Annotated in this window: 53 protein-coding genes, 1 pseudogene and 2 riboswitches (1 of these 56 cut by a window edge); of the genes and pseudogenes, 21 read left to right on the top strand and 33 right to left on the bottom strand. The window is 71.0% G+C overall.

Annotated elements, in window-relative coordinates; genetic code table 11:
* Together MKK67_RS02350 and MKK67_RS02345 are read right to left on the bottom strand one after the other, a co-directional pair.
* Window positions 1-189, bottom strand: the 5' portion of a protein-coding gene (locus tag MKK67_RS02350) for a hypothetical protein (protein WP_243961958.1). Its footprint begins 120 nt before the window's first position; only the first 189 of its 309 coding nucleotides appear in the window; its start codon is at window positions 187-189; its stop codon lies off the left edge, out of view.
* Window positions 190-325: 136 nt separating this feature from the next.
* Window positions 326-1,555, bottom strand: coding sequence for an oxalate decarboxylase family bicupin (locus MKK67_RS02345; RefSeq protein WP_243961954.1), 1,230 nt, complete (start codon window positions 1,553-1,555; stop codon window positions 326-328).
* Between the two features lie 268 nt (window positions 1,556-1,823).
* On the opposite strand from MKK67_RS02345, the gene MKK67_RS02340 reads away from it, so the two are divergent.
* Window positions 1,824-3,098 (top strand): efflux RND transporter periplasmic adaptor subunit, encoded by a 1,275-nt coding sequence (locus MKK67_RS02340; protein WP_243961952.1) that lies wholly within the window; start codon window positions 1,824-1,826, stop codon window positions 3,096-3,098.
* Between the two features lie 25 nt (window positions 3,099-3,123).
* Here the strand turns inward: MKK67_RS02340 and MKK67_RS02335 are convergent, their stop codons facing one another.
* Window positions 3,124-3,498 carry a MerR family transcriptional regulator gene (locus MKK67_RS02335; RefSeq protein WP_243961950.1) on the bottom strand — a complete coding sequence of 125 codons (375 nt, stop codon included), beginning with the start codon at window positions 3,496-3,498 and terminating at the stop codon, window positions 3,124-3,126.
* A 5-nt stretch (window positions 3,499-3,503) separates the two neighbouring features.
* Between MKK67_RS02335 and MKK67_RS02330 the strand changes: the two genes are divergently transcribed.
* Complete coding sequence (locus tag MKK67_RS02330; protein WP_243961942.1) at window positions 3,504-4,385, top strand: aminotransferase class IV family protein; 882 nt, start codon at window positions 3,504-3,506, stop codon at window positions 4,383-4,385.
* Between the two features lie 160 nt (window positions 4,386-4,545).
* A complete protein-coding gene (locus tag MKK67_RS02325) occupies window positions 4,546-6,975 on the top strand; it encodes a membrane-bound PQQ-dependent dehydrogenase, glucose/quinate/shikimate family (protein ID WP_243961933.1) in 2,430 nt (809 codons plus the stop codon).
* A gap of 87 nt (window positions 6,976-7,062) precedes the next feature.
* On the opposite strand, the gene MKK67_RS02320 is transcribed toward MKK67_RS02325, so the two are convergent.
* From MKK67_RS02320 to MKK67_RS02280, 9 genes are all read right to left on the bottom strand, one after another.
* Entirely contained in the window at window positions 7,063-8,010 is a 948-nt protein-coding gene (locus tag MKK67_RS02320) for a dihydrodipicolinate synthase family protein (RefSeq protein ID WP_243961928.1), read from the bottom strand.
* Between the two features lie 120 nt (window positions 8,011-8,130).
* On the bottom strand, window positions 8,131-9,144 hold the full coding sequence (gene yjfF, locus MKK67_RS02315; protein WP_243961925.1) for a galactofuranose ABC transporter, permease protein YjfF: 1,014 nt from the start codon (window positions 9,142-9,144) through the stop codon (window positions 8,131-8,133).
* Window positions 9,144-10,115, bottom strand: a complete 972-nt coding sequence (locus MKK67_RS02310) for an ABC transporter permease (protein ID WP_243961924.1) — start codon at window positions 10,113-10,115, stop codon at window positions 9,144-9,146. The genes yjfF and MKK67_RS02310 overlap by 1 nt, the downstream gene beginning before the upstream one ends.
* Entirely contained in the window at window positions 10,115-11,653 is a 1,539-nt protein-coding gene (locus tag MKK67_RS02305) for a sugar ABC transporter ATP-binding protein (RefSeq protein WP_243961915.1), read from the bottom strand. Before MKK67_RS02305 ends, MKK67_RS02310 begins: the two co-directional genes overlap by 1 nt.
* 28 nt (window positions 11,654-11,681) lie before the next feature.
* Entirely contained in the window at window positions 11,682-12,620 is a 939-nt protein-coding gene (gene ytfQ / locus MKK67_RS02300; protein ID WP_243962002.1) for a galactofuranose ABC transporter, galactofuranose-binding protein YtfQ, read from the bottom strand.
* Window positions 12,621-13,653: 1,033 nt separating this feature from the next.
* A complete protein-coding gene (locus tag MKK67_RS02295) occupies window positions 13,654-15,912 on the bottom strand; it encodes a xanthine dehydrogenase family protein molybdopterin-binding subunit (protein WP_243961907.1) in 2,259 nt (752 codons plus the stop codon).
* A gap of 11 nt (window positions 15,913-15,923) precedes the next feature.
* Window positions 15,924-16,964 carry an FAD binding domain-containing protein gene (locus MKK67_RS02290; protein WP_243961905.1) on the bottom strand — a complete coding sequence of 347 codons (1,041 nt, stop codon included), beginning with the start codon at window positions 16,962-16,964 and terminating at the stop codon, window positions 15,924-15,926.
* Window positions 16,961-17,461, bottom strand: coding sequence for a (2Fe-2S)-binding protein (locus tag MKK67_RS02285; RefSeq protein ID WP_243961903.1), 501 nt, complete (start codon window positions 17,459-17,461; stop codon window positions 16,961-16,963). Before MKK67_RS02285 ends, MKK67_RS02290 begins: the two co-directional genes overlap by 4 nt.
* Window positions 17,462-17,582: 121 nt before the next feature.
* Window positions 17,583-17,804 carry a DUF2945 domain-containing protein gene (locus MKK67_RS02280; RefSeq protein WP_243961901.1) on the bottom strand — a complete coding sequence of 74 codons (222 nt, stop codon included), beginning with the start codon at window positions 17,802-17,804 and terminating at the stop codon, window positions 17,583-17,585.
* Window positions 17,805-17,959: 155 nt separating this feature from the next.
* Here MKK67_RS02280 and MKK67_RS02275 point away from each other — a divergent pair, with 155 nt between their 5' ends.
* Window positions 17,960-18,154: a hypothetical protein gene (locus tag MKK67_RS02275; RefSeq protein WP_243961899.1), complete on the top strand. Its 195-nt coding sequence runs from the start codon at window positions 17,960-17,962 to the stop codon at window positions 18,152-18,154.
* A 212-nt stretch (window positions 18,155-18,366) separates the two neighbouring features.
* Here the strand turns inward: MKK67_RS02275 and MKK67_RS02270 are convergent, their stop codons facing one another.
* A complete protein-coding gene (locus tag MKK67_RS02270) occupies window positions 18,367-18,630 on the bottom strand; it encodes a hypothetical protein (protein WP_243961897.1) in 264 nt (87 codons plus the stop codon).
* Window positions 18,631-18,796: 166 nt separating this feature from the next.
* On the opposite strand from MKK67_RS02270, the gene MKK67_RS02265 reads away from it, so the two are divergent.
* The 3 genes from MKK67_RS02265 to MKK67_RS02255 all read left to right on the top strand — a co-directional run bounded on the left by MKK67_RS02265 (window position 18,797) and on the right by MKK67_RS02255 (window position 22,659).
* Entirely contained in the window at window positions 18,797-20,050 is a 1,254-nt protein-coding gene (locus tag MKK67_RS02265; protein ID WP_243961895.1) for a sensor histidine kinase, read from the top strand.
* A 159-nt stretch (window positions 20,051-20,209) separates the two neighbouring features.
* Window positions 20,210-21,238: a patatin-like phospholipase family protein gene (locus tag MKK67_RS02260; protein ID WP_243961893.1), complete on the top strand. Its 1,029-nt coding sequence runs from the start codon at window positions 20,210-20,212 to the stop codon at window positions 21,236-21,238.
* Window positions 21,239-21,531: 293 nt separating this feature from the next.
* On the top strand, window positions 21,532-22,659 hold the full coding sequence (locus MKK67_RS02255; protein WP_243961891.1) for a hypothetical protein: 1,128 nt from the start codon (window positions 21,532-21,534) through the stop codon (window positions 22,657-22,659).
* Window positions 22,660-23,177: 518 nt separating this feature from the next.
* Here the strand turns inward: MKK67_RS02255 and MKK67_RS02250 are convergent.
* From MKK67_RS02250 to MKK67_RS02225, 6 genes are all read right to left on the bottom strand, one after another.
* Entirely contained in the window at window positions 23,178-24,869 is a 1,692-nt protein-coding gene (locus tag MKK67_RS02250; RefSeq protein WP_243961889.1) for a DEAD/DEAH box helicase, read from the bottom strand.
* A gap of 187 nt (window positions 24,870-25,056) precedes the next feature.
* The gene (cobF, locus tag MKK67_RS02245) at window positions 25,057-25,812 is read right to left on the bottom strand and encodes a precorrin-6A synthase (deacetylating) (RefSeq protein WP_243961887.1); all 756 of its coding nucleotides are present in this window, start codon (window positions 25,810-25,812) and stop codon (window positions 25,057-25,059) included.
* A gap of 48 nt (window positions 25,813-25,860) precedes the next feature.
* Complete coding sequence (locus MKK67_RS02240; RefSeq protein ID WP_243962000.1) at window positions 25,861-26,802, bottom strand: ornithine cyclodeaminase family protein; 942 nt, start codon at window positions 26,800-26,802, stop codon at window positions 25,861-25,863.
* Window positions 26,803-26,962: 160 nt separating this feature from the next.
* The gene (locus MKK67_RS02235; RefSeq protein WP_243961879.1) at window positions 26,963-28,084 is read right to left on the bottom strand and encodes a DSD1 family PLP-dependent enzyme; all 1,122 of its coding nucleotides are present in this window, start codon (window positions 28,082-28,084) and stop codon (window positions 26,963-26,965) included.
* A gap of 56 nt (window positions 28,085-28,140) precedes the next feature.
* The gene (locus MKK67_RS02230; RefSeq protein ID WP_409568358.1) at window positions 28,141-29,274 is read right to left on the bottom strand and encodes a pyridoxal-phosphate dependent enzyme; all 1,134 of its coding nucleotides are present in this window, start codon (window positions 29,272-29,274) and stop codon (window positions 28,141-28,143) included.
* A 161-nt stretch (window positions 29,275-29,435) separates the two neighbouring features.
* Window positions 29,436-30,710, bottom strand: a complete 1,275-nt coding sequence (locus MKK67_RS02225) for a D-amino acid dehydrogenase (RefSeq protein ID WP_243961877.1) — start codon at window positions 30,708-30,710, stop codon at window positions 29,436-29,438.
* Window positions 30,711-30,781: 71 nt separating this feature from the next.
* Window positions 30,782-30,888: riboswitch (glycine riboswitch) on the bottom strand.
* Window positions 30,889-30,891: 3 nt separating this feature from the next.
* A riboswitch (glycine riboswitch) is annotated at window positions 30,892-30,995 on the bottom strand.
* 155 nt (window positions 30,996-31,150) lie between these two features.
* Here MKK67_RS02225 and MKK67_RS02220 point away from each other — a divergent pair.
* Window positions 31,151-31,486 (top strand): hypothetical protein, encoded by a 336-nt coding sequence (locus MKK67_RS02220; protein WP_243961874.1) that lies wholly within the window; start codon window positions 31,151-31,153, stop codon window positions 31,484-31,486.
* 70 nt (window positions 31,487-31,556) lie between these two features.
* Here the strand turns inward: MKK67_RS02220 and MKK67_RS02215 are convergent, their stop codons facing one another.
* Complete coding sequence (locus MKK67_RS02215) at window positions 31,557-32,915, bottom strand: Nramp family divalent metal transporter (RefSeq protein WP_409568357.1); 1,359 nt, start codon at window positions 32,913-32,915, stop codon at window positions 31,557-31,559.
* 159 nt (window positions 32,916-33,074) lie between these two features.
* Between MKK67_RS02215 and mntR the strand changes: the two genes are divergently transcribed.
* Genes mntR through MKK67_RS02200 form a run of 3 tightly spaced genes read left to right on the top strand, consistent with a single transcriptional unit; the run spans window position 33,075 to window position 34,222 of the window.
* Window positions 33,075-33,554 (top strand): manganese-binding transcriptional regulator MntR, encoded by a 480-nt coding sequence (mntR, locus tag MKK67_RS02210; protein WP_243961872.1) that lies wholly within the window; start codon window positions 33,075-33,077, stop codon window positions 33,552-33,554.
* Between the two features lie 51 nt (window positions 33,555-33,605).
* Window positions 33,606-33,866 (top strand): DUF4926 domain-containing protein, encoded by a 261-nt coding sequence (locus MKK67_RS32520; protein WP_279601392.1) that lies wholly within the window; start codon window positions 33,606-33,608, stop codon window positions 33,864-33,866.
* Window positions 33,863-34,222, top strand: a complete 360-nt coding sequence (locus MKK67_RS02200; RefSeq protein ID WP_243961868.1) for a DUF6883 domain-containing protein — start codon at window positions 33,863-33,865, stop codon at window positions 34,220-34,222. The genes MKK67_RS32520 and MKK67_RS02200 overlap by 4 nt, the downstream gene beginning before the upstream one ends.
* 16 nt (window positions 34,223-34,238) lie before the next feature.
* On the opposite strand, the gene MKK67_RS02195 is transcribed toward MKK67_RS02200, so the two are convergent.
* A complete protein-coding gene (locus MKK67_RS02195; RefSeq protein ID WP_243961866.1) occupies window positions 34,239-35,423 on the bottom strand; it encodes a putative zinc-binding metallopeptidase in 1,185 nt (394 codons plus the stop codon).
* A 225-nt stretch (window positions 35,424-35,648) separates the two neighbouring features.
* On the opposite strand from MKK67_RS02195, the gene MKK67_RS02190 reads away from it, so the two are divergent.
* The 3 genes from MKK67_RS02190 (at window position 35,649) to MKK67_RS02180 (ending at window position 42,511) form a co-directional block, all read left to right on the top strand.
* Window positions 35,649-38,927, top strand: a complete 3,279-nt coding sequence (locus MKK67_RS02190; protein ID WP_243961865.1) for a DUF2126 domain-containing protein — start codon at window positions 35,649-35,651, stop codon at window positions 38,925-38,927.
* Between the two features lie 13 nt (window positions 38,928-38,940).
* Complete coding sequence (locus tag MKK67_RS02185) at window positions 38,941-41,478, top strand: circularly permuted type 2 ATP-grasp protein (protein ID WP_243961863.1); 2,538 nt, start codon at window positions 38,941-38,943, stop codon at window positions 41,476-41,478.
* Window positions 41,479-41,596: 118 nt separating this feature from the next.
* Window positions 41,597-42,511 (top strand): transglutaminase family protein, encoded by a 915-nt coding sequence (locus tag MKK67_RS02180; protein ID WP_243961861.1) that lies wholly within the window; start codon window positions 41,597-41,599, stop codon window positions 42,509-42,511.
* Between the two features lie 6 nt (window positions 42,512-42,517).
* Here the strand turns inward: MKK67_RS02180 and MKK67_RS02175 are convergent, their stop codons facing one another.
* From MKK67_RS02175 to MKK67_RS02155, 5 genes are all read right to left on the bottom strand, one after another.
* On the bottom strand, window positions 42,518-43,129 hold the full coding sequence (locus MKK67_RS02175; RefSeq protein ID WP_243961858.1) for a pyridoxamine 5'-phosphate oxidase family protein: 612 nt from the start codon (window positions 43,127-43,129) through the stop codon (window positions 42,518-42,520).
* Between the two features lie 7 nt (window positions 43,130-43,136).
* Window positions 43,137-44,840 (bottom strand): lysine--tRNA ligase, encoded by a 1,704-nt coding sequence (locus tag MKK67_RS02170; RefSeq protein ID WP_243961851.1) that lies wholly within the window; start codon window positions 44,838-44,840, stop codon window positions 43,137-43,139.
* Between the two features lie 115 nt (window positions 44,841-44,955).
* On the bottom strand, window positions 44,956-45,234 hold the full coding sequence (locus MKK67_RS02165; protein ID WP_243961849.1) for a type II toxin-antitoxin system RelE/ParE family toxin: 279 nt from the start codon (window positions 45,232-45,234) through the stop codon (window positions 44,956-44,958).
* Window positions 45,231-45,458, bottom strand: a complete 228-nt coding sequence (locus tag MKK67_RS02160; RefSeq protein ID WP_243961841.1) for a hypothetical protein — start codon at window positions 45,456-45,458, stop codon at window positions 45,231-45,233. Before MKK67_RS02160 ends, MKK67_RS02165 begins: the two co-directional genes overlap by 4 nt.
* A gap of 68 nt (window positions 45,459-45,526) precedes the next feature.
* Complete coding sequence (locus MKK67_RS02155) at window positions 45,527-46,378, bottom strand: transporter substrate-binding domain-containing protein (RefSeq protein WP_243961839.1); 852 nt, start codon at window positions 46,376-46,378, stop codon at window positions 45,527-45,529.
* Between the two features lie 137 nt (window positions 46,379-46,515).
* On the opposite strand from MKK67_RS02155, the gene MKK67_RS02150 reads away from it, so the two are divergent.
* Together MKK67_RS02150 and MKK67_RS02145 are read left to right on the top strand one after the other, a co-directional pair.
* On the top strand, window positions 46,516-48,378 hold the full coding sequence (locus tag MKK67_RS02150; RefSeq protein ID WP_243961837.1) for a glycosyltransferase family 2 protein: 1,863 nt from the start codon (window positions 46,516-46,518) through the stop codon (window positions 48,376-48,378).
* A gap of 134 nt (window positions 48,379-48,512) precedes the next feature.
* The gene (locus MKK67_RS02145) at window positions 48,513-48,722 is read left to right on the top strand and encodes a cold-shock protein (RefSeq protein ID WP_007563113.1); all 210 of its coding nucleotides are present in this window, start codon (window positions 48,513-48,515) and stop codon (window positions 48,720-48,722) included.
* A gap of 194 nt (window positions 48,723-48,916) precedes the next feature.
* On the opposite strand, the gene MKK67_RS02140 is transcribed toward MKK67_RS02145, so the two are convergent.
* On the bottom strand, window positions 48,917-49,357 hold the full coding sequence (locus MKK67_RS02140) for a hypothetical protein (RefSeq protein ID WP_243961827.1): 441 nt from the start codon (window positions 49,355-49,357) through the stop codon (window positions 48,917-48,919).
* 123 nt (window positions 49,358-49,480) lie between these two features.
* Here MKK67_RS02140 and MKK67_RS02135 point away from each other — a divergent pair, with 123 nt between their 5' ends.
* Window positions 49,481-49,744, top strand: coding sequence for a hypothetical protein (locus MKK67_RS02135; RefSeq protein WP_243961819.1), 264 nt, complete (start codon window positions 49,481-49,483; stop codon window positions 49,742-49,744).
* Between the two features lie 33 nt (window positions 49,745-49,777).
* Here the strand turns inward: MKK67_RS02135 and MKK67_RS02130 are convergent, their stop codons facing one another.
* Window positions 49,778-50,164 (bottom strand): TIGR02300 family protein, encoded by a 387-nt coding sequence (locus MKK67_RS02130; protein WP_243961817.1) that lies wholly within the window; start codon window positions 50,162-50,164, stop codon window positions 49,778-49,780.
* Window positions 50,165-50,429: 265 nt separating this feature from the next.
* Here MKK67_RS02130 and MKK67_RS02125 point away from each other — a divergent pair, with 265 nt between their 5' ends.
* The 3 genes from MKK67_RS02125 to MKK67_RS02115 all read left to right on the top strand — a co-directional run bounded on the left by MKK67_RS02125 (window position 50,430) and on the right by MKK67_RS02115 (window position 51,273).
* Window positions 50,430-50,633: a hypothetical protein gene (locus MKK67_RS02125; protein WP_058192874.1), complete on the top strand. Its 204-nt coding sequence runs from the start codon at window positions 50,430-50,432 to the stop codon at window positions 50,631-50,633.
* Window positions 50,634-50,797: 164 nt separating this feature from the next.
* Window positions 50,798-51,031, top strand: coding sequence for a hypothetical protein (locus MKK67_RS02120; RefSeq protein WP_243961810.1), 234 nt, complete (start codon window positions 50,798-50,800; stop codon window positions 51,029-51,031).
* A complete protein-coding gene (locus MKK67_RS02115) occupies window positions 51,028-51,273 on the top strand; it encodes a hypothetical protein (protein WP_243961808.1) in 246 nt (81 codons plus the stop codon). The genes MKK67_RS02120 and MKK67_RS02115 overlap by 4 nt, the downstream gene beginning before the upstream one ends.
* A gap of 43 nt (window positions 51,274-51,316) precedes the next feature.
* Here MKK67_RS02115 and MKK67_RS02110 read toward each other — a convergent pair whose 3' ends face one another.
* The 4 genes from MKK67_RS02110 to MKK67_RS02095 form a co-directional block, all read right to left on the bottom strand.
* Window positions 51,317-52,708, bottom strand: a complete 1,392-nt coding sequence (locus tag MKK67_RS02110; protein ID WP_243961799.1) for an L-serine ammonia-lyase — start codon at window positions 52,706-52,708, stop codon at window positions 51,317-51,319.
* 287 nt (window positions 52,709-52,995) lie between these two features.
* On the bottom strand, window positions 52,996-53,265 hold the full coding sequence (locus MKK67_RS02105) for a GCG_CRPN prefix-to-repeats domain-containing protein (protein WP_243961795.1): 270 nt from the start codon (window positions 53,263-53,265) through the stop codon (window positions 52,996-52,998).
* Between the two features lie 135 nt (window positions 53,266-53,400).
* Window positions 53,401-53,610, bottom strand: a complete 210-nt coding sequence (locus tag MKK67_RS02100) for a hypothetical protein (RefSeq protein ID WP_243961792.1) — start codon at window positions 53,608-53,610, stop codon at window positions 53,401-53,403.
* On the bottom strand, window positions 53,603-53,779 hold the full coding sequence (locus tag MKK67_RS02095) for a hypothetical protein (protein ID WP_243961790.1): 177 nt from the start codon (window positions 53,777-53,779) through the stop codon (window positions 53,603-53,605). The genes MKK67_RS02100 and MKK67_RS02095 overlap by 8 nt, the downstream gene beginning before the upstream one ends.
* 190 nt (window positions 53,780-53,969) lie before the next feature.
* On the opposite strand from MKK67_RS02095, the gene MKK67_RS02090 reads away from it, so the two are divergent.
* Window positions 53,970-54,476, top strand: coding sequence for a hypothetical protein (locus tag MKK67_RS02090; RefSeq protein ID WP_243961789.1), 507 nt, complete (start codon window positions 53,970-53,972; stop codon window positions 54,474-54,476).
* Between the two features lie 107 nt (window positions 54,477-54,583).
* Here the strand turns inward: MKK67_RS02090 and MKK67_RS02085 are convergent.
* Window positions 54,584-54,796: pseudogene (locus MKK67_RS02085) on the bottom strand (porin family protein); the annotation flags it as partial.

Raw genomic sequence — 54,796 nt, 5'->3', positions numbered from 1 at the left:
GTTGCGCTGGAACTGCTGGTTCAGCGTGTTGTAGTCGGAGACCCGCTGCTGGTTGAGGGTGCGGATCTGGCTCTGCAGGGCGAACGAGGAATTGGCCGCGTTCGGGTCGTTCGGCTGCACCTGCGCCCAGGCGGCGCCCGCCGGGAGGGCGAGCGCCAGGGCGAGGAACGCGCGGGCGAGGGCGCGCATCTGTCTCTCCGTGATCAAGTCCGAATACTGTCCATCACATCGACGCATCGAGGCTTGATCAAGTTCCAAGCGGTATGGTGACGCGCTCGCTGACGCCGAACCGGCATCCACTTCGTCGGCGAACGCTTCGGCCGCGTCAACCCGGCACGACCGGCGCCTTGGTCTGGCTCAGGGCGTCGATCTGCCTGGGATCGAGCCCGGTATGGGCCTGCACCAGGGGATGCGGGGTCAGCGCCAGCCACTGGTTGAGCGAGATGTCGGCGTAGCGCGGGCTCTTGAACATCTCCAGGAAGGTCAGCGTCGTGTCGCCGGTATTCTCGATGTAGTGGCCCATGGCGTAGGGCACGTAGCCGACGTCGCCGGCCTGGTAGTCGAAGGTGCGGGCCTTCGATTCCGAGCCGAACACCGTCATCCGGCCCTTGCCCGAGAGGTAGTACTGCCACTCGTCGCCGTTGGGGTGCCAGTGCAGCTCGCGCATCCCCCCGGGCTCGACCTCGACCAGTGCCGCCGCGATCGTCGCCGAGGCCGGGAACACCGTGGAATCGGTGATCCGCACGCGCCCACTCTTGGTGCGGATCGGCTCCTGCGCCAGCATCCGGTGGCTGAAGGTCTTTGGGATCTGGCCGGCGCCGCCCATGAGGTCGGCCGCGAGCGGGCCGGGCGTCGGCCCGGGGAAGATGTAGAGCTCCTTCTCGGGGATCTTGGCCAGCGCGCCCTCGGGCACCCCGAGATTCTTGGCCAGGATGTCCCGCGGCGTGTGCGCCAGCCAGTCGGTCAGCAGGAAGGTCGAATCCTCCGAGAAGCCGCCGTCGTCGAACACCAGCAGGAACTCGCAGCCGTCGATGCCGTCGGCGGAAAGCCCCTGGATCGAGTGCGGGATGCCGCCCGGGAAGTACCAGAGGTCGCCCTCGCCGACATCGTCCGCGAAGGTGCGCCCGTCCTGGTCGACCGCGGTGATCCGGGCCTTGCCCTTGATCATGTAGGACCACTCGGCTTCCTTGTGCCAGTGCATCTCGCGGACGACGCCGGCCTTGAGCCGCATGTTGACCCCGGCCATGGCCTTGGAGATCGGCAGCTCGCGCACCGTGGTCTGGCGCGCCCAGCCGCCTTCCTCGAGCCGCATGTGGCTGTCGCTGAACGACCATTTCAGGTTCGGCATCGTGCCGTGGTCGGTGGCCGGCGGCGCCTGGGTGAACGGCTCCTCGGCGGCCCGGGGATCGTTGGTCGGGCCCAGGATGTCGGCGCCCTTCGAGCCGCGCTGGGGCAGGGGGGCGGCTAGAGGGGCGGCGGTCTGCGCCAGGGCGGGGGACGCCATCATCGCGCCGCCGGCCGCGGCGATCATGGAACGCCTGGAAATCTCGGTCATCGCGTCTCGGTCTGTTGAGCGCGCGCCGTCGAAGCGGAGCGTGTTCCGGCGTCGGCGCGCGCATGGGAACAGGGGCCGGAATCCAGTCCCGTCGCGGGGGTAACCGGCCGGGTTACCGGAGGATCCAGCACATGATCGTGCGCTGCGGCATCTCGCCCGGACCCCGGGCGTGGTCTATGAATTGAATACATGATCGGATGCGTCTCGGCCGGCCACAGGGTGGGTCGCCGGCGTGACGCAGGACGCGCAGCGCGACCCGAGGACCAGGATGGCGGACCGGGACAGTTCAGCGGCGGGCGAGGCCGGCGGCCCCGCACGAAGCGGCCGCCTGTGGGTCGGCCTGCTGGCGCTGGCGGGCCTCGGCCTCCTCGGCTACCGCCACTGGCCGGACCCGTCCCGGGCGGCGAGCCCGCCGTCTCAGGCGGCCGCCAAGAAACCGCAGACCGTGCGGGTCGCCAAGGCCCAGCGGGCCTCCGACACCCTCAGCCTGACCCAGACCGGCACCACCCAGGCCTTCGACACGGCGAGCCTCTATCCCCGGGCCACCGGCTACATCGTCGAGCGCAAGGTCGATATCGGCACGCATGTGAAGAAGGGCGACCTGCTGTTCCGGATCAGCGCCCCGGACCTCGACCAGCAGCTCGTCCAGGCACAGTCGCAGATCCTGCAATTGCAGGCGGCGCTGATCCAGGCCCGCGCCATGGTCGATCAGGCCGAGGCCAACCGCCACCTGGCGGACGTGACCAACCGCCGGACCTCGACGCTGGCCGGCAGCGGCGCCGAGACCCGGCAGAACGCCGACACCTCGCAGGCTGGGGTGCTGGCCCAGACCGCCAACGTCGACGCCGTGAAGGCGGCCGTGAAGGTCGCGGAGGCCAACATCGCCGCCCAGGAGGCGCAGGTCGCCCGGCTCAAGGTCCTGACCGGGTTCGAGCAGATCCGCGCGCCCTTCGACGGGGTCGTGACCACCCGCAACAACGATGTCGGCGACGCGGTCACGGCGGACACCAATACCGGCCTGCCGCTGCTGACCCTGGCCCGGGACGACGTGCTGCGCATGGCCGTGAACGTGCCGCTCTACGCGGCCGACGGTGTCCGCGACGGCCTGGAGGCCAAGGCCGAGGTGGCCCAGCTCCCTGGAAAGGTCTTTCCCGGCCGGGTCTCGCGCTCGTCGTCCACGCTGCTCTACGCCTCGCGCACCCTGGTGACGCAGGTCGACATCCCCAACCCGGACGGCGCCCTGCAGGCCGGCCTCTACATCACCCTGACGCTGGCGATCCCGCGGGTCTCCCCCGCCGTGTCGGTGCCGAACGATGCCCTGATCTTCGACCAGGCCGGGACCCGGGTGGCGGTGGTGGAGGCGGGCCAGGACGGCAGCCAGGTGGTGCGGATGCGCCCGGTCACGATCTTCCGCCAGACCGGGACCGTGCTGGAGCTGCGCACGGGCCTCGACGGCGGCGAGCAGGTCGTAGTCGGGCCGCCGGCCTCCCTGCGCGACGGCGACCCGGTCGCCCTGCGGCCGGAGGGCAAGGCCGGGACGTGAGAGGCCGGGCCATGAGAGGCGGCCGTCATGAGGCCGGCGCCCGGGTCTCCGGCAGCGTGAGCTGGACGAGGATCGCCTCCAACGCCGCCCGGCTCCGCTTCAGGCTGTCGATCCGGTCATCGACGCGCCCGATCTGGCGGCGCACCGTCATCCGCAATGCGTCGCATGGCTCGAACGCTCCGCGCGCCTCCAGCGCGCAGGGGAGGAAGTCGCGGATGACCGGCAGCGTCATGCCGGCGGCCCGAAGCAGGGTGATCCGGATGACGGCCTCCTCCTCGTCCGGACCGTAATCCCGGTAGCCGGAGGCCGTCCGGCTCGGCGTCAGGAGGCCGTGCGCCTCGTAGAAGCGCAGCATGCGGATGCTGACGCCCGACTTTCGTGACAGCTCGCCGATCCGCATCGCCCTTGACCCTGACAGCGCTGTCACGGTCTATGGCCAGGGCTCGCCGACGTGAAGCACGCGGGAGCAAGCCCATGCACGAGCCCCCCCAATTCCACACGCTGATCGACGATCGGATCGCGGAGGCGTCCGACCTGGCCCCGCTCGCATGCGCGGGCTTTGCCCATTTCACCGCCCTGCAGGTGCGTGACGGCCGGGTCCGGGGCTTCGACCTGCATCTGGACCGCCTGCGATCGGCGTCCCTGGCCCTGTTCGGCCGTGCGATGCCGGATGAGTCTGTGCGGCAGTCGATTCGCGGTGCCGTCGCGCATGGGCCGGCGGCGATGTCGCTGACGGCCACCCTGTTCTCGCGCCGCGGCGAGTTCACGCCCGTCAGCGACCCTTCCGATCCGAGTATCCTGGTCCGGACGGGGCCGCCCTCGGACGGACCCGCCGGGCCCCTGCGGCTGGCCGCGGTCGCGCACGAGCGCTGGCGTCCCGGGATCAAGCATGTCGGCGAATCCGCAAAAACCTACTTCCTCCGCGAGGCCGTGACGCAGGGCTACGACGACGCGCTGTTCGTCGACCGCACGGGCCGGATCAGCGAGGCGACGATCTGGAACCTGGCCTTTTGGGACGGCGAGGCCGTGATCTGGCCGGAGGCGGACCTGCTGCCCGGCATCACGATGGGCATCCTGCGACGGCAGCTCTCCGGGCTGGGGATCGTCCAGCGTAGCGCCCCGGTTCGGGTGGATGCTCTGGGATCCCTGACCGGTTGCGTCGTGATGAACTCCTGGACGCCCGCTGTCGCGGTGAGCGCGATCGGCGCGGCGACGTTCCCGCAATCCGATACGCTCGTCGCAACGCTGCATCGTGCCTATCGGTCAGAGGCCCTGCTTCCGATCTGAGCCTGCGATCCGAGCCTGGCAGCCATGGTGCACTGCACAGCTTGGGGCCAGCTACAGCGAAGATAAGCCGCGCGACTCGGGGGTTCCGCGCGCGTATTCCGCCCGGTGCCCCCGAAGATCAATCATCATCATCCGGATCACGAGAGCGGATTCTAGAACCATGGCAGTCAAAATTCTGGGCTTGCTGACTGCAATACTGGGCTTATCCCTGATCGGCTTCGGATACAAGCTTGCGGCGGTCGGCGGATCGTCGTTCTACGCGGTGATCGGTCTCGGCCTGCTCGCCGCCGGGATCCAGCTCGCCCGGCGGCGCCAGAGCGGCTTCTGGCTCTACGCCCTCACCCTCGCGGCCGCCTTCGCCTGGACGATCCAGGAGGTCGGGTTCGACAAGTGGCAGTGGATCCCGCGCGGCGCGCTGATCCTGTTCCTCGGCCTGCTTCTGTCCCTGCCGTTCGTGCCCGGAGGCCTGCGGAACGCGCCGAAAAGCCCCTGGGCGCCGGGCCTGCGGAACGGGCCGCTGGCGCTGCGCGCCGTCGTGGCGCTCCTGGCGATCCTGGGCGTCGCGGCGTGGTTCGTCGATCTGGTGGAGACGAAGGGCAGCCTGCCGAAGGTCGCGCAGGCCGGGAACGCGGCGGTCGATCCGAGTGGCGTCGCCTATCCGGCGGACGACTGGGTCGCGTATGGCGGCACCAATCTCGGCCAGCGCTACTCGGCGCTGAAGGACATCGACACCGGCAACGTCCGCGGCCTCAAGGTGGCCTGGGAGCACCATACCGGCGACCTGCGCGAGGGCGATGCCAAGGATTCGAAGGAATACACCTTCGAGGCGACGCCCATTAAGGTGAACGGGCTGCTGTATGTCTGTACCCCGCACAGCATCGTCCAGGCGCTGGAGCCCGAGACCGGCAAGCTGGCCTGGTCCTTCGACCCCAAGATGCAGCGGGACGCCCAGTACCAGCACCAGACCTGCCGCGGCGTGTCCTACAACGACTCGACCGGCTTCGTGCCACCGGCCGAGACCGATCCGGCTACCGCCCAGGCGGTCGCGGCGGCCATCGCCGAATGCCCGCGCCGGATCATCGCGGCCTCGGTGGACGCCAAGCTCTACGCCCTGAACGCCGATACCGGCACGCCCTGCAAGAGCTTCGGCACCGACGGCGCGGTCGATCTGAAGGCGCAGATGCCCGGCCTGCAGCGGGCGACCTACCAGGAGACCTCGGCGCCGCTGGTGACCCGGGACCTCGTGATCCTCGGCAGCGCCATCGCCGACAATTACTACGAGACCAACCCGTCGGGGGCGATCCGCGCCTACGACGTGCGCACCGGCGCGATCGTGTGGAAGTTCGACGCCGGCAAGCCCGATGACACCGCGCCGCTCAAGGCGGGTGAACTCTACGAGCCGAACTCGGCGGTGGCCTGGACCCAGCTCGCGGCCGACGAAGGCTTGGGCCAGGTCTACGTGCCGTTCGGCAACCGGTCCCCCGACCAGGTCGGCGTGTCGCGCTCCAAGGACGACGAGGCCTTCATCGACGCCCTGGCGGCCCTCGACCTGAAGACCGGCCGGCTGATCTGGAAGTTCCAGACCGCGTCGCACGACCTCTGGGACCGGGACAACCCGTCCCAGCCGGTGCTGCTGACCCTGCCGCACAAGGGCGCCGCGGTGCCGGCGATCCTGATCCCGACCAAGATCGGCAACGTCTGGGTCCTGGATCGCCGCACGGGCGAGCCGATCGTGCCGGTGGAGCCGGTGAAGGTCTCCACCGAGACCGACATCCCGGGCGAGACGCTCTCGCCGACCCAGCCGATGTCGGCGCTCCGCTTCACCCCGGCGCCGCTGACCGAGGCCGCCATGTGGGGCACGACGCCGTTCGACCAGATCCAGTGCCGGATCACGTTCCGGTCGAACCGCTACGACGGCAACCCGTTCACGCCGCCGCAGGCCTCGGGGGGCTCGATCGTGTGGCCGGGCAATATCGGGGTGTTCAACTGGGGCTCCGTGGCCGTCGATCCGGTCAACCACTGGATGATCGCGACGCCGCAATACCTGCCCTACATCTACCAGCTGTACCGGCGCCCCACGGGCGAGCCGAACAAGCGCCTGTTCTCGACCGACCCGGACTCGAAGCCCGGCAACGAGAATCTCGGCGGCCCCTACGCGGTGTCGATCGCCCATATGCGCTCGGCGCTCGGCGTGCCCTGCAACGCGCCGCCCTGGGGCGTGCGGGTCGGGGTGAACCTCGCGGACGGCACCACCGTGTGGAAGCACCGCAACGGCACCGTGGCCGGGCAGAAGGTCGCCGGCGTGACCTTCCCGATCCCGTTCGAGATGGGCATGCTGGCCCATGGCGGCACCCTGACCACGGCCGGCGGCGTCGCCTTCGCGGGGGCAGCCCTGGACGACCTCATCCGCGGCTACGACATGCAGACCGGCGAGACCCTCTGGACCATGAAGCTGCCCGCGGGCGGCCAGGCGACGCCGATGACCTACCGGGGCAAGGACGGCAAGCAATACGTGGTGATCGCCGCCGGCGGCCACGGCTCGCTGGGCACCACGCCCGGCGACTCGGTCATCGCCTACCGGCTCGACTGAGCGGAGATTCCAAAGGGCTCAGCCCTTTGGCGGGGTATCGGGGCGGAGCCCCGATGATGCAGGGCGCCGCCCTGCACCCGCACACGGTCACAGACCTTGTGAATCCAGGAGTTTCGCCCGCGCATCCGTGCGGGCGAGGCGGGCCAGCAGGTACTCGATCTCGGCCTTGGCCTGCGGGGTGAGCGCCTGGGACGGCTTGCGCTGGGCGTCGGAGGCAAAGATCCCCCGGCGCTGGAACACGTATTTGCGCACCGCGAGCCCCAGCGGGCCCTGCTGCTGCTCGTAGCGCAGATAGGGCAGGTGGGCGTCGAACAGGTCGTGGGCGGCGTCGCGCTCGCCGGCCCGGCCGAGGCGGACCACGTCGACCAGCATCTCCGGGAAGGCGTAGCCGGTATTGGCCCCGTCGGCGCCACGCTCGGTCTCGAAATCCAGGAACAGGCCGCCGTTGCCGACCAGGATGCTGATGTGGCGCATCGAGCCGTCGGCCTCCAAGCCGCGTAGGATCGAGATCTTCTCCAGCCCCGGCCAGTCCTCGTGCTTGAGCATCACGCAGGAGGGGTTCTCGGACACGATCCGGCGGATCACGCCCGGGGTCATCTGGACCGAGAAGGTGAGGGGGTAATCCTGCAGGACGAAGGGCACGTCCGGCCCGATCGCCTCGACGGCGTTGCGGTAATAGCCGACCACCTGATCGTCGGTGCGCAGGGTGTTCGGCGGCGCGATCATCACGCCGGCCGCACCCATCGCCATCACCTCGCGGGCCAGCGCCCGCATGGCCGCGAAGCCCGGCGCCGTGACGCCCACGATCACCGGCAGCCGGGTGCGCCCGAGGACCTGCTTCGCGACGGCGAGCCCTTCTTCATGGTCGAGCTTGCCGGCCTCGCCGAGCTGGCCGAGGATGGTCAAGCCATCGACCCCCGAAGCTCCAAAAAAATCGGTCATCCGGTCGAGGGAGACCGCGTCGATCCGGCCGTCCGGGTGGAACGGCGTCGGGGCGATCGGCACGACGCCGCGGAGATCGCTGGTGAGGGGCATGCCGGTCCTGTCCTCCGTCGCGCGGCAAGGGGGCAGCCGAGGGGGCGGCCGCGCGGGCGGGGATCATAGGGCATCCATCCGAAAGGTGGTCGCCGGCTTTGCCAAAAAGATCCGCCCCTGTCAGGGGCGGGCTTCGACCGGCCGGCCGACCGGCTGTTCCGGGCGGGGGCGGGCGGCCCGGCCGGGGCGCCCGGCGAGCGCTACCGAGCCCTGCTGCAGGGCGATGAAGGCGAAGAGCAGCAGGCCGGTGGCGATCTTGGTCCACCAGCTCGACAGGGTGCCGTCGAAGGTGATGGCCGTCTGGATCAGGCCGCCGATCATGACGCCGAGGAACGTGCCCAGGATGCCGCCCTGGCCGCCGGTGAGCAGCGTGCCGCCGATCACCACCGCCGCGATGGCGTCGAGCTCGACGCCGACCGCCGAGAGCGGCGTGCCCGAGGCGGTGTCGAGGGAGAACACGATCCCGGCGAGCGCCGCGAGCAGGCTCGACAGCGCGTAGATCGCGATGGTGTTGCGCCCGACCCGCACGCCCATCAGCCCGGTGGTGTGGCGGCTGCCGCCCAGCGCATAGACGGTGGCGCCGAAGCGCGTGGCGTGGAGCAGCACCCCGCCCACCAGGAACACGGCGAGCATCACGCAGGCCGTCAGGGTCAGCCGCCCGCCGCCGGGCAGGCTCACCGACAGGTCGGCGACCGCGCTGTAGAGCGGCGCATTGATCGGGACCGATTCGGTAGAGAGCAGGAAGCCGGCGCCCCGGGCCAGGAACATGCCGGCCAGGGTCACGATGAAGGGCGGCATCTCGAAGACGTGGATCAGCGCGCCCATCGCGGCGCCGAACAGGGCGGCGGCCCCGAGCACGATCCCGAAGGCGGCCAGCGGCGGGATCCCCCAGCGGTCGATGGCGAGCGCCAGGAACACCGTGGTGAAGCCGACCACCGAGCCGACCGAGAGGTCGATGCCGCCCGAGATGATCACGAAGGTCGTGCCGACCGCGACGATGCCCAGGAAGGCGTTGTCGGTGAGCAGGTTGCCGACGACCCGGGTGGTCAGGAAGGCGGGGAACTGGGTGGCGCAGAGGACGTAGCCGACCGCGAACAGGAGCGCGGCGACCAGGACCGGGAGGTTGCGGCTCATCACGGCTTCCGCAGCAGCAGGGTGAGGCCCGACAGGCGGGGCGACTGGACGAGGAGCACCGCCAGCACCACCGCGGCCTTGACCACGAGGTTCAGTTCCGGCGGCAGGCCGGAGAGCAGGATGCCGGTGTTCATCGCCTGGATGATGAAGGCCCCGAGCACCGCCAGCCACAGGCTGAACCGCCCGCCGAGGAGCGAAGAGCCGGCCACCACCACGGCCAGGATCGCGTCGAGCTCCAGCCACAGCCCGGCATTGTTGGCATCCGCCCCCAGGATGTCGGCCGCCGCGACCACGCCGGCGAGCGCCGCGCAGAGGCCGCTCCAGGCATAGACCGCCACCGTCACCGACCGGGTGTCGATGCCGGCGAGCGCGCTGGCGCGGGCATTGCCGCCGGTCGCCTCGATCATCAGGCCGAGCGCCGAGCCACGCACCAGGGCCAGCGTCAGGAGCAGCATGGCGAGGACCAGCACCACCGGCATCGGCACCCCCAGCAGCGCGCCGCCGCCCAGGAAGGCCAGCTCGGAGGACGCGAAGGTGACGATGCGCCCCTCGGTGATCAGCTGGGCGATGCCCCGGCCGGCGACCATCAGGATCAGGGTGGCGACGATCGGCTGGATCCGCAGGCTCGCCACCAGAAACCCGTTCCACAGCCCGCAGGCGAGCCCGGTGCCGAGGGCGGCGGCGAGGACCACCGGCAGGGGGTAGCTGTCCGCCAGGCTCGCCGCGACGGCGCCCGCGATGGCCATCACGGCGCCCACCGACAGGTCGATGCCGCCGGTGGCGACCACCAGCACCATGCCGAGCGACAGCAGCGCCACCGGCGCGCCGCGGTTGAACACGTCGACGAGGCTGCCGAACAGGCGCCCGTCCTGGAGATGCACCGCGAGGAATTGCGGCGAGGCGAGCCGGTCGGCCAGGAGCACGGCCGCGAAGGCGAGGAGCTGGGGCGCTCCGGAGCGAAGGACGCGCATCAGGCAGGTTCCGGGACCGGTGCGGACGCCGCCTCGGCGGCGATCGCCCGGAGGATGGCGGTGAGGTCGATCGCGCTGCCGGCGAGCTCGGCCACCTGGGCGCGGTCGCGCATCACGATCACCCGGTCGGAATAGGTCACGATCTCCTCGAGCTCCGAGGAGATCACCAAGAGGGCGAGGCCCTCGTCGCAGAGCCGGCGGATCAGCCGGATGATCTCCGCATGGGCCCCGACATCGATGCCGCGGGTCGGCTCGTCGAGGATCAGCAGGCGCGGCTCAGTGGCGAGCCAGCGCGCCAGCAGGGCCTTCTGCTGGTTGCCCCCGGACAGGAGCCCGATCGGCCGCTCCGGATCGGGCGGGCGGATGTCGAGCATCGTGATGAAGTCGCGGGCGATCTTGTCCTGGGCCGCCCGGCCGAGGGGCCGGAACGGGCCGCGCCGAGCCTGCAGGGCCAGCACGATGTTCTCCCGCACCGTCAGGTCGGCGACGATACCCTCGGTCTTGCGCTCCTCCGGGCAGTAGCCGAACCGGTGGCGCAGGGCGTCCCGGGGGCCGGTGATCCGGACCGGCTTGCCGTCGAGCAGGATGCGGCCGCGATCGGCCCGCTCGGCGCCGAACAGCAGGCGGGCGGTCTCGGTCCGCCCGGAGCCGAGGAGGCCCGCGAGGCCGACCACCTCGCCGCTTCCCACGGCTAGGTCGACGGGCTGGAGGTAGCCGGCCTTGCCGAGCCCTTCCGCCTGCAGGACCGGCGTCCCGGATTCTTTCTGTGACGCCCGGTCCGCCGGCTCCGCCCGCGCCTCGGTCTCGGCGAGGTCGTGGCCCAGCATCGTGTGCACGAGCTCGATGCGCGGGAAACGCGCGGTCTCGCGCTCGGTCACCAGCCGGCCGTTGCGCAGGACCGTGATCCGGTCGGTGATCGCGTAGACCTGCTCCAGGAAGTGGGTCACGAAGACGATGCCGATCCCCCGCTCGGCGAGGCGGCGCATCACGCCGAACAGCACCGTGACCTCATGGGTGTCGAGGCTCGCGGTCGGCTCGTCGAGGATCAGCGCCCGGGCCGAGAGATCCACCGCCCGGGCGATCGCCACGAGGTGCTGCACCGCCACCGGGTAGCGGCCGAGCGGCGCGCCGACATCGATCGACAGGCCGAAATCGGCCAGGAGTTCGGCCGAACGCTTTCGCATCTCCCGGGTGCGCACGAGTCCGAACCGGGTCGGCTCGCGGCCGAGGAACAGGTTCTGGGCCACGGTGAGGTTCGGCAGCAGGCCGACCTCCTGGTAGACCGTGGCGATGCCGGCCCGCGCCGCGGCTTCAGCCGAGCGCGGGGCGATCGGCGCGCCGTCGAGCCAGACCTCGCCGGCATCGCGCCGGACGACGCCGGTCAGGGTCTTGATGAAGGTCGACTTGCCGGCGCCGTTCTCGCCGAGGAGGGCGTGGATCTCTCCCCGGCGCAAGGTGAAGTCGACCCCTGCGAGGGCCTGGTGCCCGGCGAAGCTCTTGGAGAGCCCGCGGACGCTGAGCAGGACGGAATCGGACACGATGCGATCGCAGTGGTCGGTCAGTGCGTCAGTAGCCGAGGTTCTTCTTGCTGTTGTAGACCTTCATCGGATCATCCGCGGCCGTGTAGAGCTTCGACTCGGTCTGGATCCACTTGGGCGGGACGGTGCCCTTGTCCTTGTAGGCCTTAAGCACGTCGAAGGCCGGGCCGGCCATGTCGGGGGTGAGCTCGACGGTGGCGTTGGCCTCGCCGGCGGCGATCGCCTTGAAGATGTCGGGCACCGCGTCGATCGAGACCGTCAGGATCTCCTTGCCGGGCTTCAGGCCGGCCTCCTTCATCGCCTGGATGGCGCCGACCATCATGTCGTCGTTGTGGGCGTAGACCGCGCAGATCGAGCGGCCGCCCTCCGCCTTGATGAAGCTCTCCATCACCTCCTTGCCCTTGGCCCGGGTGAAGTCGCCGGTCTGGCTGCGCACGAGCTTGATGTTGGCGTGGGGCGCGATGGCGGCGTCAAAGCCCTTCTTGCGGTTGGTGGCGACGCTGGCGCCGACCGTGCCCTGGAGCTCGACCACGTTGCAGGGTTTTTCGCCGACCGTCTTGGTCAGCCAGGTGCCGGCGACGCGTCCCTCCTCGACGCTGTCGGAGGTGACGGCGGTCAGGTAGAGGTCCTTGCCGGCGGGATCGATGTCGCGGTCGAGCAGGATCACCGGGATCTTCGCGTCGCGGGCTTCCTTGAGCACCGCATCCCAGCCGGTGGCGACCACCGGGGCGAGCAGGATCGCGTCGACCCCCTGGGCCACGAAGGACCGGATCGCCTTGATCTGGTTTTCCTGCTTCTGCTGCGCGTCGGCGATCTTGACGGTGATGCCGCGCTTCTTGGCCTCGTCCTTGGTCACGGTCGTCTCGGCGGCGCGCCAGCCGGATTCGGACCCGATCTGCGAGAACCCGACGGTCAGCGAAGCCGCCTGGGCCCCGCCGCCCCACGCGAGGATCATGCCCGCGAGCATGGCCTTGATGGAAATGGTGCCTCTCATCGACGTCCCCCCCTATGAATGCGTCCGCCGCCTCTTCAGAGCGATCGGTCGCCATATGTATGACATATGCGCGGCGCGTTGAACAGCCGGTCTCGCAACGCATCCCTGGGGTTGTTGACCGAGCGGCCGAGGCTGGGGCGCCGGCACTCTTCGCCTCTGCACATCGGCTGCCCGCCCAGGGAAACAGCTCTTCATTCCAGGCCTTTGCTATCGTTGGACGATTTTGGGAGACGGCAAGCCGCCTTGCCGCAACGGGTTCCCGACAAGCGCTATTCGCCTTTGCCGCCGCGCGTTCCGAGAGGCTGGTCGCCGCGCAGCGATCGGCTTTCCGGCAGGTGCCGAGCCGGCGATTCGCCTAGCGCACAGTTTTCCGCAGATCAAATTGTATGAGTTTACGGGGGGCCGAATGAGGTCACGCGCCTTTCCCTCCCCCGCAGAGGGGCTACGGGCTACACGGGTTGGAATTTTCATCTCTCCTCAGGGCGGAAGGCTCAGTCGTCTTCTTCAAGCGAAGGCCCGACCGATGCCGCCCCCGCGCCGTCATCCCGGGGCCGCGCAGCGGAGCCCGGGATCCAGAGCCGCCGACGTGCCAAACTCTTGCACCGACGGTGTTTCTGGATTCCGGGCTCGCCTGCGGCGACCCGGAATGACGGCGCGGGTTATCAGGTATGGGGTATCAATCCTCGGGAGATGAATTTCCCAACCTGTGTCGCCCGTAGCTCTGGCGGGGAGAAGTTGGAGGTGGGGGTGGTTCAGGGGGCACCGATGCGCCCCATCCGGCACCACCCCCACCCCTAACCCCTCCCCGCAAGGGGGAGGGGAAAATGCGTGATGTTTCGGGCGCTTACGACCGAGCGCGATCAGTAAATTTGGTCCCCCGCACGGGAGAGGCGGCGCTTCGAGCCCGTGTCGTCCCTCGGTCGGGGCAAGCGGCCCGGCAAACAATAAAAAAACCCTGCCCGACGGGGCAGGGTTCTGGCCGTTCGAGTCGTCCGACCCGCCGGGATCAGCCCAGGAGCTTGTCCAGGGTGATCGGCATCTCGCGCACCCGCACGCCGGTGGCGTGCCAGACCGCGTTGGCGATGGCGCCGACCGTGCCGGTGATGCCGATCTCGCCGACACCTTTCACGCCGAGCGCGTTGACCACGGAATCGTCCTCGTGGACCAGGATCGCCTCCATGGCCGGGATGTCGGCGTTCACCGGCAGGTGGTATTCGGCCAGGTTGTCGTTGAGGAAGCGGCCGGTGCGCGGGTCCATCTCGGCCCGCTCGTGCAGGGCGAAGGACAGACCCCAGATCATGCCGCCGTAATACTGGCTCTGGACCAGCCGGGGGTTGATCACCCGGCCGGCCGCGAAGGCGCCGACCAGCCGGCTGACCCGGATCTGGCCCAAGTCAGGATCGACCTTCACCTCGGCGAAGACCGCCCCGTGGGCGTGCATCGCGTAGGACTTTTGGGCCGCCGGGTCGGCCCCGGCCTTGCCCTGGCCCTCGATGCTGGCCCGTCCGGCCCGCTTGAGGATGTCGGCGAACGATTCGCTCCGGCTCGGGTCGTCGCGCCGGGTCAGGCGGCCGTCCGCGGCGGTCACGCCGGCATTGCCCGCGCCGTAGAGCGGGGAGGCGGGGTCGTCGGTGGCGAGCTTGGCCAGCTGGGCGATCACGTCGCCGGCCGCGGCATGGATCGCGTTGCCGGCCGTGGCGGTATGGCCCGAGCCGCCCGCGATGCCGGCATTCGGAAGATCGGAAGACCCCATCCGGAAGGTGAGGGCCTCCATGCCGATCCCGAGCCCGTCGGCGGCGATCTGGGCGAGCGCGGTCCAGGCGCCCTGGCCCATGTCGATCGCCCCGAGCTCCACCGTGCCGGTGCCGTCGGCGCGGATCTCGGCCCGGGCTAGCCCCTCGAAGATCAGGGCCGGGAAGGTGGCGGTGCCCATGCCGATGCCGACCAAAAAGCCGTCCTTGTCCCGGGTCTGGCGGGGCTGCAGCGGGCGGCCGGCCCAGCCGAACGCCTCGGCGCCGCGCCGGTAGCACTCGCGCAGGGCCTTCGAGGAGAACGGCTTGCCGGTGATCGGCTCGACCTCGGCGTAGTTGGCCAGCCGGAACTCCAGCGGGTCCATGCCGAGCTCGTGGGCCATCTCGTCCAGCGCGCTCTCCAGGGCGACGCTGCCGGTGGCCTCGCCGGGGGCGCGCATGAACAGGGGCGTGCCGGTATCGAGCCGCACCGCCTCGTGCCGGATGGCGATGGCCGGGCTGGCGTAGAGGGTGCTGGTGGCCCGGCCCGCCGGCTCGAAGAAGTCGTCGAAGCTCGACGAGGCGGTGAGGATGTGGTGGTCCAAAGCCGTGAGCTTGCCGGCCGCGTCGGTGCCGAGCCGCAGCGTCTGGCGGGTCGGGCCGCGATGGCCCATCGGGCCGTACATCTGCGAGCGGGTCGGCACCAGCTTGACCGGCCGCCCGACCATCCGGGCCGCCATGCAGGCGAGCACCTGCGGGCCCGAGGGCACGCCCTTCGACCCGAAGCCGCCGCCGAGATAGGGGCTCTCGATATGGATGTCGTCGGGCTTGATCCCGAACAGACCGGCGAGCCTACCTTGCGAGATCGCCAGGCCCTGGGTCGGCATGTGCAGGGTCAGCCGGTCGCCGTCCCACTGGGCCAGGGCCGCGTGGGGCTCCATGGCGTTGTGGTACTGGGCGGGGGTCTCGTAGGTGGCCGCGATGGTGCGCGACGCGGCCGCCAGGCCCGCCTCGACATCGCCGTCGCTCTCGGACGGGGCCGCGCCGACGCCCACCGAATCCGGGGTGAACACGTCCCCGGCATCGAGGCCGATGCGCGGCGTCTCGGTCGCGTAGGTCGGCGCCAGCAGCCGCGCGCCCTCGGTGGCGGCTTCCAGGGTCTCGGCGATGACCACGGCGATCGGCTGGTTGGCGTAGCGGACCCGGTCGTTCTGCAGCAGGTCCAGGCGGAAGATGAACGGCCCGGCCTTGGCGTCCGGGTCCTGGGCGAGTTTCGGGGCGTTCTCCGGGGTCATCACCGCGACGACGCCCGGATGGGCCTCGGCGGCGGACCGGTTCAGGCCGGTGACCCGGCCCTTGGCGATCCGGGCGACGCAGAGCGCCGCGTGCAGCGTGCCGGGGGGCAGGTTGTCGGCGGAGAACCGGGCCTGGCCGGTCACCTTGAGCGGGCCGTCCCGCCGGGTCAGCGGCTGGCCGATGCTGGAGCCGTGGCGGGTGCCGGCGGCGGGATTCAGGGGTGTTGCGGTCGCGGTCATGCGGTCTGTCCTCAGACGATGCCGAACGGGGAGGCGGGGAGCGCCGGGATCCGGGCGGGGGTCCCGGCGGCCGCCAGCGTCAGCGCCCGGACCGCGACGCGGCGGGCGAGCTCGATCTTGAAGGCGTTGGCCTCGCCGGTGGGCTTGGCACCGTCGAGCGCCAGAGCGGCGGCCTTGGCGTAGGCCTCGGGGGAGGGCGCCTGGCCGGCGAGCGCGGCCTCGGCCGCCTCCACCCGCCAGGGCTTGAGCGCGAGGCCGCCGAAGGCGAGCCGGGCCCGGCCGATTGTTTCGCCCTCGAACGTGAGGGCGGCGGCAGCCGAGACCACCGCGAAGGCGTAGGAGGTGCGGTCGCGGACCTTCAGGTAGCGGGCATTGGCCCGGAACGACGCCGCCTCGGGGGGCAGGCGCAGGGCGGTGATCAGCTCGGCCGGGCGGAGCGCCGTCTCGTGCTCGGGATGGTCGCCGGGGAGATTGTGGAACGCGGTCAGCGGCACCTCCCGGGCGCCGTCCGGCCCGGCGATCTCGACCACCGCGTCGAGGGCGGCGAGCGGCACGCAGAAATCGGACGGGTTGGTGGCGATGCAGTGCTCGCTCCAGCCCTGCACGGCATGGATCCGGGTGGCGTGCCCGAGCGCCGCGCAGCCGGAGCCGGGTTCGCGCTTGTTGCAGGCCGAGACCGCGTCGGTGAAGAACGGGCAGCGGGTGCGCTGCATCAGGTTGCCGCCCACCGTGGCGGCGTTGCGCAGCTGCGCCGAGGCGCCGGCCAGCAGGGCCTCGGCCACCATCGGGTAGGTCTTTTCGACCCTCGGGTCGTAGGCGAGGTCGCTGTTGCGCACGAGCGCGCCGATCCGGGTGCCGCCGTCCGGCAGCTGCTCGATGCTGGAGAGACCCGGCAGCCGGGTGATGTCGACGATCCGGGCGGGCGCGGTGACGCCGCCCTTCATCAGGTCGACCAGGTTGGTGCCGGCGGCGAGATAGGCGGTGTCGGGCTGTTGCCCGGCCGCGACGGCCTCCGGCAGGCTCGCAGGGCGGATGTAGTCGAAATTCCTCACGCCGCGTCCTCCCGCTGCTCGACCTGTCCGGTGGGGCGCGACGCCTCCTGCACCGCGTCGAGGATGCCGGCATAGGCGCCGCAGCGGCAGAGGTTGCCGCTCATGCCCTCGCGGATGCGCTCGGGATCGGTGCCGGCTTGGCCCTCGCGGATCAGCCCGACCGCGCTCATGATCTGGCCGGGGGTGCAGAACCCGCACTGGAAGCCGTCATGGGCGATGAAGGCCGCCTGGACCGGGTGAAGCCGGTCGCCCTCGGCCAGCCCCTCGATGGTCAGGATCTCGGCGCCGTCGAGGCTCACGGCGAGGGTGAGGCAGGCATTGATCCGCCGGCCATCCACCAGCACCGTGCAGGCGCCGCACTGGCCGCGGTCGCAGCCCTTCTTGGCGCCGGTCAGGCCGAGGCGTTCGCGCAGGAGATCGAGGAGGGTGACGCGCGGATCATCGAGGGCGATCTCGCGGGCCTGCCCGTTCAGGGTGAGCCTGAGGGGAATATTCATGCTGGGTCCCGGCTGGCAAAGGCTGGAACCGTTACAGATAGCCGGCACCCCGCCCCCGGCGAGGCCCGGGGCGGGGCTCATGTGCGCCACCTCACAACGCAGCCTGCCTGCGCGGATCGGCTTACTTGACCGTCACCTCGGAGACGGACTTGAGGACGGTCTTGCCCTTCTCGGTCTTGATCTCCACGGCGGGCTCGTCCTTCGAGGCCTCACGCTTGACCGTATTGCCCTTGATGGTCTTCTCGACATCCTTGGTGTGGACCTTGGTCACCTCGCCCTCGACGGTGCCCTTGCCCCACTTGTAGGTTACGTCGTCCCCGGTCTTCACGTCCGCCTTGCTCATCCGCGCGCTCCATCGTCTGGTGCGGGAGAAGGCTGCCGGGGGCAGGGGCGTTCCCGGGTTTCCACGGCCGGGATGCCGCAGGTCCGGGCGCGACGGGGGGCTTCCGCATGCGCGATGTCTGTTATCCTGACGGGGGGCCTGAGGAGGTTGGCGCCATGGATCTCTCGATTGCGAACCGTGAGGCGCGGATCCAGGCTTTGTGCGAGACGCTTAACGCTTCCATCGCGGCCGGCGGTTCTGTGGGCGAGGCCGAACTCGATGCGGCTCTGGACGCCGTGGACCGCGCGCTTGCGGACCGCTTCCCATCAACGGAGGATGATCGCGGGGGAAGGTCTTGTTCGTCTCCCTGATCAGCGGTTGCATCGACCTCCGAACACCCACCGTGTCATTCCGGGGCCGCGCAGCGGAGCCCGGAATCCAGAGACGCAGGTGTGCCAAGTCTTGCAGCTTCGGAGGCTCTGGATTCCGGGCTCGCCTGCGGCCCCCCGGAATGACACGATGATCTATACGCTCCCGTCCCATCACCGATCGATGAGTCGATCCGAGACGCAGCGGGCGGGCCTCAGCGCCCGACTTCCCCGCGCAACGCCGCGACCATCGCCTCGACCGTGGCCTGGGCGGTGTCGCCGAGGTCGATATCGGTCTCGCCGGCGGTGACGAGGCCGCGCTCCTCGAGCTCCTTCACGCCCTGCGGATCGGCCTCGTGCCCGGCGCCGTCCTTGCGGATGACCGAGGTGACCCGCTCGCCGCTGACGAGGCGGTGATAGGCTGCGAAGGCGAAGATCGAGAGCGCCTTGTCGGAGAGTCCGTTCACTTCGTCGGCCATGGGGCCCTCCATCGAGACGGGTTGGACTGACGGAACGCCGCCCGGCGCTGCGGGGTCCGAGGATGGGCGGAGGTGCGACGATCCGGTGCGACGACGGCGGCTCCGCCGGGGGCTAGGCGGACCCGCGTCGCCCTGGGACCACCTTCCTGCTACTCTGCCGCCGCCCATGACCGCACAGATCGATCGCACCGCCGTGGAACCCAGCCCGGACGCCCCCGAGGACCCCGCCGCGCCGGGCCTCGCGCCGCCCGATCTCGGCTACCGCCTGCGCCAGCAGGTGATCCTGTCCGAGTTCGGCGTCGAGGCCCTGCGCGGCACCGATGTCGACCACCTGCTGCAGCGGGCCGCGGAGCTGTGCGCGCAGGGGATGGGCGCCGAGTTCTGCAAGGCGCTGGAATACCGCCGCGGCGAGGACACGCTGCTGGTGCGCGCCGGCGTCGGCTGGGGGCCCGACGTGATCGGGCAGGCCCGGGTCGGGGCCGACCTCGCCTCCCCGGCGGGCTTCGCCCTCAAGACCGGCAGCCCGGTGATCTCGAACCACCTGGCCGAGGAGACCCGCTTCCGCACGCCCCAGCTCATGGCCGAGCACGGCATCCGCCGGGCGATCAACGTGCTGATCGAGAACCGGGACGGCGCCTTCGGGGTGCTGGAGGTGGACGACACCCGCGAGGGCATGTTCGAGGAGGCCGATATCGCCTTCATGCAGGGTTTCGCCAACCTGCTCGGCGGCGCAATCGAGCGCCAGCGGACCGAGAACCTGCTGCGCGCCGCGCTCGCCCGGCAGGACCTTCTGGCCCGCGAGATGAGCCACCGGGTCAAGAACAGCCTCGCCATCGTGGCGAGCCTGCTCGCCCTCCAGGCCCGGGCCGCCGAGGCCGAGCCCGCCGTGCACGCGGCCCTGTCGGATGCGCGCAGCCGCGTCGAGGCCATCGCCGGCGTCCACGACCAGCTCTGGCGGCAAGGAGACAAAACCGGCGATGGGGAAGGGGAGGGCGTGCCCGGCGAGCTCGATCTCGCACCCTTCCTGGAGAAGCTGGTGGCCAATCTCGACAGCGGCGCGCCGGGCCTGCACCTCACCTGCACGGCGGCCCCGCAGCGGATCTCGGCCGACCGGGCGATCCCGATCGGGCTCCTGGTCAACGAGCTCGTCACCAACGCCCTCAAATACGCCTACCCGCCCGAGACGCACCCGGAGGGCGGCGCGATCCGGGTCCGGGCCGAGCGCGAACTCGACACCCTGGTGGTCGAGGTCGCCGACGACGGCGTCGGGCTGCCGGCGGATTTCGAGATCGGCCGCGCCTCGAAGAGCCTCGGCATGCGGGTGGTGGGCAGCCTCACCCGGCAGCTCGGCGGCAATCTCACGCTGCCGCGGACGGGGCAGGGGACCTGCTTCCGGCTGGACGTGCCGCTGGCGACCTGATCTGGCGAACAGGTCGTGGGGGTTGCAGCGATCGGCGGGCAGGCGCGTTGCCGCCGGCGCCGGGTCTTTCATTGCGCATCCTCCCGAAAGCCGACAACCACCTTTCGGGGTGATGCACCTTTCGGGATGATGCCCGCGCGCGCAGGATCGGCAGGGACGATGGCACAGATGAAACCGCGCGTGGCCCTCGGGCTGCAGGGTGGCGGCTCCTACGGCGCCTATGGCTGGGGGGTGATCGACCGGCTGCTGGAGGAGCATATCGAGATCGTCGCGGTCAGCGGTGCCAGCGCCGGCGCGCTGAACGGCGCCGCCCTGGTGGCGGGGCTGGCCACCGGCGGCGACGACGGCGGCCGGCAGGCCCTGGAGCGGCTGTGGCGGGCGACCGCCGAGCGCTCGCCCCTGCGCGGCTTCGAGGGATTCGGGGCCGCGTTCGACCCGTTCCTGGATCCGTTCGTCGCCCGGTCCCTGGCCCTGTTCCGCGAGGCCTCGGCCTACGTCTCGCCGTTCCTGCCGACGTTACGCGACATGCACCTGTTCCAGGCGGTGGTGCGCGCCAGCATCGATCTCGAGACCGTCGCCCGGCAGGAGCGGGTGCCGCTCTACGTCTCGGCCACCGACATCCTGACCGGGGCGGCGCGGCTGTTCACCGGCCCCGAGGTCACCCTGAAGGCGCTGATGGCCTCCTCGTGCCTGCCGGAGCTGTTCGCCCCGGTGGAGATCGACGGCCGGCGCTACTGGGACGGCGGCTACGCCGCCAACCCGGCCCTGGAGCCGCTGGTGTTCAACGGCCACGGCGCCACCGACCTGATCGTTCTGCAGCTGACGCCGTTCGTGACCGACGCGATCGGTCTGCTGCCCTCCGAGATCGCCGGGCGGGTCAGCGACATCAGCTTCAACGCCTGCCTGATGCGCGACCTGAAGGCGCTGACCGAATTGCAGCGCTACGCCCGGGAGACGGACACTCAGGATGCCCGGATGCGCGCCATCGCCGACATCAACATCCACCTGCTGCAGGCGCCCTGCGAGCTGGCCGGGGGCGAGATCAGCAAGCTCGACACCCGCTGGTCGACGATCGGCGCCCTGCGCGACCTCGGCCGCGCCACCGCCGAGCGCTGGCTGGCCGAGAGCGGCCACGCGATCGGCGCGGATTCGAGCCTTCAGACCCTGGAGGCCGCCATCGCGCCCTGAGGCCAGGGCAACGGGATTCACCCGTCGCATCGGTCCGTAAGCGCTTGAAGCACTGTGCGTTTTCCCATCCCTGCAAGGGGAAGGAGCGCGCATTCCGGGAATCCGCTAGGGGCCGGGGAGGGGGCTCCAGGGCACCGGAGACCAAAAAACACCCCCTCCTCCCGGGCCGGTCGCGCCGGTCGCGCCGGCCCTGCGGCGGCGCCCATGTGCGCACGGGGCTGGACAAACCCGGGCGGACACCGCGATCTGTCGCGAAAGGGCTCGGTGGATCAGAGCGAACGACAGTGACCGGGATGAGGAACGCGGCGGCCGCGAGGCTTTCGGAGCGGCTCCACGGGTTTCGGAGCCTGGGTGACAATTGCGAGTTCGGCTTCGTGCAGCGCTACGGCGGCGTTGAGCCGTCCGGGCTGCTGCGGTTCTCCTACACGCCGATGGCGGACCTGATCCGCGGCCTGCGCTGCGGCTTCGCGGATTTCGGCGTGCCGGGCGACCTGCGCATCGCGGTGAGCGCCGGGGGCACCTATTACTGCCACAGCGTGGCCTACAACATCTGGGCGAACACCGGCCATGCCGCCGGCTCGATCGACCCGGAGGTGCTGGTCGAGCGCGAATACGGCCGCCTCGCCCACCTGAAGCGCAAGATGCTGGACGACCTCGCCGACGGGTCGAAGATCCTGGTCCGCAAGGTCGGCCGCGACGCTCCGGAATCCGAGTTCGCGCACCTGTCCGAGGCGGTCTGGGCGCACGGTCCCTCGACGCTGCTGCGCGTCACCGAGGCCGGGCCGGATTGGCGCCCGGAGCCCGCCCGGCGGGTCGCCGACCGGGTGATCGCGGGGCAGGTGCGCCGCTTCGCCCCGACCGAGCAGGCCTGGGAGGTCGATCTCGAACCCTGGCTCCACCTGGTCGACAGCGCCTACGCGCTGGAGCACGGCCAGGCGCCGACCGATCTGGGGGCGGGGGCCTTCGCGGACGCCCTGACGCTGCCGGGCGGCCTGCGCCGGCATGCCGGGCGGCACCCGACCCTGGCGCTCAGCGCCTATACGCGGGCGGTCGACCCGGCCCGCCTCGGCACCGACAAGGCCTACGTGTTCTCGACCTGGGTGTGGATCCCGGAGGCGTTCGGCGGCGAACGGGTCTTCGCCGTCGCCGGCCATGGCCGCCTCGGCTGGCGCGACGCCGACCTGTCCCGGCGTGGCTGCTGGCAGCGCGTCTGGGCCGGCGGACGGATGCGCCCGAACGTCGACCGCGAGCCCGTGGGGCTCGGCCTGATCGGGACCAGGCGAGACCAGTTCTGGTCGTTCGGCGCGCGCTTCCACGAAGGCCCGATCCCGGAGGAGGGGGCCGAACCCACAGTCCGGATGCCGCCTGCCCGCTTCCCGGGGCGCCGCCTGTTCGGCTGGCTGCGCTCGAAACTGCCGTAACGCCCGCGCCGACGGAATGCGGTGCGTGGTAGTGGGACCGTGGCTCGGGTCTCCGCCGGAGAGGCTGCCGAGGCGGCGGTCGCGCGTCGTCGACGGTGCGCGACCGCGGACTGCCGGCGGATCTGGATCCCGGGCTCCGCTGCGCGGCCCCGGGATGACGGGGCGGGGTTCAAGGCCGCCGCCTGATCCTGCACCAGCGCCTTGAGGCATCTCAGAACAACAGGCCACCGACCGCCCGACCACACCCCTCCCGACCCCATCCAAAGTTCGCATAAGATATATTATGGAACTAAAACCATCAGAAAGGTCGGGTGAGGGGGTCTGGCATGCCAGATGGCCGGGTTCGCCGCTGAATGCGGAGCGGCAAACCCGACCGGGCTCTGGTCGAGCTCCGAGGGCCAGCCCGATCCTCGGCGCCGCCGAAGGTGGAACGCCCGAGAAGCGCCGCGTCGGCGAAGCGGCGGAACCGGGTGAGGGCGGTTCGAGGAACTCGAGCCGAAAGCGCCCTCCCCGCGACGTCACGCGGTGCGCCCGGCGAGCCGGCTCTGGTCGGCGAAGATCCGGCCGTCCTGGGCGCGGCATTCGATCTGGTCCGACAGCCGGCCCGCCCGGATCCGGATCGCCGCCGGCCGGGCCAGGGCCTCGGCCTGCTCCAGGAAGCCGGCGGCGTCCATCGGCGCGTCGCGGCCGCCGCCGAGCCCGCGCCACCACAGCACCGCCTTCTCCCGCTCGTAGCCGCTGCGCTCGGGCCGCAGGCGCACCCGCCAGTCGGCCGCGGCGGCGCCGTCCCGCCAGCCGAGCACGAGGTCGAGGCCGTCCGAGGCCGCCTCCAGGGTCAGATCCGTCACCGGATGCCAGGGCGCCTCCGCCTCCGGGGCAGGGCCGGCCGGCTCGGAGGCCGGCCCGATGTCGGCCGAGAGGATCGGCAGCTCGTCCTCGGCCGCGGCGTCGTGCAGGGGGGCGCCCTCCTCCTCCGTCTCCGGCTCGGTCCAGCAGGCCTCGCAGGTGGAGGCGTTCAGGGCGATCAGGGCTCCGCAGCCGGGGCAGGGTTTTGCACGCAGGCCCCCTGCCCCGCCGAGCACCTGAGCGGCACTCTGCGCCGTCACGGCGTCCACCGGCCCGTGCATCCGCACCAGGCCGGCATAGTCGAGGATCAGCGCGTCGGCCTTGCCGGGGGCGCAGCGCAGCGCCCGGCCGACCTGCTGGACGTAGAGGCCGGTGCTGCGGGTCGGACGCAGCAGCGCCACGAGGTCGACCTCCGGGGCGTTGAAGCCGGTGCCGAGCACGCCCACCGAGGTCAGGCAGCGGATTTTTCCGGCCCGGAACGCCGACACGATCCGGTCGCGCTCCCGGCGGGGCGTCTCGCCCGAGACGGTCTCGCAGGAATACCCTTCGGCCCGCACCGCGTCGCGCACGGCATCGGCATGGGCGAGGCCGGCGCAGAAGGCGAGCCAGGCCCGGCGGCCGCTGCTGTATTCCGTCAGCTCCGCCACGGCGGCCCGGGTGATCCAGTCGCGGTTGACCGCCGCCTCCAGCTCCCCCGGGATGTAGTCGCCCCCGCGCCGGCCGACCCCGGAGACGTCGAGCTGGGTCAGGGTCGCCTTGGACACGAGCGGCGCCAGAAAACCGCGCCGGATCAGGTCGCCGGTATCGGCCTCGTAGGCGATCCCGGCGAACAGACGGCCGGTGCCGGCGTCGAGGCGACCAGAATCGAGCCGGTAGGGGGTCGCGGTGAAGCCCGCGACCTGCATCCCGGGCGTCAGCGCCTGCAGGCCCGCCAGGAACCGGCCGTAGCGGGTCTGGGCGGCGCGGGGAATCAGGTGCGCCTCGTCGACGATCACGAGGTCGCGCGGGCCGACCGCGTCGAGCCGGTCGGCCACGGACTGGATGCCGCAGACCAGAACCTGCGCCCCGGCCTCCCGCCGCCCGAGCCCGGCGGAGAAGATGCCGGCCGGCGCCTCCGGCCAGTAGCGGGTCAACTCCGAAAAGTTCTGGGCGACGAGCTCGCGGCTGTGGGTGACGATCGCCACCCGGGCGAGGGGGTTTTTTGTCACAGCCTCCCGGGCGAGGGCGGCGATGACCAGGGCCTTGCCGGCCCCGGTGGGCAGCACGACCAGATGGCCGGGCGCCGCCGCGTCGCCCCCTCCCCGCCCCCAGGCGGCCGCGAGCGCGTCGAGGCTGGCGCGCTGGTAGTCCCGCAAGCGCAGCATGGCGGCGGTCTAGCCCGGTCGGGCCGTCCTGTCCGTGGCGGCGGGGTCACGGCGGGGACCGGCGTTCGCACGGGGCGCGTTCGACCCGACCCCTCCCATCCTCCCCCTCATCCTGAGGTGCGAGATTGGGATATTCGCGCGCACAGCGCAGCACGCTAGGGCCGTGCAGGACGAGAAACTCCTACGCTCAGAGCCGTCGTAACAAATAAATATCCATGATCCAGCCATGCCGGGCTCGGGCCTCGGCCCGGACCCTTCGGATCTCGTCGCCGACCGTGCCGAGGCGGCCGGACACCAGAATCTCGTCCGGGCTGCCGAGATAGGCGCCCCAGTAGATCGTCAGGTCCGGGTCGAGATGGGCGAAGCGCGGATCGCCGTCGAGCATCACCACGACGCTGTCGGCCCCCTCCGGCCAGCCCGCGGCGAGGCGGCGCCCGGTGGTGATCAGCACCGGGCCGCCGATGGCGTTGAGCGGCACGCCGTGGCGGGCGGCCAGGACCTGCACGCTGGAGAGGCCGGGGATCACGGCGTAGGTTAGGGCGAGACGCCCGCGCGAAGAAATCCGGTTGAGGATGCGCAGGGTGCTGTCGTAGAGGGCCGGGTCGCCCCAGACCAGGATCGCCCCGACCTGCCCGGCCCCGAGCTCCGCCGCGAAGGCCGCCTCCAGCCGCTCGGCCCGGGCCGCGTGCCAGGCCTCGACGGTGGCGCCGTAATCGGCCGGGCGGCGCTCCCGGGGCGGATCCTCGACGGTGACGACCCGGTGGGGCTTCTGGATATGGGCGGCGCAGATCCGCTTGCGGATGTCCACGAGGTCGGCGGTCTCGGCGCGCTTGTCGAGCACGAACACCGCATCGACATCGGCCAGCGCCCGCACCGCCTGGAGGGTCAGGTGCTCGGGATCGCCCGTGCCGATGCCGATCACCCGGATCTGCCTGTCCTGCATGCCGCGCTGTCCTCCGCCGGGGCGGGGGAGGGCCGGCGTCGGCGTCCCCTACCCGCGCCCGCCCGCTTTGGCGAGGATCGCCCGGGCGATGGTCAGGTCCTGCAAGGCGATGCCGGAGGAATCGAACACCGTGATCGCCTCCGGGTCGGTCCGCCCCGCGTTGCGCCCCCCCTGCCCGCTCCCCAGCACGGCGCCAATCGCCCGCAGCTCCGCCGCCGCGGGGGCGTGCTGGAACTCGCCGATGGTGCGCGATTGCTCGGGCAGGTCGCAGTAGAGGGCCGCCCGCTCCAGCAGGGCCGGGGGCAGCTCCTGCTTGCCCTTGGCATCCGCCCCCATGGCGGCGACATGGGTGCCGGGGCGGACCCAATCGGCCTCGAACAGCGGCGCCCGGGCCGGCGTCGCCGTCACGATCACGTCGGCGGCCCGGCAGGCCTCCTGCGGGTCGGCTGCCCACACCTCGACCGCGGCCCCCTGCCGGCGCAGGCGCTCGGCAAACCCCGCGACCTTGGCCGCGTCGCGCGCCACCACGAGCACGGTCCGGATCGGCAGGACCCGGGCGAGCGCCGCGCATTCGAACTCCGCTTGGTTGCCGGCTCCGAACACGGCGAGCACTGCCGAATCCGGCCGGGCCAGGACGCTCGCCGCCACCGCGTCGGCGGCGGCGGTGCGGTAGGCGTTGACGCGGCCCGCCTCGATCACCGTGTCGACCCGGCCGACAGCCTGGTCGAACAGCAGGATCACCGAATTGTGCCGCGGCAGGCCCCGATCGGGATTGCCCGGCCAGAACGAGCCGACCTTCAGGCCGGCATAATCGGCCGTCGATCCCGACTTGATCGAGAACCGGTTGGTCGGCTCCGAGCCGTGCCCGAGCACCGCCGGGAACAGGGTGGTCCCGGGGGCGACCGCGGCGATCAGCGCCTCCCGGGCCGCCTCGAACGCCAGGGCGTGATCCACCAGGGCGGCGGATTCCTCTTCCGAGATGAAGCGCATGAGCGGCAAGCCTTTCCTGTGATTCGGCCTCTCCCACCCGCGCCCTCATCCTGAGGTGCCGGGCGATCGACGATCGCTCGGCCTCGCAGGAGCCCTCCTTCGAGGGCCGCTGGCGCGGCCACCTCAGGATGAGGGGGATGGGTGGGAGCCGCCCCCTACCCTACAACGTCATGCCGCGGGCGGTGACCGGCCAGACCGCCTCGACCCGACCGTCCCGCACGCCGACATACCAGTCGTAGACGTTGACGGTGGGGTCGCAATGGCCCGGAATCAGCTTCAGGCGGTCGTTGAGCTTGAGCACGTTGCCGGGATCGCTGATCACCCCGTGCTCGTCCGAGCACTTGACGTATTCCACGTCGCTCCGGCCGAACACCAGGGGCAGGCCGCTGTCGATGCTCTGGGCCTTCAGGCCGGCATCGCAGATCGCAACATCGGCCTTGGCCTTGCTCATGATCGACGTGACAATGAACAGGCTGTTCTCGAAATCGCCGATCGGCTGGCCGCTCGCATCCTTCACCCGCTGGTAGTCGGCATCCATGAAGACGTAGGAGCCGCATTGCAGCTCGTTGTAGACGCCGCTGCCGCCCTCCAGGGCGAAGCTGCCGGTGCCGGCGCCCGCCACGATGGCGCAATCGAGGCCTTCGGCCTTCAGCAGGTCAATCGTGCGCTTCGTGTCGTCGATCGCCGTCTGGATCAGGGCCTTGCGCTCGGCGTAGTCGCGCACGTGCTGCGCCCGGCCCTGATAGGCCTGCAGCCCGGCGAATGTGAGCCCCGGCGCCGCCGCGATTTTTTTCGCGATCACCACCGCGGGCTCGCCGGGGGCGACGCCGCAGCGGCCGGCGCCGACATCGATCTCCACCAGGGCCTCGAGGGTGACGCCATACTTCACCGCGGCTGCCGACAGATCATCGACATTGCCGAGGTCGTCGACGCAGACCAGCACCCGCGCCCGTTTGGCCAGGGCCGCCAGGCGCTCGATCTTCTGGGGCGCCACGACCTGGTTCGACACCAGCACGTCGCGGATGCCGGCGCTCACCAGGGCCTCGGCCTCGCTGACCTTCTGGCAGCAGACGCCGCAGGCCCCGCCGCGCTCGATCTGCACGGTCGCGATGTCGGAGGATTTGTGCGTCTTGGCGTGGGCCCGATGGCGCAGGCCGTTCTCCTTCATGAAGCGCCCGAGCTTGTCGACGTTGCGCTCGAAGGCTTCGAGATCGACCATCAGGCAGGGGGTGTCGACCTCCTCGACCGGCATGCCGACGCGGGCGGGAATGTTGTTGCGCATAGGGTGTCTCCTCCTGGTCGGGGCGTCTTCTTGGTTCGCGGTCGAGGGCGCTCAGGTCACGGGGCAAGTCCCAACAGCTCGGCGATGCGCGGCGTCGCTTTGATGCCGGTGCCGGTGAGCACCGCCACGACGGTCTCGTCGGGCCCGATCGCGCCGCTGGCGGTCAGGTCGGTCAGCGCCGCCGCGGCCATCGCGCAGGTTGGCTCGACGTAGAGGCCGGAGCGGGCGAGCTCCATGAGCGCCGCCTCGATCGCCGGCTCGGACACCGCCACGGTGCCGCCCCCGGACCGGCGGAGCGCCGCCAGCACCGCACGGCCGCGCACCGGCTGGGCGATGGAGGCGCCCTCGGCCAGCGTCGGGCCCGGGGTGACCGGCAGAAAATCCTCGGCCTCCGCCTGGAAGCCGGCATGCAGGGGCGCGCACTGGGCCGGCTGTACCGCGTAGAGGCGGGGCAGGCGGGCGATCGCGCCCCGGCGCAGCAGCTCCGAGAAGCCGATATCGCAGCCGAGCACGTTGCTGCCCGCCCCGCACGGGATGATCACGGCGTCGGGGGCGGTGAATCCGAGATCCTCCCACAGCTCGTAGGCCAGCGTCTTGGTGCCCTGGAGGAAATGCGCCTGCCAATTGTGGCTGGCGTAGAAGATCGCGTCCGCCTGTCGCACGGCCGCGTCCGCGGTGTCCTGGCGGGTGCCGGGGATCAGCTCGACCTCGGCGCCGGCGGCGCGCATCTGCACGGTCTTGGCCGGCGAGGTCGAGGCCGGGACCAGGATCTTGGCCCGCATCCCGGCGGCGGCCGCGTAGGTCGCCACCGCGGCGCCGCCGTTGCCGGACGAGTCCTCCAGCACTGCCTCGACGCCCTGCTGGCGCAGGATCGACAGCATCACGGAGGCGCCCCGATCCTTGAAGCTGCCCGAGGGGGCGAACCATTCGAGCTTGAAATGGGCGTGGCGCCCCCGCCAGGGCCGGCGCACCAGCGGCGTGCAGCCCTCCCCCAGCGAGACCGGATCCGTGACCGCCACCGGCAAGGACGCGGCGTAGCGCCAGAGCGAGCGCTCCCCGGTATCGATCTGCCCCCGGTCGATCCCGGGCAGCGGCGAGATCATCAGCGGGCCGCCCGAATCGCCCCGCCAGCGCGGGATCTCGATCGGGTAGGAGGCGCCGGTGGCGGGGTCGATATAGGCAGGGGGCATATTGGCAGCAGGCATGCGCATCACGGCTCGGGGATCCGGGGCGGCTCGGGCGCAGTATACAAAATAATCTTGGGAAACGCGCCGTCCGTTCCCCCCGAAACCGACGGCGCGTTTCGTCCCGGTCCGCGGCCTTGCTGCCGGGCCGGGATTCGGGTCCGCCGTCAGGCGGCGAGCGGCAGGCCCAGGGCCTCCGGCGCGTGCTCCGCGGCCACCGCCTCGGCGACGAGCTCCGCGGTGGCGCCCGAGAGGGTCCAGCCGAGATGGCCGTGGCCGGTGTTGTAGAACACGCCCTTCCGGCGGCCGCGGCCGACCTTGGGCAGCATGTTCGGCAGCATCGGGCGCAGGCCGCTCCAGGATACCACCCGGTCGGTGTCGACAAGCGGGAACTGCTCCCGGGTCCAGTCGATCAGCGGCTGCACCCGGTCGTGGCGGATGTCGCGGTTGAAGCCGTTGAATTCGGCGGTGCCGGCGACCCGCAGGCGCGTGTCGCCGAGCCGGCTGGTGACGATCTTGGCCGCCTCGTCGAGGATGCTCACCTCCGGGGCCGCAGCTTGCGCCTCCGGGGTCAGCAGGTTCACGGTGATCGAGTAGCCCTTCACCGGGTAGACGTTGACCCGGTCGCCCAGCATGGCGGCGAAGCGCCGGCTGGCGCAGCCCGCGCAGATCACCACCGCGTCGGCGCGCAGCATCTGCGCGTCGGCGGCCGGCCGATCAGCAAGATGGCCTGCTTGACGCCAGCCGATGGCGTAGCCCCCCTCCCCGGCCACGATCGTCTCGACGCTGGCGTCGTGGACGAAGCGGACGCCCTTGCGGGCGCAGGCGGCCGCGAGGCCCCGGGTGAAGGTGTGGATGTCGCCGGTGGCGTCCGACGGGGTGTAGTAGCCGCCCGCATAGGCGCCGGCGAGCGTCGGCTCGATCGCCCGGATCTCTTCCGGGGTGACGGCGTAGCGCTCGAGCCCGCCCTCCCGCAGCAGGGCGTTGACCGCATGCGCCTTCTCGAAGCTCGCCCGGTCCCGGTAGAAATGCAGGATGCCGCGGGTCTTGAGGTCGAAATCGATGCCCTCGGCCTCGGCCATGGCGAACAGGGCCGTGCGCGCCTTGAGGGCGAGGCGCACGGTCTCCACGGTGTTCTGCCGGTAATGGGCGATCTCGCGCATGAACTCCGCCATCCAGGACAGCTTGTGCCAGGAGGGGGTGGGGTTCATCAGCAGCGGCGCGTCGCGGCGCATCATCCACTGGATGCCGTGGAGCACGGTGGAGAGCTTGTTCCAGACCTCGGCGTTGCAGGCCGAGAGCTGGCCCCCATTGGCGAAGGAGGTCTCCATGGCGGCGTAGCGCTGCCGGTCGAGGACGGTGACGCTGTAGCCGCGCTGGGCGAGCGCATAGGCGGTGGTCACGCCGGTGATGCCGGCGCCGATGACGGCGATGTGGGTCATGATCGAAACAACTCCAGGACGTGCGGACGCGGTGAGGCCCTCCCCTGCGGGTTGGCCGGTTTTCGCGCCCCATCTGTCCCGGTGCCTGAGAGCTTGATCCGGCCGGCCCTGGCGAGGCTGGCACGGACGTCCCCTTCGGCGGGTGCCCACGGACGATCCGCTGCACCGCTCTCCAGATCGCCCTGACGACACGGTTCCGGTGCCTGAGAGTTTCCGGGGCGGTTGCTCCGTCGGCGCCGGGTCCCCCTCTGGTGGGTGGATCCCGGTCTCTCCCGCATCGTCGCGATGGGCTGGGGTATCGGTACCCCGATTCGGCCGCCCCGGTGAAGGCGGGAACCCCTGCCCCGGCGGACAGCGCGGCCGCCCTGTCACCCGCCGGGAGCGATCCCGGCCCTCGCCGGTTGACCGCTCGACGCAGACAATCCCCCGGAGACGCCCCGATGCTGACCAGGACCGCGATCTACGAGGGCACGGTGCGCGACGGCCGCGAGGACGAGTTCTTCCGCCGGGTCCGGGACGAGCTGGAGCCGTTCTGGCGGCGCTTCCCCGGGGTCACCGCGGTGCGGGTGCAGCGCTTGGTCTCCAAGGATGCCGACGCGCGGCCGATCGCCATGATCCTGGAGATGGACTTTCCCGATCAGGCGGCGCTCGACGCCTGCCTGGCCTCGTCGATCCGCCCGGAATCCCACGCCGCCACCGAGGCGGTGATGCAGATGTTCGACGGCCGCTTCTACCACCTCGTGAGTGAGGCACGCAGCTTGGACGTGGCGGGATAAGAGTCGACACGACCGCCCTGGTGCTGTGCTGAGGGCCGCTTTCGGCCGAGGCTGTGTGAACCGGACGGGTTCACTCCAGCCCCGGGACCGGCAGCCCGAAGGCGGCGGCCAGCAACACCATGTTGAGGCCGAGCACCACGGCTGCCCCGGCGATCGCCAGCGCCTGGGTCAGCGGGCCGTTGGCGAAGGCCCCCATCACGCTGCGGCGGCGGGTGAACACCACCAGGCCCACCATCGGCACCGGCAGGGCGAGCGACAGCACCACCTGGGACAGGACCAGCGCCCGGGTCGGATCGACGCCGATCGCCACCACCACGAAGGCCGGCAGCATGGTCACTAGCCGGCGGACCAGGAGCGGGATGCGCCAGCCGGTAAAGCCCTGCATCACCATCTGCCCGGCGAGCGTCCCCACCACCGAGGAGGAGATCCCCGAGGCGAGCAGCGACACCAGGAAGGCAGCCCCGGCCGCCGGCCCGAGCAGCGGCGTCAGGGTGCGGTAGGCCTGGTCGATCTCGGCGACCTCGCTGTGGCCGGCATGGAAGGCGGCCGCCGCCATGATCACCATCGCGATGTTGACGAGGCCGGCGAGCAGCAGCGCCACCACCACCTCGCGGTTCGAGTAGCGCACCAGCAGGCGCCGGTCGGCGTCGGTCCGGGGATTGCCCCGCCCCTGGGTCAGTCCCGAATGTAGAAACAGCGCGTGCGGCATCACGGTGGCGCCGATGATCCCGACCGCGATGGTCAGCGCCTGCGCGTCCGGGATTCTTGGGGTGACGAGACCCTTGGCGGCGTCCGCCCAGGCCACCGGGGCGATGGCGAGCTCGACTGCGTAACAGAGGCCGATGGTGCCGACCATGACGCCGATCGCGATCTCCAGCGGCCGGAATCCCTCGTGCTCCAGCAGCAGGATCGCGTAGGTGACGACCGCGGTGATCGCCATGCCGGCCATCAGCGGCATGCCGGTGAGCAGCGACAGCCCGATCGCGCCGCCCAAAAATTCCGCGAGGTCGGTGGCCATGGCGGCGACCTCGCTGATGCCCCAGGCCGCGAACCGCCCGCTCCGGGGAACGGTGTCGCGAAAATGCTCGGCGAGGTTCTTGCCCGTGACGATCCCGAGCTTGGCCGAGAGTGCCTGGAACAGCATCGCGGTGAGGTTGGCGAGCAGCACCACCCAGAGCAGGCCGTAGCCGTAGCGAGCGCCGGCCTGGATGTTCGTGGCGAAGTTGCCGGGGTCCATGTAGGCGATCGACGCCGTCACGGCGGGGCCGACGAACAGCAGGAACCGGCCCCGGCCGCCCCGCCGCCCGTCGAGGGCGTCGCGGATGGCCTGCTCCGTCCGCCGGCTCATCGCCCCGGGCGCACGACCTTGGGCCGCGCCTCCCCCGGGCCTCTGGCCCTCCGGGACCGTCGCCGCGTCCGGCGTTGCCATGCCTCACCCTTCCCTCAAAGATATAGCTTGGGCTATATTCAGGGCATCGGCCGCGGGTTTCAAGAGGGGACTTAAGGGGCATCGCGGGACTCCCCTCTCGGGGGCGGACTTTGCTAAACAGGGGTCGGGCGGCGCCGGGGGCGGCGAGAGGGAGAGCCGATGCAGGAACCGTCCGAGCCGAGCGCCTCTGAAACCCAAGGCTTATCGGAGACCGTGCTGGTCGATCCCGAGCGGCACGTGGAGAGCTTCCGTCAGGCCCGCGAGGCCCGCCGCTCCGAGCTCGTCGAGGATTACGTCGAGCTGATCGACGACCTGATCGGCGACGGCGGCGAGGCCCGCCAGGTCGACATCGCCGCGCGCCTCGGTGTGGCCCAGCCCACCGTCGCCAAGATGCTCAAGCGCCTGTGCGAGGACGGCTTCGTCCAGCAGCGGCCCTATCGCGGTGTGTTCCTGACCGAGGCCGGTCGCCGGCTCGCCACCCAGGCCCGCGAGCGCCACCGCATCGTCGAGCGCTTCCTGTGCACCCTCGGCGTCAGTCCCGAGACCGCCCGGCGGGATGCCGAGGGGATCGAGCACCATGTCAGCGCCGAGACCCTGGCGGCGTTCCGCGCCTTCGTGGAGGGGCGGCAGGAGACGTGATCGGGGACCGGGCGCATTGCGTCCGACGTGGGACGGCGTATCGTGCGGGTGATGCGTGCGCCCCGTCCGAAATCGCCCCTGCCGCCGGTTGGCGGACTCGGTTCCGAGCCGGTCCGCGAGCTTGACCGTGTTCGGGTCCTGCGGGCGGTCTTAGGAGACGACGACGTGACGGTCCCAGCAGGGACGACCGGCACCGTCGTGGCGATCTATGCGGATGGGGAGGCCTTCGAGGTCGAGTTCACAGAGCCGGTCGACACGCTGGCGACAGTCGAGGCCGACACAGTGTGCCTTGTCGAGCGAGCGATCGTGTGACCGACCCGGACGCTTGGCCGTCCCGCTTTCATATCGCCCCGGCCAAGGTCACCGCCTATCTGCTTAATCCGAGCCATCGGGACGGCGCTGCGAAGTGCCGTTTCCTCGCCGCGTTCGGGTTCACGCCAGGCAATCCGGACATCCTGATCGGCGCGTTGCTCGATCATGGTCGGCGACCGAATTTTCGGGGATTCCTGCCGGGCTATCGGGCCATCAAGCTGTATTTCGAGGGCCCTCTCGCCGCCCGCGCCGGCGTGGATCCGCAGGTCAGAACCGTCTGGCAGGTCGATGATGCCGATCCGTCCCGGACAGCCCGGTTCATAACGCTGAAGCCGCTTCCGCGGCCACGGCCCTGACCGTCCGTCGAACGCTTCACACCGTCGGCGCCGCCACCTTCTGCCGCAAACCCAAAATCACCGCGCGGAGCATCTCCGCCCCCGCCTCGCCGGGATCCGGCAGAGTGCCGGAGCGGGAGGCGTAGATCCGCTCGTGCACGAAGGCGAGCTTGGCGATCACCGTCGGCGTCAGCTTGAACGGGTAGAGCGCCGGCTGGCCCATGCTGTGGGACAGGGAGTTGATCGCGTAGGTCAGCGGCAGCCACGCCTCGATCAGCCGGTCGAGGTCCTGGGTGTCGTAGGGGTCGAAGTCGATCACCGTGGGCGCCGCCGTGGCGTTGCGCAGGCGCGGGCGCACGTGCAGCTCGAAGGTCGAGGCGGTCTCCACCGTGTCGACGATGTGCAGGTAATGCGCGAAGGTCTCGGCGAAATCCTCCCAGGAGTGGGCGGTGGCGTAGGCCGAGACGTAGGAATCCTCCCAGTCGGCCGGGGCGCCGTGGGCGTAGTGGTCCTGCAGGGCCCGGACGTAGTTCCGGCTCTCGTCCCCGAACAGCGCCCTGAACTCGGCCATGTGCGGCCCGTTCATCACCAGCAGGTACCAGAAGTAATGCCCGATCTCGTGCCGGAAATGGCCGAGCAGGGTCCGGTAATGCTCGCCGAACAGGATCCGGCGCCGCTCGCGCTCGACGTCGTCGGCCTCGGCGATGTTCATGGTGATCAGGCCGTTGATATGGCCCGTCAGCACCGGCGTCCCGTAGGAAAAGCTCTCCGACGGATCGACCAGAAAATCGAAGGCCAGCCCGTCCGTGTACTGGGCCCGGGTCGCCAGGGGCAGTTCGAGGCGCAGCAGCGAGTAGAACAGCCGGCGCTTGGCCGCCTCGATCTGGCGCCAGCGGGTGAGGTTCCAGGCTTGCGACAGGTCCGGCACCACCCGGTTGTGCCGGCAGGCGGTACAGAAGATGTCGGGGCTGTCCTCCGGCACCAGCCAGTTGCAGGCACCCGAGAGCGCGTTGTTGCAGTAGCGGTAGCGCCGGCCGGAATCGGCGTATGCGTGGAAGGTCTGGGCCCCGCCCATGGCCGGATGGGCCGAGAGCGCCACGGGCTCCAGGGCCGAGACCTCATGCACCGTGCAGGTATAGCCCAGCCGGCGCGCGCAGCTCTCGCAGGCGGTCGCCTCGAAGGTGACCGGCTGATCGCAGGCTTGGCACTGGAAGAGCTTCATCGCGCGGTCCCGGGCCGGCTACCGACCCACCTCTCGATCAAATAGGCGCGACCGGCAAAGTTCCGGCCAAGGTCGGCGGCGAACCACGGAAGCCGTGGCCGCCGCACGGAAATTGCTTGTGGCCCCATCCTTGGCACATAACCATGCTGGGACCCGGGACGATCGACCCGTTGTAGCGCCCAGTATCGGCTACGAGACCGCATTCGATCTTCAGACGGAGCCATCGTGTCGATCAAAGCCGCTTTGCACCACGTCACGCATTACCGCTACGACCGGCCGATCAGCCTCGGTCCCCAGGTGGTGCGCCTGCGCCCGGCCCCGCACGCGCGCACCAAAGTGCCGGCCTACGCGCTGACGGTGACGCCCGCCAACCACTTCCTCAATTGGCAGCAGGACCCGAGCGGCAACTGGCTCGCCCGCCTCGTCTTCCCGGAGAAGACCGACGAGCTGAAGATCGAGGTCGATCTCACCGCCGAGATGGCGGTGATCAACCCGTTCGACTTCTTCGTGGAGGATTATGCGCAGGTCCGGACCTTCGCGTACGAGCCTGACCTGTCGGAGGAACTGGCCCCCTACCTGGTGCCTGTGGACGCGGACGGGCCGGAGATCGAGGCGCTGCTCGCCCGGCTTCCCGAGGAGCCGAGCACGGTCCTGTTCCTGGTGGCGCTCAACGGCATGATCGCCAGCGAGATCGCCTACGGCGTCCGCATGGAGCCGGGCGTCCAGACGCCCGCCGAGACGCTGCGGCTGAAGAGCGGCTCCTGCCGGGATTCGGCCTGGCTGCTCGTGCAGGTGCTGCGCCGGATCGGTCTCGCCGCCCGGTTCGTCTCCGGCTACCTGATCCAGCTCGTGCCCGACACCACCGCGGTCGACGGTCCGGCCGGCGCGTCGGCGGACTTCACCGACCTGCATGCCTGGGCCGAGGTCTACCTACCGGGCGCCGGCTGGATCGGCATGGACGCGACCTCCGGCCTGCTCACCGGCGAGGGCCACATCCCCCTGGCCGCGACCCCGCATTACCGCTCGGCCGCGCCGATCTCGGGGGCCGCCGAGCCGGCCAAGACCGAGTTCGGCTTTGAGATGCGGATCACCCGGGTCGCCGAGACGCCCCGGATCACCAAGCCGTATTCCGAGGCGGTCTGGTCGGCCATGGACGCGCTCGGCGAGCGAGTCGACGCCGACCTCGTGGCCCAGGACGTCCGGCTGACCATGGGCGGCGAGCCGACCTTCGTGTCGGTGGACGATTTCGAGGCCCCGGAATGGAACATCGCCGCCGTCGGCCCGACCAAGCGGCGGCTCGCCGACACGCTGATCCGGCGCCTGCGCGACCGCTTCGGCCCAGGCGGCCTGCTGCATTACGGCCAGGGCAAGTGGTATCCCGGCGAGAGCCTGCCGCGCTGGGCCTTCGCCCTGTACTGGCGCAAGGACGGCAAGCCGATCTGGAAGGATTCTGCGCTGATCGCCCCGGAGGCGGGCGAGGGGTCTGAGGGGACCGCCACCATCGCCCAGGCCAAGGCACTGGCCGACACCCTGGCCCGCCGGCTCGGCCTGTCCGACTACGTGTTCCCGGCCTTCGAGGACGGCGAGCTCTGGGAGAAGAAAGCCGCGGAGCTGCCGGTCAACGTCACGCCGGCGGCCGCCCGGTCCGGCTCGGTGGAGTTCGACGCCCGGATCCGGCGCGTCTACGCCCGCGGGCTCGGGGAAGCCGCGGGCTACATCCTGCCGCTCGCAAGCTTGCCCACCGGCAAGGACGGCGATGCCGACCGGGTCTGGATCTCGGAAAAGTGGGACTTCCGCCGGGGCCAGGCCTTCCTGGTGCCGGGTGATTCGCCCCTCGGCTTCCGGCTGCCCCTGTCGTCCCTGCCCTACGTGCCGCCGGAGCACTATCCCTATTACCAGCCGCAGGACCCGCTGGAGGCCCGCGGCCCCCTCCCCGACGACCCGATGGCCAAGACCGTCGTCAACGGCGCCGGCATCACCGGCGTCGCGGTGCGCACGGCGCTCGCCATCGAGCCCCGGGACGGGATCGTGCGGGTGTTCATGCCCCCGACCCAGCGCGCCGACGAGTATCTCGAACTCGCCGCCCATCTCGAGGCCGCCGCCGCCGAGCTGAAGCTGCCGATCCATATCGAGGGCTACGAGCCGCCCTACGATGCGCGCATCGGCCTGATCAAGGTCACCCCCGATCCCGGCGTGATCGAGGTCAACGTCCACCCGGCCGCCTCCTGGCGCGAGGCGGTGGCGATCACCACCGACCTCTACGCCGAGGCCCGGCAGACCCGGCTCGGCGCGGAAAAGTTCATGGTCGACGGGCGCCATACCGGCACCGGCGGCGGCAACCACGTGGTCATGGGCGGCGTCACGCCGGACGATTCGCCGTTCCTGCGCCGGCCCGACCTGCTCAAGAGCCTGGTGCTCTACTGGCAGCGCCACCCGGCGCTCTCGTACCTGTTCTCCGGCCTCTATATCGGCCCGACCAGCCAGGCCCCGCGCATGGACGAGGCACGCCATGACGGGCTCTACGAGCTGGAGATCGCGCTCGCCCAGATCCCGGCCGCCGACGCCCCCAACATCCCGCGCTGGCTGGTCGATCGGGTGTTCCGCAACATCCTGGTGGACGTCACCGGCAACACCCACCGGGCCGAGATCTGCATCGACAAGCTGTACTCGCCGGATGGCCCGACCGGGCGCCTCGGCCTCCTGGAGTTCCGGGCCTTCGAGATGCCGCCGGATGCCCGCATGAGCCTCGCACAGCAATTGCTGCTGCGGGCGCTGGTGGCCTGGCTGTGGCGCGAGCCGCAGACCGGCGGTTGTGTCCGCTGGGGCACGACGCTCCACGATCGCTTCATGCTGCCGCATTTCCTCTGGGCCGACTTCCTCGGGGTGCTGGAGGATCTCGGGGCGGCAGGCTACGCTTTCGATCCGGTCGCCTTCGAGGCGCAGGCCCAGTTCCGCTTCCCGGTCTTCGGCGTGGTCGAGCAGGGCGGGGTCCGGATGGAACTGCGCCAGGCGCTGGAGCCCTGGCACGTGATGGGCGAGGAAGGGACGAGCGGGGGCACCGTGCGCTTCGTCGACAGCTCGGTCGAGCGGCTTCAGATCAAGGTCGAGGGCTTCGTGCCCGAGCGGCATGTCATCGCCTGCAACGGCCGCCGGCTGCCCATGACCGGCACCGGGCGGGCCGGCGAGGCCGTGGCCGGCCTGCGCTTCAAGGCGTGGCAGCCGGCCTCCTCGCTGCACCCGACGATTCCCGCCCACTCGCCGCTGACCTTCGACATCCTCGATGTCTGGAGCGGGCGCTCGCTCGGCGGCTGCCGCTACCACGTCGCCCATCCGGGCGGCCGGAACTACGAGACCCACCCGGTCAACGCCTACGAGGCGGAGGGGCGCCGCCTCGCCCGCTTCGAGCCCCTCGGCCACACGCCGGGCCGGATCGAGATGCCCCGCGCGGAGACGAGCGCCGAGTTCCCGCTGACCCTCGACCTGCGCACGCCGGCCCCGACATGACCGGGGTTCGGTGATGGAGGCGGCGCTCGCATCCGGCGCCGCCCGGGCCGAGGCGGCGGAGAGCCCGCGGGAGCGCATCGCGCGCTGGACCGCGGGTTACCGGCCCGTCCCCGGCCGGCCGGACGAGTTTCTGGGTGACGACGGCGCCCCGCGCGGCGCCTGGCCGCGCCTGCTCGACCATCTCGGCGCGCTGACCGAGCCGGAGATCCTGGCCCGCTTCGTCTCGGCGGAGCGGCATATCCGCGATGCCGGCATCTCCTTCCGTATCTCCGGCGACCAGCGCGAGCATCCCTGGCCGCTCGGCTGCCTGCCCCTGGTCGTGGAGGCCGCCGAGTGGCGGGAGCTCAGCGCCGGCATCGTCCAGCGCGCCGAGCTGATGGAGGCGATCCTCGCCGATGCCTACGGCGAGGGCCGGCTGGTCGCGGATGGGCTGCTGCCCGCCGCGATCGTGGCCGGGACGCCGGAATTCCTCCACCCCCTGCACGGGGTCGCCCCCCCGGGGGGCCACTACCTGAAGCTCTACGCCGCCGATATCGGCCGGGGGCCGGACGGGCGCTGGCAGGTCCTGGCCGACCGGACGCAGGCGCCGTCGGGCCTCGGCTGGGCGCTGGAGAACCGGATGGTCCTGGCCCGGACCTTCCCGGACTTCTTCCAGGAACTCCATGTCGAGCGCCTGCCGGCCTTCTTCCAGGCGTTCCGCGAAGGCCTGGCGCTGGGGGCCGAGCGCGCCGACCCGCGCATCTGCCTGCTGACCTCCGGCCCCTACAGCAGCACCTATGTCGAGCAGGCGGCTTTGGCCCGCTATCTCGGCCTGATGCTGGTCGAGGGCGACGACCTCGTCATGCGGGACGGCGCCCTGCATGTCCGCACCGTCTCGGGGCTGAAGCGGGCCGACGCCCTGTGGCGCCGGATCGATGCCGACTACCTCGATCCCCTCGAACTCAATCCGGCCTCGCGGCTGGGCGTGCCCGGCGTGATCGAGGCTCTGCGCAACGGCTCCGTGGTGATGGCCAACATGCCGGGCTCGGGGCTGGTCGAGTCCGCGGCGCTCGCCCCCTATCTCGACGGCATCGCCCGACGGCTGCTGGGCGAGCCTCTGCGGCTCGGGCATCCCCGGGCCTGGTGGTGCGGCGACCTCGAAGGCCTGGCCCATGCCCAGGCGAATCTCGACAGCCTGACCCTGCGCCCGGCGGCCACGCCCCAGCGCGGGGCGGGCCGCGACGCGATGCTGGCCCCGCACGCCCTAGCGGCCGAGCGGGCGCGGGTCGTGGCAGCCCTGCGCGACCGGCCGTTCGACTACGTCGCCCAGGAGGCCGCGCCGCTCTCGACCATGCCAGGCTGGGAGCGCGGCGAGACCGGCCTCACCCTGGTGCCCCGCCCCTTCGTGGTGCGCGTCTTCGCCACCCGGACCCCCTCCGGCTGGCAGGTGATGCCGGGCGGCTTCTGCCGGGTCTCGGAGGGCGAGGATGTCGACCCGATCGAGATGCGGCTCGGCATCCGCTCGGCCGACCTGTGGGTGCTGTCCGAGAGCCCGGTCGAGGCGCCGCTGATCGGCTCCCACGCGGCCCCGCGGGTGCGCCGGGTCGGCGGCCACCTGCCCTCCCGGGCGGCCGACGGCCTGTTCTGGTTCGGCCGCTACCTCGAACGCGCCGAGGCGGTGATCCGGCTGGTCCTGGCCCACCTGCGCAGCGTCGGCGACGCGGTCGGGGCCGACATCTCCGGCGCCCTCGACACCCCGGCGGCCCTCGCCCTGCGGGCGCTGCTGCACGAATGGGGCGCCACCGGCGCCACCGACCTGCCCACCGCCCGTCTCGCCCAGGAGGCGCTCACCGGGCGCGAGCGCTCGGGCTCGGCCCGCGCCCACATCGTCTCGGCCCGGCGCAACGCCGCCGCGCTGCGCGCCCGCCTGTCCGGCGAAGCCTGGCGGGTGCTGGCCGACCTGATCGAGCTCCTGTCGCTCGACACCGAACGGACCTTCACCGAATCGCAGCTCGCGGGACGCGCCGAGCGGGCGCTGAGCCAGCTGGCCGCGCTCTCCGGCCTCACCCACGAGAACATGAGCCGGGCGGAGGGCTGGCACTTCGTCGAGCTCGGCCGGCGCGTCGAGCGGGCGATCAACACCTGCACCTTCGCGCTCTCGTTCGCCAACGACGAGGCGACGCCGGGCTGCCTCGGGGTGATGCTGTCGCTGTGCGACTCGCAGATCAGCTACGGCCGGCGCTACATGCAGGGCGCGGCCCTCGACCCCGTGCGCGACATGGTGCTGCTCGACCCCTACAACCCGCGCTCCATCGCCTTCCAGGCGGAGGCGATCGCCCGGCATCTCGACGACCTGCCGGCCCTGTCGGCCGACGGCATCCCGGAGCCGCATCGCCGCATCGCCTCCCGGATCCTGGCGGAGCTGCGCAGCGGCGAGGCCGCCGATTTCGACGCCGTGCGCCTCACCGCCCTGGAGACCGACCTCGAACGCCTCGCCGACGGCATCGCGGTGCGCTACTTCCCGGCCGGGCCGAACGCGCTGCGCCCGGAAAAGCTGACGGGCCTGGCGTGATGAGGGGCACCGCGCAATCCGGCCTGGATTCCTGTTCCTGCATCAGCGTCGCCGCAAAATCGGTGACCCTTTCGGCCTATGATGCGTGCGACAGAGAGAGAATCGCGCGGCCGCCGGGATGATCTACACGCTGCGCCACCGCACCACCTACCGCTACGGCAAGCCGGTGCGCTTCGCCCGCTGCTCCCTGCGGCTGAAACCCCAGGACGGCGAGGGCCAGAGCGTGCTGGCGAGCGCCGTGACCATCGATCCGAGCCCGACCACGGCGCTGATGCGGCGGGACTATTTCGGCATCGAGGCGGTGGCGATCACCCTGGATACGCCCCACACCACCTTCAGCGTCGAGGCGCTGTCGACCGTGCGGGTCGAGCGCCGCACCCCGCCGGAGCCGGAATCCGGCCAGCCCTGGGAGCGGGTCCGCGATGCCGTTGTGGCTTCGCGCGACCTCGGCGGCCGGGCGCCGGTCCATTTCCTGTTCCCGAGCGGCCGGGTGCCCCTCGTCGCCGAGGTGACCGACTATGCCCGGGCCAGTTTTTCGCCTGGCCGAAGCGCCTACGGGGCGGCCCACGACCTGATGCTGCGCATCGGCGCCGATTTCCGGTTCGATGCCAAGGCCACGAACGTGCGTACGCCGCTCGCCGAATCCTTCGCGCTGCGAGCCGGGGTCTGCCAGGATTTCGCCCACGTGATGATCGCGGGCCTGCGCGGCATGGGCCTGCCGGCGGCCTATGTCAGCGGCTACCTGCGCACCGTGCCACCGCCGGGCCGGCCGCGCCTGCGCGGCGCGGATGCGAGCCACGCCTGGGTGGCGGTCTGGTGCGGCGAGGGCTGGCTCGGCCTCGACCCGACCAACGGCGTGCCGGTGCGGGACGACCACATCGTGGTGGCCCGCGGCCGCGATTACGGCGACGTGGCGCCGGTGGACGGCATCGTCAGCGGCTCGGGCAGGCAGCGCCTCAAGGTCGAGGTCGACGTGATCCCCGAGACCGAGACGCAGGATGTGTCCCAACCCGGCCTCGCCCTGGTGGGCTGACGTGGCTCACCACATCGTCTTGGCGGCCCGGGCCGGCCATTCCGCGTCGTAGGCCTGGCCGCCGACATCGCCCGCGGTGAGCGCGGCCAGGATCGTCCCGGGGCTCGGCAGGTCCGCCGGATCGACCCGGGCCTCGGGCTCCCACAGCCGGGCGCGGACGATCGCCCGGGCGCATTGGAAATACGCTGCCTCGACCGTGATCACGAGGGCCGTGCGCGGCGCGTGGCCGTCCACCCGGAACGAATCCAGGAGATCCGGATCAACCGAGATCACCGCCCTGCCGTTCACCCGGAAGGTCGTGCCCGAGCCCGGGATCAGGAACAGCAGCGCCACCCGCGGATCGCGCACGACGTTGCGGAGGGAGTCGATCCGGTTGTTGCCGCGCCGGTCGGGCAGGATCAGCGTGCGCGGGTCGGCGACCCGGACGAAGTCCGGCCGGTCGCCCCGCGGGCTGCAATCGAGCCCCTCGGGGCCGGATGTGGCCAGCACCGCGAACGGCGAGGCGGCGATCAGCGCCGCGTAGTCCGGCGTGATCGTCGCCGTGACCTTGACCACGGAGGCCGGGGCCAGGGACGCGGCGTAGATCGCCTCCAGCTGCGCTTCGGTCTCGACGATCATCGCGGCCTCACGCGACCTTGGCGGTGCCGGCCGTGAACGCGGCGTGCTCGGCCACCAGGGCGCCCGACAGGGCCGCCGCGATCAGCGCCCGGGTCTCCGCCACCCCGTAGAGGGCCACGAAGGAGCCGAAGCGCGGCCCCCGGGCCTCGCCGAACAGCACGTTGTACAGGCTCGTGAACCACGCCTGCGACACGCCGGGGCGCCCGTCCGGGCTCTTGGCCTTGCCGGACGTATCGGGGAAGTGCCGCCGCCCGACCTCGTAGACCGCCGCCTGCAGGGCCTCCGGATCGGTGGAGCCGGCATGCGCCGCAAGCGTCTCCGACAGGTCCTCAAGGGCCGCCCGCTCCTCGGACGTGGGCTCCCGGTAGGTCTTGGCCGGGCGCACGAAATCCGAAAAATATTTCAGGGCGTGGACCACCAGCCGGTCGAGGCCCGGATGGGTCTGCGGGCCGGTCTGCGGCGCGTAGCGGCGGATGAAGCCCCACAGCACCGCCGGGTCCTCGGTGTTGGCCACCGCCGCGAGGTTGAGCAGCATCGCGAAGGTCAGGCTCGCGCCCTCGACCCGCTCGGGCTCCGGCGGGTTGCCGGCATGGAGGTGCCAGACCGGGTTGCCGAGGCGCAGCTTCGCGTCCTGGCCGGCATAGCGGTCGAGGAAGCCGATATACTCGTCCACGTGCCGCGGGATCACGTCGAAGAACAGGCGCTTGGCCTCGCGCGGCTTGTTGTACATGAACAAGGCGAGCGATTCCGGCGTGCCGTATTTCAGCCAGTCGTCGATGGTCAGGCCGTTGCCCTTCGACTTCGAGATTTTCTGGCCCTTCTCGTCGAGGAACAGCTCGTAGTTGAAGCCCTCCGGCGGCTCGCCGCCGAGCGCCCGGGCGATCTTGCCCGACAGCTTGACCGAGTCGATCAGGTCCTTGCCGGCCATCTCGTAATCGACGCCGAGGGCGACCCAGCGCATCGCCCAGTCGGGCTTCCATTGCAGCTTGGCGTGGCCGCCGGTCACCGGGGTCTCGTAGCGCTCGCCCGTGGCGGGATCGCGCCAGACCAGGGTGCCGGTCTCGACCCGCACCTCGTCGATCGGCACCTGCATCACGTGGCCGGTGACCGGGTGGAGCGGCAGGAACGGCGAGTAGGAGGCCGAGCGCTCGGCGCGCAGCGACGGCAGCATGATCTCCATCACGGCATCGTAGCGCTCCAGCACGCGCAGCAGCGCCGCGTCGAACCGGCCCGACGTGTAGTAATCGGTGGCGGAGGCGAATTCGTAGTCGAAGCCGAAGCTGTCCAGGAAGGCACGCAGCCGGGCGTTGTTGGCCGCCCCGAACGAGGGATGCTCGTTCGAGAACGGGTCCGGGATGCGCGACAGCGGCTTGCCGAGATGGGCGGCCAGCATCTCGCGGTTCGGGACGTTGTCCGGGACCTTGCGCAGCCCGTCCATGTCGTCCGAGAAGGCCAGCAGCCGGGTCGGCACCGCGTCCCGGGTCAGCACCCGGAAGGCGTGGCGGACCATGGAGGTGCGGGCGACCTCCCCGAAGGTGCCGATATGCGGCAGCCCCGACGGCCCGTAGCCGGTCTCGAACAGCACCTCGGTCTTCCCGGATTTCTCCAGCCGCGCGACGAGCTTGCGCGCCTCCTCGAACGGCCAGGCGGCGGCATTGGCGGCGGCCTCGATCAGGTCGGGGTCAAGAATCAGGGCAGGTGCGGTGGGCATGATTTCGTGGGTGACGGAACGCTGGGATCGCGCACCCTAGAGCGGTTCGAGCCCCAGCGGAACGGCTGCCGGTGCAATCCGGTGTCCCGGGGGCGGTGTGGGCGGCTCGGAGCTTTCAGGGCTGCGGCCGCCGCGCGGCATGCCGGATACCCAGGATGACGATCTCGTTCGCTGCGACCTGATACGTGATCGCGTAGGGGTAGGGACGTGCCATGAGGCGCCGGATGCCGGGCCGGGCCGTGATGGAGCCCGCAAAGGGGTGGTGCAGCAGAAGGTCCATGGCCGCCTGAAGGCGCTGTTGCACCTTGCGCGCGCCCTGCGGGTTCCGGCGGTTAAGATAGGCGAGCACCTTGTCGAGCTGGGATGCCGCAGGTCGGGTCAGGCGCAGCTTCACAGGCCATATTTGGCCCAAATGGCGCGTACCTCCGCTTCGGTCGCGAAATCACCCCGCGCGGCCGCGGCCTCGGATTCGTCGAGTTCCGCCTCCTCTTCCGGGGTGAACTGGTAGATGGGCGCGTCCTCATGGACGAAGGCCAGCATCACGCGGGCGATCTCGTCCTGCATCTCCGGTGCGAGGTCCCGCGCCTTGGCCACCGCCTTGTCAAGAAGATCCGTCATGCCTCGATCCTGTCGGGGAGACCCAGCGTGGCGCAGGATCCCCGATCCGCTGCTGGGAAGAAAGCCCCTCAGAACGGGCTCACCGGGAAGAACCGCAGGTACAGCTCGGTGTATTTCCCGTCGTCCCAGACCCGCTGGAGCGCGTCGTCCAGCGCCCGGGAGAGCGCCGCATCCTCCTGGCGGGTGATCAGCCCGATGCCCTCGCCGAAATAGCGGTTCTCCAGATAGTCGCCGCCGATCAGGGCGCAGCAATTCTCCGCCTCCTGGCCGCCGACATAGAGGGCGAGGTTGAGGCCGTCGGCGAACAGGTAGTCGACCTCGCCGCGCTTGAGCGCGCCCTCGGCGGCCGCGAGGTCGAGGAATTCCTTCGGGACGGCCTTCGGGAAGAAGGCCTTGAGGTAGGCGGCGTGCGCGCTGCCGCCCATCACGCCGACGCTGCGGCCAGCCAGCGCCGAGGCCGAGGGGACCGGCAGGCCCTTGTCGGTGCGGGCGGCGAAACGCGCCGGCCAGCGGAAATACGGCCGCGTCGCCAGGAATTTCTCGCGCACATTCGCGGTCAGCGGGATGGCGGCGGCGATCACGTCGCCCTGCCGGCCGTCTAGGGCGTCCAGCAGCGTATCGAACCGGCGCGCCTGCACCGTGCAGGTGATCGTCAGCTTCTCGCAGACGGCGCGGGCCAGCTCGACCGCGAAGCCGGTGGGGTTGCCGTCCGGACCGGCGAAGTGCAGCGGCGGGAACTCGTCGTCGGTTAGGAACCGAATCGCCCGGCCGGTCTGGGGCGCCTCGACCCGCTCGCCGCGGCTGCGGGGGTTCCAGAAATTCGGGACCGTCACGGCGGGCGTCGCGGCCTGCGGCTCCGCGGGCGCCGCCGCCCAGGCGGGTCCGGATCCGGACCACAGGATCGCGGCGAGCGCCGCCATCCCAAGGGACGATCGAGCCCGTCGGCCGCCCGCTCTTGACGATCGGATGACGGCGATGCTCCTTTCGGAGGGCGGGGACGGGGTCTGGCTCACGCCCCTCCCCTAGCACGTCCTGGGGCCACCGGGGGAGCGCCGGCGTGTCGGTGCAGCGCCTGCCCACGGCCGACATCACCCACGCGCTCTCCCTGCCGCCGGAGATCGCCTTCCTGCTCGCCGAAGGGGTCGAGGCCCGCCTGCTGATCCGGGCGGCCCGGGAGGCCGCCGCTGCCGGGACCGATTCGGCGACTGCGCTGCTGAGTGCCGGTCTGATGGACGAGACGGCGTATTACCGCGCCCTCGCCCGAAAACTCGGCGTCCCCTATCTCGACGGGCCGATCGCGTTCGGCCTCGGCCTGCGCTTTCCCGACAGCCTGGTCGCCGGCCTCGCGCCCCTGGCGCCCGGGTCGGTCGCCCCCTGCGTGCTGGCGCCCCGCGGCCGGCTGATCGCGGAACTCCTCGACGCCCCACGCCGCGCCGCGATGCCGGCGATCATCAGCCCGACGCATCTGCGCGAGGCGGTGTTCGCCGCGATCCCCGGGGCGGTGGCGGATCACGCCGCGCAGGATCTGCGGCGCCACGCGCCCGAGCGGGCCGTGCCGCGCGAGCCTGCGAGCCGGTGGCTGCTGCTCCTCGTGCTCGCGTCGATCGCGGCGCTGTGCCTGTTCGCGGTGCTGCCGCCGCCGCTTGCCCGTGCGGTGACCCTGGCGGGTCAGGGCCTGTTCCTGGCGATGACGACGTTCCGGCTGACCGCCCTGGTCATCCCGGCGCCGGTGGCGACCGACCCGGTGGACCTGCTCGCCGACCTTGACCTGCCGGTCTACACGGTGCTGGTGGCGCTGCACCGCGAGGCCGCGGTGGTGCCTAGCCTGATCCAGGGGCTCATGGCCCTCGATTATCCGGCGGCCAAGCTCGACATCAAGCTCCTGCTCGAGGCGGACGATCCGGAGACCGCGGCGGCCGTGGCGCGGAACGCCCTGCCCGCCCGGTTCGAGGTGATCATGGTGCCGCCGGGGATGCCCCGCACCAAGCCGCGGGCGCTCAACGCGGCCCTGCCGCTCGCCCGCGGCGCCCTTCTGACGGTCTACGACGCCGAGGATTTGCCCGATCCCGGGCAATTGCGGCTTTCCGCATCGATGTTCGCGCGCCTGCCGGAGAGCACGGCCTGCCTTCAGGGACGCCTCGTGATCGACAATGCCGGCGACTCTCTGTTGGCCCGCGCCTTCGCGCTCGAATATGCGGGCCTGTTCGATGTGCTGAATCCGGCGCTCGCACGCCTCGACCTGCCGATTCCGCTGGGCGGCACCTCCATGCACCTGCGCACCCGGGTGCTGCGGGACCTGCGCGGCTGGGACCCCTGGAACGTCACCGAGGATGCCGATCTCGGGATCCGGCTGGCGCTGGCGGGCTACGCGGTGGGCGACCTGCCGAGCGCCACGATCGAGGAAGCGCCGGCCCGGCTCGGGCCCTGGCTTGCCCAGCGCACCCGCTGGCTGAAGGGCCTGATGCAGACCAGCCTCGCCCATGGGCGTCACCCGCTGGCCAATGCCTGTCGCCTCGGCGGCCTGGAGACACTCGGTGCCGTGGCGCTGGTGCCCGGGACGGTGGTCTCGGCGCTGGCCTATCCCGTCTGCCTGGCTGGCGCCGTGTGGAACTTCTTGATCCTGGAGATCCAGGCCGCCCCGTCCTTCCAAGATAATCTCGCCGCCGGTCTCGCCATCACCCTGTTCGGCGTCGGGCTCGCCGCCATGGCTCTGCCGGCCCTGGTCGGCTGCGCCCGGCGCGGCTGGGGCGATCTCGCGCAGGTGGCACCCTGCATGCCGGTCTATTTCCTCCTCGTCAGCCTGGCCGCCTGGCTCGCCCTGATCGAGTTGGTCCGCGCTCCCGTGCGTTGGAACAAGACCCCGCACGGCCTGTCGCGCACTTCGCGCAGCGGCCGGCTGCGCCGGCGGGCGCTGCCGTGAAGGGCGGTTTCGGACGGCTTTCGGGCGGCTGGCGGTTGCGCATGCGCGGAACTTTGGGAACAGTCGGCCAAGGCGGCTCGTTCGGCCCCTGCGGCACGTCGCTTTGGCGAGCCGGAGACGACTAGGACAACTCTATGGCTACCGGTACCGTGAAGTGGTTCAACGAGACCAAGGGCTACGGCTTCATCCAGCCCGATGATGGCGGCAAGGACGTGTTCGTCCATATCTCGGCTGTCGAGCGCGCAGGCATGCGCAACCTGATCGAGGGGCAGAAGATCTCCTACGACGTCGAGGCCGATCGGCGCAGCGGCAAGGAGAGCGCGGCCAACCTGAAGGCCGACTGAGCTTTCCCGATCCGGGACCGAAGCGTGGGCGCTGGCTTGCGCTTTGGCTAACCGGAGCCGGCTATCACCGGTCCCGCGAGCCAGGTTGCGTATCGGCTCGCGCCGGTGACCTCGACGACCTCCCCGCTGACCCGTGATCGGATCGGGCAGCGGGGGGCCCGTCACATGCAGCGTGAACCACGGCGACCGGGGATCTACCGGCCCGGGTTCATCAGGGTCGCGTGCCGGCCATGCGCTTTCCAGACTGGCAGGGAGCCTTCCCGAACGAACATGGCGAAGGCCTCGACCGCCTCCCAGCGCTCGAAAGCCTGCTCGCCGTCCAGGGCGCGCCCTACGATACAGGCCCCCTCGGATGTACCTGCATCGGGCGGGCGGCGTTCCAGCCCGAAAACCACGCCCGAGCGATCGGGCCGCAGCGCGTCTGGCAGGGCCCCGATCCGGCGCCACAGGCAATGCCATTGGGCGCAGGCCTCGGGACGGTCCGGGTAGATCCCGCAGGCCCGGCCGGTGCTGTGCCGGCACAGCGTGCCCGCCGGCTTGTCGAGGGCCTTGATCTCCAGAATCCGGCAACAGGCGGTACACGATCCGCAGGATCGGCCGGGAACGAGAGCGCCTGCGGCGTGGGAAGCCGTCAAGCGCGGGGAGCCGCGACCGAGGATGTCATTGATGCCGATCCTGTGAGGGGCGGACGCCACACGGGGTGGCCATCCGTGCTGTTACAACGTTGCGATCACCGCCCGCGGTGCAGGACCCTGCCGATGCCCGAGACCGCCACGCTCTGGGACCTCGTGACCGACGAACGCATCGCGATCGAGGCGGTCGGCTCCGCGGTCGACGCCTATCTGGCGGAGCTCGCGACGCGGACGCACGCCATCGGTCCGGATCACGTCCTGGACCTGGCCGCTTCCGTCGCGGCGCACGCCTTCGCGTCCGCCGCGATGGTCGATGCCGAGGCCGATGAGCCGGCGCGCCGCATGGCCGTGCGGTCGGCCCTGCTCATGGCGCGGCCGATCGCGCGATGACGCCCATGCCGGCGTCATCGCGCTCGGGCGGCCCTACTCGTCGTCGTCGTCGCTGACCTCGACGAGGTCCGTGGTGTTGTCGTCGTCCTCGTCGACCACGAGGGTGTCGTCCTCGACCGTCTCGCCGTCGTCCTCGATGTCCAGGGCGTCGTCGCCCTCGGTATCGGTGTCCTTGTCGGCTTCCTCGGCCTCGACCTCGTCGAGCGACACGAGCTCGGGGCCCTCGGCCTCGTCCTCCTCCTCGGCCGGCGCCTCCTTGCGGGCGACGACGGGAGGGGCCGCCCGGCCGAACGAGGTCGCGACGGCGGTCGGGACGACTTCGCCCGAGTAGGGGGAGACGACGGGATCCTTGTTGAGGTCGTAGAATTTCTTCCCCGTCGTCGGGCAGATCCGCTTTGTACCAAGGTCCGGACGCGCCACTGCAACTCTCCTTAGAACGTGTTCGATGCCGGATCGCCGGCGTGGTTTCGACGGTGTGTAGCACAGGACGGCGCCCGGTGGCCCGCCCCGACCGACACGGGTCCGAAGGGGCCGCCGCCGGGGTGGGCAACGGCCGGACGCGCCGGTCCGGATGCCCGGGCCCGCGGTGCCGTGCCGGTGCGTCGCCCCCAGCCCATGACAGATTGCGCCGCGGAATGCCCGCAGGTGACTGGCATCCGCGCGGCAAGGCTGGCATAGGGCACTTATGTCAGACGTACCACACCCCTACTCCATCGAGGTCTCCCCCATCGCGAAGCCGGAGGGCCATTTCCAATGGGCCATCCGCCGGAGCGGCAAGCTGATCGAGCGATCCGATCGTCCGCACCGCAGCGAGGCGAAGGCGTTCGAGAGCGCCATGGAGGCCATCGAACGCGCCATGAAGCCAGGCGCCGACGGCGGCCGTCGCTGAGCGCCTGAACCCGGCGGTCGCGCCTCACGATCCCTGGATCCGAGGCGCGCCGAATCAGCCGCGACGCCTGCGACCTGCCCCGTGGCGGGCTGACAGGCGCGCGTGGCCGACCGGAGCGTGGGCGGCGACTGGAGAACCAACGGCGGTCCCGCTCGTTGTCCAACATGTCGCAGCGGAAAGACCAGCCTGACTGCACCTGCACGACCCTGCGGGAGCGCCTCGCGTTCAACATCCTGTTGGACGAGTTCGCGATCGCGGCGCTGTCGGACGCGCTCGTGCTCCTGAACGCCACCGGCGATCCGGGCGTCACGCAGATCGAGCAGACGATCCGAACCCATCGCATCGCCATCCTGAAGCAGCGCGTCATCCTCGGCGCGGCGGGCATCGAGCTCGAATGACGACCGCGCCGCCCTTCGTCGTGCGGGCGCGGAAGCCGCACGGGACCGCGACCTACAATTGCCCGACGCCGGAATGGGCGCTCAAGAAGCTGAGCGATTTCCAGGCCGCGGGCCATGACAGCATCAGCATCACCGGGCCGGACGGGCAGCTCCTGTCCGAGGCCGAGCTCCGCGCGCTGGTCGCGGGTCAGGACAGCCCGGTGCGCAGTGCCGACCGCGTCACGGCCGACCTCAAATCCTGATCCCGGACCGGTGACGGCGCGACCCGCCCGACGCGAGGCGCGGTCAGCATTCCGGCAGGTTCACCGCGAGCCCGCCCAGGCTCGTCTCCTTGTATTTCGCGCTCATCTCCTCGCCGGTCTGGCGCATCGCCGCGATGCAATTGTCCAGCGGCATGAAATGCGAGCCGTCGCCGCGCAAAGCCAGCGAGGCCGCCGCCACCGCCTTGGTGGCACCGATCCCGTTGCGCTCGATGCAGGGCACCTGCACCAGTCCGCCGACGGGATCGCAGGTCATGCCCAGGTGATGCTCCAGGGCGATCTCGGCGGCGTTCTCGACCTGGGCGGGTGTCCCGCCGAGCACGGCGCAGAGGCCGGCCGCCGCCATGGCGCTGGCCGAGCCGACCTCTCCCTGGCAGCCGGCCTCCGCGCCGGAGATCGAGGCGTTGTGCTTGATCAGCCCGCCGATCGCCGCGGCCGTCAGCAGAAATTCCGGGATCCGCGCCGGGTCGGCGCCGATGCAATGGTCGGTGTAGTACCGAATCACCGCCGGGACGACCCCGGCGGCGCCGTTGGTCGGGGCGGTCACGACCTGGCCGCCGGCCGCGTTCTCCTCGTTGACCGCCATGGCGTAGACGCTCAGCCAATCCGTCATGACGTGCGGCTGGGCGATGTTGGAGCCGTGCTCGCGGTCGAGCTGGTCGCGGATGCGCTTGGCTCGCCGCTTGACCCGTAGGCCGCCCGGCAACTCGCCCTCCCGGGACAGGCCGCGCTCGACGCAGGCATTCATCGCCTGCCAGATCCGGGTGAGGCCCGCATCGACCTCCGCCTCGGGGCGGCCGACGACCTCGTTGGCGCGCTTCATCGCGGCCACAGACAGGCCGCTGTCGCGCGCCATGCGCAGCATCGCGGCCGAGGTCTCGAACGGATAGGGCCACAGCCGCAGATCCGCGGCCGCACTGGGCGGCGGCACCTCGGCCTCCCGCTGGGCCGCGGTGACCACGAAGCCGCCGCCGATCGAGTAGTAGGTCTCGGACAGGATCGGCGCACCGCCCGCGTCGAGGGCGCTGATCACCAGGCCGTTCGCGTGACCGGGCAGCGGCGGCCCGTAATCGAACACGATCGCGGTCGCGGGATCGAAGGCGAGGACCGGCAGATCCGCCAGGGCGAGCCGTTTCTCGATGCGCAGGGCTTCGAGCCCGCGCTCCGCGTCATCGATCGCGATATCGCCCGGCCGGAAGCCGAGGAGACCGAGCGCCACCGCCCGGTCGGTGGCGTGTCCCCGGCCGGTGAAGGCCAGCGAGCCGTGCAGGCTCACCCGGAGGGCCGCCGCCGCGGCGCGCGCGTCATGCCGGCGCAGGAGATCCAAAAAGTCGGCGGCCGCCGTCATCGGGCCCATCGTGTGGGACGAGGAGGGCCCGATCCCCGGCTTGAACACGTCGAACACGCTGAGAAACATTTTTCTGCCCGTTCCAGCCGTGGGACCCCGTCAGGGGCCGCGGTCCATGTCTCGAGGCTGGCGGGCGCCCAATGGAAGAAACGCGCCAAGCCTCGACAAGGGACCGGTCTGGACCGGTGATCACCCAGAGCTTCGTATGCTCGGTGCGCTTCCTTGCGCCGGACTTGCGTCGCTGCCGGCCGGCGGGGTCTGGGCGAGCGGGTGCCGCGGAGGGGCGGCGATCGGAAGCGAAATCCGGCTGGCCGGCAGCGCGGCGCCGGGGCGGGAGGCCCCGGCGCGCGCCCGTTTCAGTAGCGACAGACCCGCCGTGGGCCGAAGGGCGTCGGGCGGAAGAAGCAGCGGGGGCCGTAGAAGCGCGGCCGGCGGTAGATCGGACGGCACCGGCCGTAGGGCCCGGGGGCGAAGCCGGGACCGCAGCCATAGGCGACGTCTGTGACCGGCGCGGCGCCGGTGATCGTATCGGCGGCCGGCGGTGCCAAGGGCGCGGCGCTGGCGGAGGCGAGGCCGAGACCGCCGGCGACGGCTGCGGCTGCCGCGAGCATCTTCAGGTGCATCATGGTCAGACCCTCTGTGCGAGCCTGCACCGGATCCGCCCGGCGCAAGGCGCGGGGGAGATTGGTCCTGCGGCCTGAATAGCGGCTGACCTTGGCTTTAACCGCCCAGCAACAAAATTGCCGCTGCCGGGGCGTCGTTCACGGTTTGCCGGGCCTGTCGCGCTCCGCCCCGAGGCTCCGGCCGCCCCGGGCCGCCTCCTCCGCCTCGGTGCCGGCCCGGTCCATCGGGCCGTCCTGGGGCTTGACCGTACCGGTGGCCGTGTCCAGCGGCGCGTTGGCCAGCCCCTCGCTCTTCGGCTTGCCCTGGGGCATCCGCTGCGCCTGCGTGTCGGTTGGCACGTCAGCCATGCTGCTTTTCCTTCGCGTCGGGCTGGCCCGTCTCCGCGCGCTCGTCCGAGGAGGTTGGGGAAGCGTCGGGCGGGCTGGTTGGGGGTGTGGCAGCCGCCCGTGCCCGGCGCTGGGCGTCGTACTCGGTGTTGGCGAGGTCTTGCGTGTTGGTCGTCGGCGTGTCGGGCATGCGGAGGCTCCCTTTCACGGATAACCGCGCGAGACGCCCGCGGTATCCGGCCGCGACGACGGGAAAGCCCGTCGGACTGTCCCTTCCGGCAGGCGTCCGACGTTCGGTCGCACCGCCCGAACGGGCCTCACAGGAACAGTGGCGGCAGGCGTCGGGTTGATCGCCACATCTCCATCCGCGAGGCGCAGCGATGTCGGGAACCGCCCAGAAGACCGATCCGAAGCTGTGGGACACGGTCAAGCATGCGGTCACGGAGTCCGACAAGGGCGGCAAGCCCGGCCAATGGTCGGCCCGGAAGGCGCAGATGGCGACCGCCGAATACAAGAAGGCCGGCGGCGGCTACGCCGGCAAGAAGGGCCCCGACAACTACCTCCAGCAATGGACCGAGGAGGAATGGGGCACGAAGTCGGGCGCGGAGAGCGGCAAGACCGGCGAGCGCTACCTGCCCAAGAAGGCCCGCGCGAGCCTGACCGACGCGGAATACGCGGCGAGCACCGCCAAGAAGCGGGCCGACACGCGCAAGGGCAAGCAGTTCTCGAAGCAGCCCAAGGTCGCTGCCGAGAAGGCTGCGGCGGCACGGGAGAATGAAAAATCCGGTCCGACGAAGGCCGAGCTGATGCGCAGGGCCAGGGCGCAGAACGTGTCCGGCCGCTCGCGGATGTCGAAGGCCGAGCTGGCGCACGCGGTTCACGCCTAGACCGGCCCATACAAAGACGTCCCGGGATGTGATCCCGGGACGCTCCTCGCCTAAGCGGCCAGTCTGATCGGGCTGGGGATGCTTAGGTCAAGCGATGTCGGCTGTTCTTAGTACGAGCCGAACTTGTAATTCAGGCCTGCGCGGACGACGGCGAACTCGTCGTCGCGGCGACCGATCGCGCTGGAATAGGCCGGGGCGAGGTTGGCGGCGTTGACGAGCAGGACACCCTGGTTGCGGGTGCCGCGGTCGAGGTTGACGTACAGGCCTTCGACCTTGAGCGTGACGGCCGAGGAGCGGAAGAAGTTCAGGAACGAGTCGGT

This window comes from Methylobacterium sp. J-072 (assembly GCF_022829425.1).
Taxonomy (GTDB): Bacteria; Pseudomonadota; Alphaproteobacteria; order Rhizobiales; family Beijerinckiaceae; genus Methylobacterium.
This window is presented reverse-complemented; position numbering and strand designations above follow the sequence as displayed.

Coding starts and splice junctions, on each gene's coding strand:
- MKK67_RS02345 (WP_243961954.1), bottom strand. CDS start 1,555: ATGACCGAGATTTCCAGGCGTTCCATGATCGCCGCGGCCGGCGGCGCG.
- MKK67_RS02340 (WP_243961952.1), top strand. CDS start 1,824: ATGGCGGACCGGGACAGTTCAGCGGCGGGCGAGGCCGGCGGCCCCGCA.
- MKK67_RS02335 (WP_243961950.1), bottom strand. CDS start 3,498: ATGCGGATCGGCGAGCTGTCACGAAAGTCGGGCGTCAGCATCCGCATG.
- MKK67_RS02325 (WP_243961933.1), top strand. CDS start 4,546: ATGGCAGTCAAAATTCTGGGCTTGCTGACTGCAATACTGGGCTTATCC.
- MKK67_RS02320 (WP_243961928.1), bottom strand. CDS start 8,010: ATGCCCCTCACCAGCGATCTCCGCGGCGTCGTGCCGATCGCCCCGACG.
- yjfF (WP_243961925.1), bottom strand. CDS start 9,144: ATGAGCCGCAACCTCCCGGTCCTGGTCGCCGCGCTCCTGTTCGCGGTC.
- MKK67_RS02310 (WP_243961924.1), bottom strand. CDS start 10,115: ATGCGCGTCCTTCGCTCCGGAGCGCCCCAGCTCCTCGCCTTCGCGGCC.
- ytfQ (WP_243962002.1), bottom strand. CDS start 12,620: ATGCTCGCGGGCATGATCCTCGCGTGGGGCGGCGGGGCCCAGGCGGCT.
- MKK67_RS02295 (WP_243961907.1), bottom strand. CDS start 15,912: ATGACCGCGACCGCAACACCCCTGAATCCCGCCGCCGGCACCCGCCAC.
- MKK67_RS02285 (WP_243961903.1), bottom strand. CDS start 17,461: ATGAATATTCCCCTCAGGCTCACCCTGAACGGGCAGGCCCGCGAGATC.
- MKK67_RS02280 (WP_243961901.1), bottom strand. CDS start 17,804: ATGAGCAAGGCGGACGTGAAGACCGGGGACGACGTAACCTACAAGTGG.
- MKK67_RS02275 (WP_243961899.1), top strand. CDS start 17,960: ATGGATCTCTCGATTGCGAACCGTGAGGCGCGGATCCAGGCTTTGTGC.
- MKK67_RS02270 (WP_243961897.1), bottom strand. CDS start 18,630: ATGGCCGACGAAGTGAACGGACTCTCCGACAAGGCGCTCTCGATCTTC.
- MKK67_RS02265 (WP_243961895.1), top strand. CDS start 18,797: ATGACCGCACAGATCGATCGCACCGCCGTGGAACCCAGCCCGGACGCC.
- MKK67_RS02260 (WP_243961893.1), top strand. CDS start 20,210: ATGGCACAGATGAAACCGCGCGTGGCCCTCGGGCTGCAGGGTGGCGGC.
- MKK67_RS02255 (WP_243961891.1), top strand. CDS start 21,532: ATGAGGAACGCGGCGGCCGCGAGGCTTTCGGAGCGGCTCCACGGGTTT.
- MKK67_RS02250 (WP_243961889.1), bottom strand. CDS start 24,869: ATGCTGCGCTTGCGGGACTACCAGCGCGCCAGCCTCGACGCGCTCGCG.
- cobF (WP_243961887.1), bottom strand. CDS start 25,812: ATGCAGGACAGGCAGATCCGGGTGATCGGCATCGGCACGGGCGATCCC.
- MKK67_RS02240 (WP_243962000.1), bottom strand. CDS start 26,802: ATGCGCTTCATCTCGGAAGAGGAATCCGCCGCCCTGGTGGATCACGCC.
- MKK67_RS02235 (WP_243961879.1), bottom strand. CDS start 28,084: ATGCGCAACAACATTCCCGCCCGCGTCGGCATGCCGGTCGAGGAGGTC.
- MKK67_RS02230 (WP_409568358.1), bottom strand. CDS start 29,274: ATGCCCCCTGCCTATATCGACCCCGCCACCGGCGCCTCCTACCCGATC.
- MKK67_RS02225 (WP_243961877.1), bottom strand. CDS start 30,710: ATGACCCACATCGCCGTCATCGGCGCCGGCATCACCGGCGTGACCACC.
- MKK67_RS02220 (WP_243961874.1), top strand. CDS start 31,151: ATGCTGACCAGGACCGCGATCTACGAGGGCACGGTGCGCGACGGCCGC.
- MKK67_RS02215 (WP_409568357.1), bottom strand. CDS start 32,915: ATGGCAACGCCGGACGCGGCGACGGTCCCGGAGGGCCAGAGGCCCGGG.
- mntR (WP_243961872.1), top strand. CDS start 33,075: ATGCAGGAACCGTCCGAGCCGAGCGCCTCTGAAACCCAAGGCTTATCG.
- MKK67_RS32520 (WP_279601392.1), top strand. CDS start 33,606: ATGCGTGCGCCCCGTCCGAAATCGCCCCTGCCGCCGGTTGGCGGACTC.
- MKK67_RS02195 (WP_243961866.1), bottom strand. CDS start 35,423: ATGAAGCTCTTCCAGTGCCAAGCCTGCGATCAGCCGGTCACCTTCGAG.
- MKK67_RS02185 (WP_243961863.1), top strand. CDS start 38,941: ATGGAGGCGGCGCTCGCATCCGGCGCCGCCCGGGCCGAGGCGGCGGAG.
- MKK67_RS02180 (WP_243961861.1), top strand. CDS start 41,597: ATGATCTACACGCTGCGCCACCGCACCACCTACCGCTACGGCAAGCCG.
- MKK67_RS02175 (WP_243961858.1), bottom strand. CDS start 43,129: ATGATCGTCGAGACCGAAGCGCAGCTGGAGGCGATCTACGCCGCGTCC.
- MKK67_RS02170 (WP_243961851.1), bottom strand. CDS start 44,840: ATGCCCACCGCACCTGCCCTGATTCTTGACCCCGACCTGATCGAGGCC.
- MKK67_RS02160 (WP_243961841.1), bottom strand. CDS start 45,458: ATGACGGATCTTCTTGACAAGGCGGTGGCCAAGGCGCGGGACCTCGCA.
- MKK67_RS02155 (WP_243961839.1), bottom strand. CDS start 46,378: ATGGCGGCGCTCGCCGCGATCCTGTGGTCCGGATCCGGACCCGCCTGG.
- MKK67_RS02145 (WP_007563113.1), top strand. CDS start 48,513: ATGGCTACCGGTACCGTGAAGTGGTTCAACGAGACCAAGGGCTACGGC.
- MKK67_RS02135 (WP_243961819.1), top strand. CDS start 49,481: ATGCCCGAGACCGCCACGCTCTGGGACCTCGTGACCGACGAACGCATC.
- MKK67_RS02125 (WP_058192874.1), top strand. CDS start 50,430: ATGTCAGACGTACCACACCCCTACTCCATCGAGGTCTCCCCCATCGCG.
- MKK67_RS02120 (WP_243961810.1), top strand. CDS start 50,798: ATGTCGCAGCGGAAAGACCAGCCTGACTGCACCTGCACGACCCTGCGG.
- MKK67_RS02115 (WP_243961808.1), top strand. CDS start 51,028: ATGACGACCGCGCCGCCCTTCGTCGTGCGGGCGCGGAAGCCGCACGGG.
- MKK67_RS02110 (WP_243961799.1), bottom strand. CDS start 52,708: ATGTTTCTCAGCGTGTTCGACGTGTTCAAGCCGGGGATCGGGCCCTCC.
- MKK67_RS02105 (WP_243961795.1), bottom strand. CDS start 53,265: ATGATGCACCTGAAGATGCTCGCGGCAGCCGCAGCCGTCGCCGGCGGT.
- MKK67_RS02100 (WP_243961792.1), bottom strand. CDS start 53,610: ATGGCTGACGTGCCAACCGACACGCAGGCGCAGCGGATGCCCCAGGGC.
- MKK67_RS02095 (WP_243961790.1), bottom strand. CDS start 53,779: ATGCCCGACACGCCGACGACCAACACGCAAGACCTCGCCAACACCGAG.
- MKK67_RS02090 (WP_243961789.1), top strand. CDS start 53,970: ATGTCGGGAACCGCCCAGAAGACCGATCCGAAGCTGTGGGACACGGTC.